This window comes from Rhizobium croatiense, from assembly GCF_019793465.1.
Lineage (GTDB): Bacteria > Pseudomonadota > Alphaproteobacteria > Rhizobiales > Rhizobiaceae > Rhizobium > Rhizobium croatiense.
Genome location: NZ_JAILYJ010000015.1, coordinates 113,995 through 170,615 on the forward strand (window position 1 = coordinate 113,995; position 56,621 = coordinate 170,615).

Here is a 56,621-nt window from a genome sequence, read left to right on the forward strand (position 1 = left end):
CACAGCGCCGAGCACACGATTGATCCAGAGATTTTCAGCAATGCCGCCGCGTGCCGTGACGACGAGGGCAAGGCCGAGCGGCAGACCGGCGACGAGCGAGATCACGCCGGAGGCGACGGTCATCAGGACCGTCTCCCAAAGCGAGCGGATCAGCAGTTCAAACATGATCGGCGTCATAACCAAGCACCTCCACCCGGGCGGACCGGGCCGTCAGAAATTGTTCGACCTTGCCGGCAAGCGCAGGGTCGCGCGTGGGAACGGCGATGAAGAACCGCGCCACCGGCTGGTTCTGGATATGGTCGATGCCGCCATGGACGAGGCGGAAGGAATGCGGCAGCGCCGCCGACAGCTCGGCAAACAGCGCGCCTTGTGCTTCAGGCCCGGCCAGATCGACACTGAGGATCGCCTCGCTGCCAGATGTCGCAGACAGCCGGCCGGCAATATGATCGGGAAGCTGCGGGCGGATGCCGCCGAGCAGGCTGCGGGTGATCGCTTGCTGCGGATTGGCAAAGACCGACCAGACTTGGCCCTCCTCGACGATCCGCCCGGCATCGATGACGGCGACGCGATCGGCAATGCCGCGCACCACTTCCATCTCGTGCGTGATCAGCAGAATGGTCAGGCCGAGTTTGCGGTTGATATCTTTGAGCAAGGACAGGATCGACCGGGTCGTCTCGGGATCGAGCGCCGAGGTCGCCTCGTCGGACAGCAGCAGCGCCGGGCGTGCCGCGAGCGCGCGAGCGATGCCGACGCGTTGTTTCTGGCCGCCGGAGAGCGAGGCGGGATAGGCCTTCGCCTTGTCGGCAAGCCCGACGAGCTCGAGCAGCTCACGCGCCCGCCGCAGGCGCTCGGCCTTGGCAACGCCTTCAATCTTCAGCGGCAGCGCGACATTGTCTTCGACGGTCTTGGCGGAAAGCAGGTTGAAGTGCTGGAAGATCATGCCGATGCGGCGGCGCAGCGGCTGCAGTTCCTGTTCTTGAAGCCCGGTGATATCGCGGCCTTCAATACGGATCTCGCCGCTGTCGGCGCGCTCCAGGCCGTTCAGGCAGCGGATCAGCGTCGACTTGCCGGCGCCGCTGCGGCCGATGATGCCGACGATCTCGCCCTTCTTCACGCTCAGCGAAATACCGTCGAGTGCCGCCGTGGCTCCGAACCGCCGCTTCACGTCGACAAGCCTTACCACTTCTTCGGCCGTTGCTGCTTGCGGCTGCGGCGCGATTGTCGTGGCTGAAACAAAGGAATTCATCTGCTTTTTCCTTAAAAACGCCAAAGGCGGTCCTGGCAAGAAACGCCCGGACCGCCTATCGGCAGGCCTTAACCCCGACCGAGTTGCTGATCAGTAGGCGCTGAGACCCGTCCCCTTATAGACCTTGTCGAATTCGGCCTTGACGGTGTCGTTCTGATAAGACGACACAAGCGTCTTGACCCAGTCCGCATCCTTGTTCTCGTCCTTGACGGCGATGAAATTGCGGTATGGATTATCGGCGACCGGCTCCTGCGCGATACGTTCGGCCGGAGAAAGGCCGCTCTTCAAAGCCCAATCGGTGTTGACGACACCGGCATCGAGATCATCGATCGAACGGCCGACGATGCCGGCATCGAGCTCCTTGATCTCGATCTTCTTCGGATTGTCGCTGACGTCGGCGACGGTGGCGAGAATGCCGGTGCCGTCCTTCAGCTTGATCAGGCCTTCGCTCTGAAGAACGCGCAATGCCCGCCCTTCGTTCGATGGATCGTTCGGGACGCCGATGACCGCCCCTTCCGGGATTTCGGCGACGGACTTGTATTTCTTGCTGTAGAGGCCGATCGGCCAGACCCCGGTATAGCCGGCGCGGACGATATGATAGCCGTGCTGCTGGATCTGGTTATCGAGATAGGGCTGATGCTGGAAGGCGTTGGCGTCGATCTCGCCCTGCTCCAGAGCTTCGTTCGGCTGCGTGTAGTCGTTGAAGACGACGGTCTCGATTTTGAGGCCTTTCTTGGCCGCCTCGCTCGTGACGACACGCCAGATGTCCTCCTCTTCGCCGGACATGATGCCGACCTTGATCGACTTGTCCTCGGCGAAGGAGGGAGCGGGTGCTGCAAAGGTAAAAAGCGCGGCAGCGGAAACGGCGGCGGCGGCAAGAACCGTCCGGCGCGCAAGCTGTAGTCCGTGAAGTTTTTTGTTGTTGGTCATTATTACATCCCGTCTGACTGAATGAGGCCGAACGCCCCGAGCAGGCTGAGCATGGCAAATGTGCGGATCAGGGGCGAAGCACGAAAGTCTGATGTGAAGGAAGAGCCTGAAAAACTCTTGCCCTGCCTTCAATATCGGCAGGATAAATTTTCCATCAAATTTATGGATTAATTGCGGCCCTTAAGCATGTCCTAAAGAATGAAGGCGGCGCTTGAGGGGCGCGCTCGCCGAGATCGTGATGGCGCAGCGCCTATCCAAGCGTGGGGTGACATCAGGGTAAAGCCATGCCAATCCTCCCCATCCAGATGCGGAGGAAATCTTCGCATTGGTTGCGGACTATATAGCCTCAGGCCGGTTTCTGCTTCGGGATGCGCGGCAGGAAGATCGTCAGCAGGCCGAGCAACGGCAGGTAGGAGCAGATGCGGTAGACGAAGTCGATGCCGTGTGTATCGGCAAAATCACCGAGCAGCGCCGCACCAAGCCCCCCTGCCCCGAACGCGAAGCCGAAGAAGACGCCGGCAATCAGCCCGACGCGGCCGGGCACCAGCTCCTGAGCAAAAACGACGATCGCCGAAAACGCTGAAGCGAAGATCAGGCCGATGACGACGCTGAGCACACCCGTCCAGAGAAGATTCGCATAGGGCAGCAGCAATGCGAAGGGGATGACGCCGAGGATCGAAAACCAGATGACGAAACGGGCACCGAAGCGATCGCCGATCGGTCCGCCGAGGAAAGTGCCGACGGCAACCGAGCCGAGGAACAGGAAGAGCATCAGCTGCGCCTGCTGCACGCTGAGTTCGAATTTGTCGATGACATAGAAGGTGAAGTAGCTGGAGACGCTCGCCATGTAGACATTCTTCGTTGCCGTCAGCAGCACGAGGATCAGCAGTGCCCAGACGACCCTGTTCTGCGGCAGCGGCAGGGTTCGATTGACGGCAGCTCTGCTGGCGTTCTGGCGCCTATGGCTCATGTACCAATTGCCCACCCAGCTCAGCACGATCATGCCGACCATGGCGATGGCGGCAAACCAAGAGACGCTGTGCTGGCCGAGGGGCAGCACGATGAAGGCGACGAGCAGCGGACCGATCGCTTGGCCGGCATTGCCACCGACCTGGAAAAAGGACTGCGCAAAACCGTGGCGACCGCCGGAGGCAAGACGGGCAACACGCGAGGATTCCGGGTGGAAGACCGCCGAACCGAAGCCGATCAGGCTTGCTGCTACCAGCAGCAGTGCGAAACTGCCGGCGTTGCCGAGCAGAATAAGGCCACAAAAGGTGCTCGCCATGCCGACTGGCAGAGAATAGGGCATCGGCCAGCGATCGGTGACGATGCCGACCGCCGGCTGCAGCAGAGAGGCGGTGACCTGAAATGTCATGGTAAGAAGGCCGATCTGCACGAAGTCCAGATCGTAATTCGCCTTGAACAGCGGGTAGAGCGAGGCGAGCAGCGACTGCATGATGTCGTTCAGCATATGGCAGAAGCTGACTGCCATCAGAATAGACATCGTCGTTTTTTCGAAACGGGGCGCGCCTTCGGCAACGGTTGCCATCAATATTCTCCTGAACGGGCACGATCAGTGCCGTGCTGCGTCGTTTTCGATGGATTTGCGGCGATCGGGGCTGGCAAGACTGTCGAGCGACGGTCGCTGAGAAGCATTTAACCCACGCCTGGCAGCAATCGCCAGCCCGGTTTCTCCGGGATTGGTACGGCTTTTGTTCGATTTGCCTTCTGTCGAGCAGGTTCATGCGCTCGCCGGTCTTTTCGATGGGGGTTTTCATATCACAGTCAGCCGGGATCATCGCATATGTGGTATGCTATATGAAAACAACCATGGAAAACCGCTCAGAGGGGCACTACAGCTGCGCCGATTGAAATGCGATCGAGGCTGACAATACGCAATGAATGTCAAGACACCGAATGCCATAGACAGCTATGTCGGAGCGCGCATCAGAACGCGCCGGCAGCTGCTCGGAATGAGCCAGGAGCGGCTTGCCGAGCAGATCGGCGTAACCTTTCAGCAGGTTCAGAAATACGAAAAGGGCATCAATCGCATCGGCGCGAGTCGTTTGCAGCGGATCGCTGAGGTGCTTCATACCTCACCGAGCTTCTTTTTCGAGCAGGGCGACTCCCAGCCATTGGCGGTGCGGGGGCTGGATGGACCGGACCATACCGATCCGGTTGCCGAATTCCTGCGAACCAAAGAGGGACTGGTGCTCAATCGCGCCTTTCTGAAGATCGCCGATCCCGAAATCCGTAAATCGATCATCGCACTGGTCACGGCGATGGGGCAGGCGGAAAGCCGTGGTCTGACCGTGGCGGCCTCCGTCGCAGATAGCTCCCATCCGCTCGGAGAGTAACCGGACAGACCGGCAATTCTCGTGTGAGTTCAGATCTGAGTCATTTGCCGCGCTGCGGCTGACCGACCAGACTCGGGGCGCCTTGCTGCCGGCACGCGGCGCTCAATCGTCGCCGAGGGGCCGGGCTTGCGGCTGCGGGCTTGTGTCAAAGGGTTCGTATGCTCGATATGCGATTCCGCTACAATGCCGTTGTTGCAGCTTGGTCTCGTCCGATTCGGCCTCTGAATGCGCGATTGCCGCACCCGCCGGCGACACGCGCGCCTGGGCAAGTGCTTGAAAAAGATTGGACAACCTCTTGATAGGGTCTTGTTAACCCTATTTGCCTTGCCACTCCTCCAGAATCGGCGCTAAATGCGGTTTCAAAGCACGTAGAGCTTTTAAATCGCATTTTCGAGATTTCCATGAATGTGGCACCGCAGATAGAAAAAGCAATTTCCGATGTCGACCAGCTGATCATCGGTCAGGCGCAGGAACTATCCGATAAGCTGAAGCAGCATCGGCTCGAAATGTTTCCGCCGCGCGCGCTGAAGGGGCTCCGGGAATTTCAGCTTGCCGAAGTGGCGCGGTTTCTCGGCGTGACCAGCGGCTATCTTCGCAATCTGTCGCTGGAAGGCAAGGGCGCCCTCCCCCAGGTTACGCCGTCGGGCCGTCGCTCCTACACGGCGGAACAGATGGAAGAGATGCGCGGCTTCCTCGAGCACAATGCACGCGCCGGAACACATTATGTGCGCCATCGCCGCGGCCACGAACATCTGCAGGTCGTCGCGGTTGTCAACTTCAAGGGCGGCAGCGGCAAGACGACGAGTGCGGCGCATCTTGCCCAGCACCTTGCCCTGACGGGTCACCGCGTCCTCGCCGTCGATCTCGACCCGCAGGCGTCCCTCTCGGCCATCCACGGCTTTCAGCCGGAGTTCGACGTCAACGAGAACGAGACGCTCTACGCCGCCATTCGCTACGACGATCGGCGGAGGCCGCTGCGGGAGGTGATCCGCCCGACCAATTTCCCGAACCTTCATTTGGTGCCGGGCAACCTCGAGCTGATGGAATTCGAGCATGACACGCCGCGGGTCCTCGCTCAGGGCAAGGCAGGCGACTATGGACGCGTGTTCTTCGCCCGGCTGGACGAAGCGCTTTCTTCGGTCGCCGACGAATACGACGTCGTCATCATCGACTGCCCTCCCCAGCTCGGCTTTTTGACCATGAGCGCCATTTGCGGCGCGACGGCGGTCCTGATCACCGTTCATCCGCAGATGCTCGATGTCATGTCGATGTGCCAGTTCCTGCAGATGCTTGGTGAAGTGCTGAACACGCTGAAGGGCGCCGGCGGCAACATGAACCTCGACTGGCTGCGTTATCTCGTGACCCGCTACGATCCGCAGGATGGGCCGCAGACACAGATGGTCGCCTTCATGCGGTCGATGTTCAAAAACCACGTGCTCACCAATCCGATGTTGCGCAGCGTGGCGATTTCAGATGCGGCGATGACCAACCAGACACTTTACGAGGTCGAGCGAAGTCAGTTTACCCGGGCGACCTATGACCGCGCCATGGAGGCAATGGATGCGGTCAACACCGAAATTGTCGATCTGATCCACAAGGCGTGGGGGCGGAAATGACCAGGAAGTTTACTGCGGTAAACCGGGGCGGGGAGATGGCTGATGGCGCGTAAAAATCTCCTCTCCGGCCTGATGGACGACTCCAAGAAGTTTACTGCGGTAAACAATGAGGATGAGCCGACCCATCGCGATGAGAGACAGCACATCACCTATAAAGGGATCGGCGCTCTCGGGGCCGTCACCCGCAGCATTGATGCGCTGGCTGCGAAGGCTGATGCAGCCAAGGTGATCGAGGAGCAATTGGCGAGCGGCGAGACTGTGGTCGATCTCGATCCCGCGCTGATCGAAGATTCCTTCGTGACGGATCGGTTGGTCCATACCGACGAGCAGTTCCGCGAACTGGTCGAGGCGATTCGCCTGCGCGGCCAGGATTCGCCGATCCTCGTTCGCCCGCATCCCGAGAAAGACGGCCGATATCAGATCGCCTTCGGGCATCGCCGCGCCCGCGCTGCAAAAGAGCTCGGCCGACCCGTCCGCGCGGTGGTCAAGAAGCTCGACGATCGCGACCACGTCATTGCTCAGGGACAGGAGAATTCGGCGCGCGCCGATTTGTCCTTCATCGAGAGGACGATGTTTGCCGACAGGCTCGATACGCTGGGCTTCGACCGGGAAACGATCATGTCGGCCCTCAGCGCCGACAAGACCACGGTTTCCAAGATGCTGTCCGTCACCAAACGGATTCCAGCCGAAGTCCTGGTTGCGATCGGCGCGGCCAAGACCACCGGCCGCGACCGCTGGCATGATCTGTCGGTGAAGTTCGAGACTGAAAACATCGCCGCCCGGGCGATCGAGTTTACCAGGTCGGTGGAGTTCGAGACGGCGGAGCCGGACGCCCGCTTCGACATGCTCGTTGCCTTCATCACCAGGAAACATCAAGCCTCGTCCACCGCCGCGCTTCAGCCCGTGGCCCACGCCTGGCAGCGCAAGGACGGAGCCGTCAAGGCGAAGATCAAGGATGATGGAAGGCAGTTCACCATCGCGCTGAAGGCGGAAAAGGCATCTGCCTTTGGAGCCTACATCGCCAGCAATCTGGATCGCCTCTACGAGGCGTTCGAGAAGACACAGGATTCGACGAAGAACGGAGATCAATAAGCAAAAGAAAAGGCCCCCGAACGTTGCCGTCGCGGAAGCCCTCTCTGATCTAGACACCCAGAGAATCACATTTCCGCGAATCATAGTCAAGAGTCTTTGGCACCGAATTTGGTGAGCCGCGATCTTTTGCCTTGAAGAAGGCGAAGAAAATGGAAACCGGAAATGTGACGACGCCCTTCGGGCGGCGGCCGATGACGTTTGGCATGTTGGCAAGCCAGGCGGCGGCTCGAAAAATCGAGCCCGGTCAATCGATCGACAAATGGAGACTCTACCGCGCCCTGTGCGAGGCCAAGCCGCTGCTCGGCATCACCGACCGGGCGCTTGCCATCCTCAACGCCCTGCTGAGCTTTTATCCCAAAGGAGAGCTCTCCGAGGAAAATGGGCTTGTCGTATTCCCGTCCAACGCCCAGCTCTCCCTGCGCGCGCATGGCATGGCGGAGCAGACGATCCGCCGCCACCTGGCGAGCCTGATCGAGGCCGGACTGCTGATCCGCAAGGATAGCCCGAACGGCAAGCGCTATGCCCGCAAGGAGCAGGGCGGGGACATCCGCGAGGCATTCGGTTTCTCGTTGGCGCCGCTGCTCGCGCGCGCCGACGAGATCGAGCGGCTGGCGGCGGAGGTGGCGGCCGAACGGCTGCATCTGCAGCGGCTCAGAGAGCGCCTGACGCTATGCCGTCGCGACATTGCCAAGCTCATCGAGATGGCGCTGGAAGAGGGGGTCGCCGGCGACTGGGGCCGGATCCACCTGCATTTCCGCGATGTCGTCGAGCGACTGCCACGCTCGCCATCCGCTGCACAGATCACCGCGGCGCTCGACGAACTGGAACTGCTGCGCGAGGAAATCACCAATCAGTTGGAAATGCAGGAAGAAACACAAAATCAAAGCGGCAATGCCCCACATTATGAGCGGCACATACAGAATTCAAACCCACACTCCATTACTGAACTTGAACCAAGCTTCGAAACGAAGCAGGGGGCAACGGCGGACGACCGATCGGCAGGTCGGGCCGAACCGTCAGCCCGAATGCAGGAAGGGAAAGGGACGAACGGCCATGTCCAGGCGGCCAGACCTGCCTCCGTTGGCAGCGGCGCGCTCAAATCCTTCCCTCTGGGACTGGTGTTGCAGGCCTGCCCCGAGATCGCGGCCTACGGACCGCAGGGCTCGATCGGCTCCTGGCGCGATCTGATGACCGCGGCTGTGGTCGTTCGTTCGATGCTCGGTGTCAGCCCGTCGGCCTACGAACAGGCCTGTGAGATCATGGGGCCGGAAAATGCGGCCACCGTCATGGCTTGCGTCCTTGAAAGGGCAGGGCACATCAACTCCGCCGGCGGCTATCTCCGCGACTTGACGCGCCGTGCCGAAAGAGGAGAGTTTGCCATTGGCCCGATGTTGATGGCCCTTGCCCGCACCAATGTACCGGGGCAAGACGGGATGAGATTCCGAGCAGCCTTTGCCGCGCGAATTTATGGTTAACGAAGTGTGACGGAACTAAAGAGTAAGATAGCTTCTCATTGGCGCCTTCTCTCTTTGCTATCATGAGGTTAGATATTTCCTGCTGGCAGTGCGAGGGAGGGAGCTGGGTCGCTGATCGGCGGGGCGTTCCATGAAGGAAACGACGCCCACTGGAGTTGACGCGAAACGCCTTTTTGACGATACAGCGCGGTGGGGCGTATGGCGAAATCCCCATGAGGCGATGGAACAAGTGCGGAGCATGGGTTTGAAACGGGCGGCCGATTTTCTTCTGGCTGTGATCGCGTCGGTCATCCTGCTGGTTCCGATCCTTGTCGTCGCTCTATGTGTCCGGCTGACTTCGACGGGGCCAATCCTCTACTGGTCAAAACGTGTCGGCCGCTTCAATCAGATCTTCCTGATGCCGAAATTTCGCAGCATGCGCGTCGACACGCCGACGGTTGCCACACATCTGCTCGAGAATCCCGATCGGTTTCTGACACCCATCGGTTCGTTTCTGCGCAAATCGAGCCTCGACGAACTGCCGCAGATCTGGTGCATTCTAGGCGGCAGGATGAGCTTCGTCGGGCCTCGGCCGGCGCTCTACAATCAGTATGATCTGATCGAGTTGCGGACGGCTAACGGCGTCGACACGCTCCTGCCCGGCTTGACGGGATGGGCGCAGATCAACGGCCGCGACGAGTTGCCGATTCCGGAGAAGGTGAAATTCGACGTCGAATATCTCAAGCGGCGGTCAATCGGCTTCGACATGCGCATCCTGTTTCTGACCGCAGAGAAGGTCATCCGCCGTAAGGGCATACGGCATTAACGCACCTACTTCTGATAGATAAGCGGTGCGGAAGGCCTTGATTTCCGATTATTTCAGTTGCGCTCGTTGCAGAAAGCGACAAGAAGGTGGTTGTCTATTGATCCACGAGACGCTGGTTAGCAATGCCTGAAAATACCCCCACTGAGACGCCGCGCTCAAGATGGTTCTTAGTGCCGATGCAAGCGCTCGTCGCGCCTTTGCTGGCGATGCCGCGGGTTGCCAAACGCGCTCTGGCTTTGCTGGTGGATTCCAGCTTTTGTGTTCTGACGATCTGGCTGGCCTATTGCTTCCGGCTGAACGAATGGACGGTGCTGACCGGCGTGCAGTGGCTGCCGGTCTTCGTTTCGCTGTGCATGGCTCTTCCCATCTTCATCGTCATGGGTATGTATCGGGCGATTTTCCGTTATGCCAATCTGGCGGCGTTCATTACCGTTTTGAAGGCGATTGCCATCTACGGCTTCGCCTTCATGACGATATTTACCGCTCTCAGCGTTCCGGGTGTTCCGAGAACCGTCGGCATTCTCCAGCCGTTCCTGCTGTTGATTGCGATCGGGCTGTCGAGGTTGGGTATCCGCTATTGGCTCGGGGATGCCTACCAGCGGATCCTTCACCAGAATATGCTTGCCAAGGTGCTGATCTACGGCGCAGGCAAGGCCGGGCGGCAACTGGCGGCTGCCCTGACGAACAGTGCCGAGCTTAATGTCGTCGGCTACCTGGATGATGATCCACGCCTCAAGGGCGGCGTCATGGGGGGCTTGCCGATCTATGACCCTTCGGATCTTCCGGTGCTTGCCGAAGCGCTCGGCGTGCACAATGTGCTTCTTGCTCTCCCGTCCGCATCGCGGCAGCGTCGCAACGAAATCCTGGAGCATATCCGCAAGGCCAGGGTGAATGTCCGCACCTTGCCGGATCTGACGGCACTCGCTCAGGGACGTGTCGCCGTCTCCGACATTCGAGAGCTGGAGATCGAAGATCTGCTCGGCAGAGAAGCGGTCGCGCCGCGGCAGGAGTTGCTCGACAAGGCGATGCGCAACAAGGTGGTGATGGTCACCGGCGCCGGCGGCTCGATCGGCGGCGAGTTATGCCGCCAGATTCTGCGCAACGAGCCTTCCAGCCTGATCCTCCTCGATCAGAACGAGTTCGCGCTTTATAATATCCATGCCGAATTGCGGAAGCTGGCCGAACTGTACAATCATGAAAATCTGCAGATCGTCCCGATCCTCTGTTCCGTCCGCGATCAGGACCGCATCGAGCATATCATGCAGAGCTGGCGGCCTCAGACGCTCTATCATGCCGCCGCCTACAAGCATGTGCCGCTGGTCGAACACAATGCTGTGGAGGGCATCAAGAACAACGTCATGGGGACGCTGATCACCGCACGCGCGGCGAACAAATGCGGCGTCTCGAATTTCGTGCTGATCAGCACGGATAAGGCCGTGCGTCCGACAAATGTGATGGGCGCCAGCAAGAGGCTGGCGGAGATGGTTCTGCAGGCGCTCGCCGCGGAATCGGCCGTTGACAGAATGCGCACGAATTTCTCCATGGTCCGGTTCGGAAACGTACTCGGTTCCTCCGGATCCGTCGTGCCGCTGTTCCGGCAGCAGATCAAGGACGGCGGGCCGGTTACCCTGACGCACCCGAAAATAACCCGCTACTTCATGACCATTTCGGAGGCCTCGCAACTGGTCATTCAGGCGGGCGCCATGGCCGAGGGCGGGGATGTTTTCCTGCTCGACATGGGCGAGCCCGTCCGCATCGCAGACCTCGCCCGCAAGATGGTCGAGCTTTCGGGATTGACCGTCCGCGACGAGGATAATCCCGAAGGGGACATCGAGCTTTCCGTTACCGGCCTGAGGCCCGGCGAGAAGCTTTATGAAGAACTGTTGATCGGGGATAACCCTGAGACAACCGAACATCCCCGGATTATGAAGGCGCGCGAGGATTTCCTGTTCTGGCCGGAGCTTTCGAAGAAGCTCAGCTTGCTCAATGCGGCATTGGATCGAAACGATATGGTCGCGGCACGCGCGACCTTGGCAGAACTCGTCTCCGGCTATTCCTCAACCGGTGAGGTTTCGGATCTTGCCTTCACCAGCGCCGAAACCGTTCCGGCGGCCTGAAGACGACAACGCGCAAGCGTCGAGCACGGGAATTCAGCTTCGCACGACGGGCGCGAAGACTGTGCTGCCCCGATCCAAGCAAATCAGGGCGACCATATAGGCGAAGATCGGATCCAGTGCCTTTTGGTTGAACATGATGCCGACGCTGCCGGTAACAATGTAGCTGCTGGTGAGCAGAAGAGCGAGCGCTATGGACAGGTCCCTGCCAGGACCGGGTTCCTTTTTCCACGCGGCTATCAAGGGCGCCAGGAGCAGCAGCGAAAGCGCCGCGATGCCGACAACGCCGGCGTCGATTCCCGCTGTCAGAAAGCCGTTATGGACATGCGAGAAGGTCAAGTATGGCCGCATGCTGTCTGGCAGTTCCGCCAAGACCGAGGCCATCCTGTTTTGCGGGCCATAACCGGTCAATGGGTCCTTGCTGATTGCCGACAGTGCGCCCTTGTATAAAGCGACCCGTGCGCTGAGTGAGGTAATCTCACCTTCACTGCGTTCAAGCGCTGCCATATTCTCCTGCAGCGCGTGGATGCGATGGATGATCTGGCCGCTGCCCAGCGCGATAAGTCCCGCAAACAGCAAAGAGCCGGTGATGGCGAGACTGCGCAAACTCCGATGGAAGCTGTGTTTGCGAAAATACCAGAGAAGGATGACGAGATGGACGGGAATGGCCAGCCACGCCGAACGCGTTCCCGAAAGCAGCACACAGCCGAGGCCAGCGGCATATCCCAAGATCGCAATTCTTTGCTCGACGCTTCTGGGAGATTGAACGTTAAGAAGCGCAACGCCGCCGAAAAGAAGGCCTATGATTCCGAGGAGTGCGGCATTCGACGTCCCGGCCTCTGCTCTCTCCATCAGAAACATGATCTGCAGCAGGCTGACGAGAAAGGTAACGATCATGCCGATCCCGGCACCGAGGATAAACAGCGGCACGAGGCGGCCATCGGGAGATTGGCGCATTCGCGGCAATATCAGCCAGATCGAAAAGAAGGGCAGGAGCCGGAATATCCAGTCTGCCACTTCGGAATAGGGCGGGTTGATGAAGATGCTGGCGATCATCACCAGCGGGTAGATCGTCATGCAGATGGCGACTGCCCGGTCCGATTTCGAAAAGTTCAGAGGAAAGCGGGCCGTCGCCAGCAAGTAGATGCCCGACAGCATCGACCCGAGGAGAATGAACCCGTTGAAATTAGGTGAAAGTCCGGGCAGGATCGCGAAGAGAAAAACCGCAATGCCATTGGTTCGATCAAGCGCGCTTCCAGACCCGCTCCCGGGATGAAGTACCGCAATCACGAGTTGCCTGAAATAATTCACTTTGCTGATCCTGAGGTGTCATTGATCCCGCCTCGCTAAGGACCGATGTCACCGCTGTCAAGCTGTGGGCGCGGGTACAACTCGCGCTTTTCCCACTATTGTATTCCGGCAACAGCAAACCCGGATGCTTCTTGCTCTACAGGCGATGCGTCGCAGCGCCCTGAACGGCAAAGCTGATGCGATGACGAAAGACATTTGAGGTGCGGCCTTGCCGTGGGGGGTGTCATTCCCGCGTATGGGACGGCGCTCGAGCACACGATCCGGCTTTATCGTTATTTCCGCTCGCGCGGTGCTTCGTTGGTGTCTACAGCTAACGCCAATATGAGGCCGAGCTTTCCGCCGATGATCGACCAAGGAGATAGCCGAACCCGAACGCCGCAATACCAATGCCAAGCAACAATGCGCTTGCGGTGTGCGGGTGGTCTCTAGCGCCGGCGGTGACTGCATAGGCCTCGCGTTTCACTCGGCTCGCCGCCGATTGGGCGGCCTTGGCCAATCCTTCCGGCTGTTCGACGGGTGTGCCGGTGAAGCCGGCGTTCAAATCCTGTTTGTCAGCCATGTCGGAACCTTTCCTGAATTTGCTCGTCCTAGATTTTGCTCGGGCTGCAATTTCAATCCTGCTCGCGTGTGCCGGGTGAGGCTTCACGTTGATCCGCGTCTTCGAGATCCGTCTTGACGAGGAAGGCGTCGCGATGCTCGCGCGACGCCTCTCGCAGCGCCTCGAGCCTGGGAAAATTGTCCGTCTCATCCCGTGGGTCGGGCTCGTGCTCGGCGCGGGTCCAGTGATCCCGATGCTTGCCTTCGGGCCTTCCTTCCTTCTCCCACAGCGAGTATGCCCTTTTCCGGATCTCGTCCTCGCGTATGGTTGCCTGAGAACCGATGCTCTGCTCTGCGGGCTCCTGAATGGCTTGCCGCGCCGTCTTCCCTTTGCCTGCGCCGGCCGGGGGTGAATCCTTCAGCCGCGTGTCGTCGGTCGCGATTTCGTTTCTTTTGCGTCGTAACGGATTTTTCATCGGCGCCTCCTTAATGGGAACTCAACCAATTCCGCTGATCGAAGTTCCCATTGGCTGCATTTTGAACGCCAAAGTAGCCAGGTGCCTTGGCAGGGTGCCGCGGCTGATATACTAGTATGCCAAAATCAATGTCCCGGTACCTTTTATGAGGCAAGCTTCAGAAACCCACGCGCTTGTCGTCCCGACCTCGCAGGAAGTCGGCCGTAGGCTACGCCGCGTCACCACCGCCAGCGTCATCTATGAGCGTCTCTATGCCGATATCGTCTCTCTCCGGATGCCGCCCGGTCTGTTTTTGCAGGAAAAGCGGATTGCCGAGGACTTTGGCGTCAGCCGCACGCCGGTGCGTGAGGCGTTGTTGAGGCTCTCCGAAGGCGGACTGGTCGATATCTTCCCGCAGTCGGGCACCGTCGTGTCGCGGGTGCCGGTTTCGGCTATTCCGGAGGCGGTCATCGTGCGCAAAGCGCTCGAAGGCACGACCGCTGAGATGGCGGCTCAGACCTCCACCGTCGCCGATGTCGCCCGCCTCGATGCCATTATCGCCCGACAGCGCGCGCATGCCGCCGTGGGCAACGCGTCAAGCTTCCACGAGGAGGACGAGGCCTTTCATGAGGCGATCGCGCAGATATCAGGTTATCCCGGCATCTGGGGGATTCTGAAGACGGTCAAGGTGCAGATCGACCGGGCGAGGCGGCTGGCGCTGCCGGCCCTTGGGCGTATGGGCAACGTGGTGTCCGAACATATGATTATCCGCGACGCCCTCGCCGCCCGTGATGCAGCGGCTGCGCGTAGTGCCATGATCCATCACTTGAGCGCCGTCATTCCCGATGTCGACGAGCTGCGCTCGCGTTACCCCGATTATTTCTGCTGACGGCAGGATCACCACGAAACGAAAAGCAAGGGAAGGAAGAAAGATGCGGCAGGGTTGGAGATGGTTCGGGCCGGAAGCGCCGGTGACGCTGGATGAGGTCCGTCAGACGGGCGCGACCAATATCGTCTCGTCGCTACATCAGGTGCCGATCGGCAGGGCTTGGACGGAAAAGGAAGTGCGCGAACGCCAATCGCTGATCGAGACCACGCCTGCCGACCGGTCGCCGCTCGTCTGGTCGGTCGTCGAGAGCATCCCGATTCCCGACGCTGTCAAGCGCAAGGGCGGGGCGGCAAAGGCCGAAATCGAGGCGTGGATTGCCAGCCTCGAAGCGGTCGCCGCCTGTGGCATCCCGATCGTCTGCTATAATTTCATGCCGGTCGTCGACTGGACCCGCACCGAACTCGATTTCGTGACGCCGACCGGCGCCACAGCCATGCGCTTCGATCACGAGCGCTTCGCAGCCTTCGACCTCTTCGTTCTGGAACGGCCGGATGCGGGCCAGCAATATTCGGCGGAGGACCGTGAACGGGCGCGTGTCGTCTTCGAGGCGATGTCGGAGGAGGAGATTGCCGAGATCACCCGCATCATCACTTCGGCTCTGCCGGGCTCGACCACCGAGCCCCTGACCATTCCAGCCTTCCGGGAAAAGCTGGTCGCCTATAGCGGCATCGATGCAGCAAGGCTGCGCCGCCATCTGATCGAATTCCTGGAGGCGGTGACCCCGGCCGCCGAAGCCCGCGGTGTCAAGCTGACGCTGCATCCCGATGATCCGCCGCGTTCGCTGTTCGGTCTTCCCCGCATCGCCTCGACGGCCGATGATTATGCCGCGCTCTTCGATGCGGTCCCGTCGGCGGCGAACGGCATGTGTTACTGCACCGGCAGCCTCGGCGTGCGCGCCGACAACGACCTGCCGGCCATCGCCCGGCGCTTCGCCTCACGCATCCACTTCGCCCATCTGCGCGCCACGACGCGCGAGGGCGACGGCCGGACCTTCCATGAAAGCGCGCACCTGGAGGGAGACGTCGACATGGTCGCGGTGCTCCGGGAACTGGTGGCGGAAGACAAGCGCCGGGGTGCCGAAAACACCATCGTCTTCCGCTCGGACCACGGCCACCGCATGCTCGACGATCTCGATAAGGTCGTCACCCCCGGCTATCCGGCGATCGGCCGCATGCGCGGCCTTGCCGAATTGCGTGGCATCCTGCATGCGTTGGGCGCCCCGCCGACCTGAAGGCGTCCGGGCCAGCGCCTGCGCATGTTGCCCGGAAAGTGTGCAGCGGTTGCGGGACGACGGCACGCACAAAACAAAGGACCGAAGCGCGTCGCATGAATAAAATAGATGCGCGCGATTTGTCGGCCTCGGCGATCGCTGCGGAAACAACCGTGCCGCAAAAGGTCGGGCGCGCCAGTTTCTATTGCAAGATCTCGACCGTAAAGGCGAAACGCGCCGTCGCCCCCGGCGACAGGATGGTGGTGTAGGGTCGTTGCGACAGCTCGGCCGAACCTCCGGCTTCCGCCGCCATTCCGTGCCACGGTTCGACGCAGAGGAAGGGCGCGCCTGGTTTGGTCCACAGGGCAAGGTTGGGGAGGTTTTCGAATTGGAACCGCAGGCTCGGCCCGCCTTCGGCGCCGTAACGCAGCCCATCGCCCGCACCCTTCGGGAAAATCATCGCGTCCTTCTCGAACATGGCGTGATCCAACACCAGCCGGCCTTTATCGAATGGGGAGGGCAGTGGGGTCGGATTGATAAGGCCGCCCTCCAGCCGCACGAGCGCCGGCTCGCCCTCATTGTCGAGCGTGATGGCGTGCGGGCGCCCGGCAGCGCCAGGCATCGGCCAGACGAAGGCCGGATGGAAGCCGAGACCGAAGGGCAGCGCTCTTGCGTCGCGATTGTTTACTTCTGCAGTTACCGTCAACGCGCGTCCCTCTACCGCATGTTCCACGGCCAGCAGGAAATCGAACGGATAGACCGCCTGCGTGGCTGCCGAGGCAGGAAGTTCGTGCCGGCACATGGTCGGCGTGAACGCGGCGAGGCTAAACTCGCTCCGCCGGGCAAAGCCATGCTGGGCCATCGGGTACACCGTACCGCCAATCGCCAGCTTGTCATCAGCCGCCTTGCCGACGATCGGAAACAGGATCGGCGACCGTCCGGCCCAGTAGGCCGCGTCGCCCGTCCACAACCAGGAGCGTCCATCGTTGCTGGTGAGCGCCTGCATCTCGGCGCCGAGGGAGGAGACGTCGATGGCAAGATGCTGATTGCCGATCCGTATTGAGCTTGGCATCGCAATTTCCTTTCGCCCAGATGGGCACGGCCTTCCCGTCATTTTCGTATGGCGCCTAGTCTGGCGAGCACCTCGTTTGGGATGCCGTAACGCTGGATGGCGTCGCGATTGTTTCGCAACCCGCAGCTCTCGCGCTGAACGAAAAATGCCCAGACGGCATCGGAGGCTTCGTTGAGCAGCCTCTCGCGTTCCTCCGCGCTCTGGCGCTCGACGGTCCAGGCTTTTAACGCGGCGAGCGCCGCCTCCACCTTCAGCCCATGACGCCCGAGCGAATTGGCGCGTTCCGACATCAGCCCATATTCGAGGACGTTGATGCCATTGGCGTCCTGCTGCGACTGCCTGAAAGACTGCGGTAGGCGAACGCTCATTGGCTGGAAATCCTTATCAGCGTAGGCGGCAATATTATCCAATCGGAAGCCGGAGATCGAGAGGGTGGAAACGGGCCTATCCTGTCGTTTCCATGCGTGGCATAAGGGCGCCGAAACTTCCCCGGACACCCGCGCACACCATGATTCGTATTGAGAATATCAGCAAACAGCTCAGCCACCGGATCCTTTTCATCGAGGCCTCGGCTGCCCTCAACAGAGGCGAGAAGATCGGTCTGGTCGGCCCGAACGGCGCCGGCAAGACGACGATCTTCCGGATGATCAATGGCGAAGAGCAGCCCGATGAGGGGCAGGTCTCCTGCGAGAAGGGCGTGACGATCGGCTACTTCAACCAGGATGTCGGCGAGATGGCGGGCCACAGCGCCGTCGCCGAGGTGATGAACGGTGCCGGCCCGGTCAGCATCGTTGCCGGCGAACTGCGAGAGCTCGAGGCCGCCATGGCCGACCCGGAAAGGGCCGGCGACATGGAAGAGATCATCGAGCGTTACGGCGAGGTGCAGGCGCGTTACGAGGAATTGGACGGTTATGCGCTCGAGGGTCGCGCCCGCGAGGTGCTTGCGGGTCTGAGCTTCAGCCAGGAGATGATGGACGGCGATGTCGGCGCGCTGTCGGGCGGCTGGAAGATGCGCGTGGCGCTTGCCCGCATCCTGCTCATGCGCCCCGATGTCATGCTGCTCGACGAACCGAGCAACCATCTCGATCTCGAAAGCCTGATCTGGCTCGAAGAGTTCCTGAAGGGCTATGAAGGGGCTCTCCTGATGACCTCGCACGACCGCGAGTTCATGAACCGCATCGTCAACAAGATCATCGAGATCGATGGCGGCGGCCTGACGGCCTATTCCGGCGACTATGAATTCTACGAGCAGCAGCGGGCGCAGAACGAGAAGCAGCAGCAGGCCCAGTTCGAGCGTCAGCAGGCGATGCTTGCCAAGGAGATCAAATTCATCGAGCGGTTCAAGGCGCGGGCATCGCATGCCTCGCAGGTGCAGAGCCGGGTGAAGAAGCTGGAGAAGATCGACCGGGTGGAGCCACCCAAGCGCCGCCAGTCGGTCGCTTTCGAGTTCCAGGCCGCGCCGCGCTCCGGCGAGGACGTGGTCAACCTGAAGAATGTCCATAAGAAATACGGCAGCCGAAGCATCTATGAGGGTCTCGACTTCATGGTGCGCCGCAAGGAGCGCTGGTGCATCATGGGCATCAACGGCGCCGGTAAGTCGACGCTGCTGAAGCTGGTGACCGGCACCACCACACCGGATGTAGGCAGCGTCGCTCTCGGCGCCAGCGTCAAGATGGGTTACTTCGCCCAGCACGCGATGGACATACTCGATGGCGAGCGGACGGTGTTCCAATCGCTGGAAGATCGGTTTCCTCAGGCAGGGCAGGGGCCATTGCGGGCGCTTGCCGGATGTTTCGGCTTTTCCGGCGACGATGTCGAGAAACGGTGCCGGGTGCTCTCCGGCGGTGAGAAGGCCCGGCTGGTCATGGCGATGATGCTGTTCGATCCGCCGAACCTGCTCGTGCTCGACGAGCCGACCAACCATCTCGACCTCGACACCAAGGAGATGCTGATCAAGGCGCTCTCGCAATATGAGGGCACCATGCTCTTCGTCTCGCACGACCGCCACTTCTTGGCTGCGCTCTCCAACCGCGTGCTGGAGTTGACGCCGGAGGGTGTCCACCAGTATGGCGGCGGTTATACGGAATATGTGGCGCGCACCGGTCACGAGGCACCTGGCCTGCGGAGCTGACGGCTATTTTTCGGGGTGCGCCGCATGGCGGCCTTCACCGATCCGTCGGGTCATGTCTGGGACGTTGCGCAGGAACTGCAATAGGCGGTTTTCTGTGAACGAAGCATAGCTTCGGCTGATATTGCCGGCGCTCTGCCACGATGATGACCCATTTCCGTGGTGTTCGGAGCCCTCTTCATTCAATCGGGGACGGGCGCGTCTGCATGGACTGGATCAATCGCTATATCGATCAGCCGCTACTGCACGGTGCGGCGGGCTTGTTGCGGAGTTGGCACATCCGCACGCGGCAGCCGCCGGAACTGTTGGAGCCGACGTGGAATCTCGTCGTGCTCTCTTTTCTCCTTGTCGCGAGCGGGCAGGTGATGGCCGGGAGGTCTTTCGCGCTCAGCGTCGCCGCGCTGGTCATGCTGGCCCTGCCGTCGGCCAGAAAGCTGGTTTCGGCGGTAAAGGCGGGAGGAAGCGCCTATGGCGCCCGGGAGTACAAGTCGCTGAGGGCGCGCGCCGTGGCCAAACGTGAGGCGGAGTGGTCGGTGCGGATCATTGTTCTGTTCTCATCGGCCTGCCTTCCGTTCATCGCTCGCATCGACGATCCGGTGGGCGCCTGCTTTATGCTGGGGGCAAGCGTCTGGTTTGTGCTGACCGGGCCGCTCAAGACCTATCTGGACGCGGCCGAACCTCCCGAGCCGACCGAAGGCGACCGGACGTACAGCGGCGTCTTTCATTTCGGCTGAACGAAAGCCGATGCGATGCTCCCCCTGCCGCGCATGATAGGCAGGGAACTAAACCGGGCGGTCTCCGTTATGTTCAGCAGCAACGTAAAAGGAGATTGCGATGCTTTACTACGCTCTGGTGTTTCTCGTTGTGGCCCTGATTGCCGGCGTCCTCGGATTTGGCGGCATCGCAGGGGCCTCAGCTTCCATTGCCCAGGTTCTGTTCTTCATTTTCCTGGTGTTGTTCGTCGTTTCGCTCGTCATGCGCTTCATGCGCAGAGTATAGCGAGGAGAAATGAAGTATAAAACCCGGTGACTTCAATCGCCGGGTTTTCCTTTTCTTGGTGGTCGCCCCGCGCCGGCGAGAACCCGCTCTGGGCGAATGTGTTTTTCGTGCAACCATTCCTGACAAGATCGTGAAATGGCGCATGCGGCCCGCATGGTGCCTTCGAAATGTCCCAATGGGGCTAAACCGTAAGCGTGTCGCTTGCGCCTCCCACGCGCTTTGACTGCGACGCGAAAACGGCACCGCTCTGGGATTGCTTTGCGATCTCCTCCGATAGCCGGTGCCGGCCAGCCGGGTGTTCCCGTCACGATTTGAGAAGGAGAGACTTATGAATAAAACTCTTGCGACGGCGTTTGCCGCGGTATCGTTGACGTTTGTCGGCGCGGGGGCGGTCAATGCCGCCGACCCCGTCACCAGAACATATGAAGAGCCGGACCTGCGCAATGGCGTGAAGATCGGTTATCTCACTTGCGATATCGGCGGCGGCACGGGTTATGTGCTCGGCTCCTCCAAGGAAGCAGACTGCGTCTTCCAGTCGATCGTCGGCAATGAGCTTCTGGATCACTATACCGGCGAAATGCGAAAGCTTGGCATCGATCTCGGCTTCACCACGCGCAGCCGGCTGATCTGGGCGGTGTTCGCGCCGACAGCCGGCTATCACCGGGGGTCGCTCGCCGGCCTTTATGTCGGCGCGAGCGCGGAGGCGACGGTTGGTGCCGGTGTCGGCGCCAACCTCCTGGTCGGCGGCACCTCCGGTTCAATCCATCTGCAGACGGTAAGCCTGACCGGCCAACTCGGCCTGAACGTTGCGGCCGGCAGCGCATCGATGACACTCACTCCGGCGGATTGACCGGTTGTTGACGCGCCCCTGCCGCGACGCGGCCGGGGCGTCAAGCTGCCTGTTTGCGGGCGCCGCAAGGGACGATTATCTGAAAATCTGGGACAGCCGTGACATGCCGCCGACGTGCAGGCCGGATGCGGCGGCGAGTCCTACGTCTTCGCCCTGCCGGGTGCGATAAAGGCGCGGATCGTCGCCTCGTCATGACCGGCTTCGCGCAGGAAGCGGCTGGCAAATTCGATGGCGGGGCTTCGCAGTGCATCGTCCGGCCGAATCAGGTGAAAGGCGACGTGATAGTCGAGCGTACGGTCCGACACCGCCACGACGCGTCCGGCGGCGAGTGCCGCATCCGATAGGGGAGGGCGGGCGAGCGCGATGCCGAGTCCTTGCGCACAGGCATCGATCACCAGATTGTAATCCTCGAAGCGCCGATCCTGGCCGCGCGGCGTATAATCGACGCCTTCGCGAGAGAGCCAGCGGCGCCAGCCTTCGATATTGGAGTCGTGAAGGATCGGCAGCTCGAGCAGGGAGGGCGCATCGGAGCGCCGCTCGAGCCGGTTTGCCAGCGCCGGGGCGGCGATCGGAAAGGATTTCTCCTGCCACAGCGGCAGGGCGCGCACCCCGGCCCACGGCCCCTTGCCGCAGCGGATGGCAAGATCCGTGCCTTCGCCGAAATCCGCCAACCGGTGCTCGAGCGTCAGCTCGACATGCAGCTCGTTTCCTTCGAGCTTCGCCAGGCGCTGGAACAGCCACAATGATGCCACCGACGGCGTCACCGAAAGGCGCACCACCGCCTTGTTCGGCCGGGGCAGCCAGCGCTCGCCGCTATTGCCGAGCAAAGAAAGCGCTTCCTCGGCGCGCGCGAAAAACCGCATGCCCTCCGGCGTCAGGCGCACACCGCGGGCCTCGCGCGCAAACAGACGCACGCCCATCCAGCGTTCGAGCCGCGAGACCTGTCGCGACACGGCGCCATGGGTGATGCCGCTTTCCTCGGCCGCGGCGGAAAACGATCCGAGCCGGGCGGCACGGGCAAAGGTTTCGAGCGTATCAAGTGGCGGAAGCACGGGTGAGCTGTGAACCATGAGCACATTTGATCATCGATTGCGATGCTTTTCAAGCACGCGTCAGCGGCTTAATTCTTGATCAAAGCACCAATGGAGGCGACAATGAGTATGGCGGCAAGCGTACCGGTTTCGGCAAAGGAGCAGGGCAGGTTTGATCTGGTGGCCTTTGCGGCGATCGTCGTCACTATCCTCTTCTGGGCCTCCTCCTTCGTGGTGATCCGCATCTGTCTCGGACCGCTGACGCCGATCGAACTGGCGACGGCGCGTTATGTGGCGGCCGGCGTCCTCGCCCTCATCTACCTCGCCATCTACCGGCCGATGCCGGAAAAGCGCGATTTCTTCCGCCTCTCCGTCGCTGCCGTGCTCTTCATCGCCGCCTATGCGGTTCTGCTGAACACTGGCGAGCAGACCGTGGCGGCGGGACCGGCAAGCTTCATCATCAATACCATGCCCGTCTTCACCGCCCTCATCGCCACCTTCGCGCTCGGCGAGCGCTTCGGCCGCTGGGGCTGGGCAGGCACCGCGGTTTCCTTCGGCGGCGTGGCGCTGATCGCCGTCGCCTCCGACGACGGCTTCAAGCTCGATCCGAACGCTGTGCTGATCCTCGGCGCAGCGCTCTGCTCGGCGATAGCAAGCGTGCTGCAGAAACCGCTGCTCGGCCGGCTGCCGGCGCTTGCCGTCACCGCCTGGATCCTGCTGATTGGCTCGGTGCCGCTGTTTCCGGCCGTCCCGGCGACGGTCCGCGCGCTGGCCGCCGCACCGGCAGAGGTCAACTGGGGTGTTGCCTATCTCGTCATCTTCCCGACGGCGATCGGCTATCTCACCTGGGCAATCGCATTGAAGCGGCTGACGGCGGCGCGCGCCTCGAATTTTCTCTATGGCGTTCCGCCGGTCGCAACGCTGATCGGTTTCGTCTGGCTCGGCGAGACGCCGACCGCACTCGGGGCGATTGGTGGCATCATGGCGATCATCGGCGTGCTGGTGGTCAACCTGATGCGGAAACGGTAACGGCCGCGCCGCTACCACCAAATTCGGCGGCGAAAGCTCGCCGCCGATAAATAGGCATTGCGCCGCCGTTCGCTTTCTTTAAAAACGAAAGCAGATCGAAAGGGGCGCCAATGTTCTTGACCGACCGACAAACTGAGATCGTGGCGATCGCGAAATCGAGCGGCAGGGTTCTGGTCGAAGAGCTCGCCTCGCGATTTTCGGTTACGCCGCAGACCATCCGCAAGGATCTGAACGATCTCTGCGATGCCCAGGTGCTGACCCGCATCCACGGCGGCGCCACATTTCCGAGCGGAACGGAAAACGTCAAATACGAGGCGCGCCGCCAGATCGCCGCTTCGGAGAAACAGGCGATCGGCATTGCGGCCGTCGAACTGATCCCGAGCGGAGCCTCGCTGTTCATCAATATCGGCACGACGACCGAGGCGGTGGGCGAGGCGCTCGCCAATCATCACGAGCTGATGGTGATCACCAATAATATCAACGTCGCCAATAGGTTGCGCCTCTTCCCGGCAATCGAGGTGGTGATCGCCGGCGGGGTCGTGCGCGGCTCGGACGGCGGCATCGTCGGCGAAGCGGCGGTCGATTTCATCCGTCAGTTCAAGGTCGATTATGCCGTCATCGGCGCGTCGGCGATCGATATAGACGGCGCGCTTCTCGACTATGACTTTCGCGAGGTGAAGGTCGCCCAGGCGATCATCGCCAATGCCCGCCACGTCATTCTCGTTGCCGATTCGACAAAGTTCGAACGCACTGCGCCGGTTCGAATCGGCCAGTTGACCCAGGTTCATACCTTCATCACCGACCACTGTCCGGTGCCATCGATCCGAAATCTCTGCCTGGAAAATAATGTGAAGCTGATCGAAACGAGCAGCAGATCACGTTAGGCCGACCGCCCTACGCAAACATTCGTTTGACATTCGTATTTCTTTCGTTTTAACTGATGTCACTTTCGCAATCGCGCAAGTTTTGTGCGATGCGAAATCAGCAGTAGGCTCGGAGGGGCAATTGGGCCGGGAGATATACGACATTTTCGTCATTGGCGGCGGCATCAACGGCTGCGGCATCGCGCGCGATGCCGTCGGGCGCGGCTATTCCGTGGCGCTGGCGGAGATGAACGATTTCGCCTCCGGCACCTCATCGGGCGCCACCAAGCTGATCCATGGCGGTTTGCGCTATCTCGAGCATTACGAATTCCGCCTGGTGCGTGAATCGCTGATGGAGCGCGAGATCCTCTGGGCGATGGCCCCGCACATCATCTGGCCCCTGCGCTTCGTATTGCCTTATCATAAGGGCGGTATCCGTCCCGCTTGGCTGATCCGGCTCGGACTCTTCCTCTACGACCATCTTGGTGGCCGCAAGCTGCTGCCGGCGACGTCGGTGCTCGACATGCGCAAGGATCCGGCCGGCAAGCCGCTGAAGGCGCTGTTTACGAGAGCTTTCGAATATTCCGACGGCTGGGTCGACGATGCCCGCATGGTGGTGCTGAACGCCCGCGACGCCGCCGACAAGGGCGCGACCATCCTGCCGCGTACCAAAGTGGTGTCGGCAAGGCGCGAGAACGGCCTGTGGCATATCGAGACTGTCGATACCGTCACCGGCCACAATGACAGCCACCGGGCCCGTATACTCGTCAATGCCGCCGGCCCCTGGGTCGATCACGTCATCCGTTCCGCCTTCGGTCAGAACGAAGCCCACAATGTCCGCCTCGTCCAGGGCAGCCATATCGTCGTGAGGAAGAAGTTCGACGATCCGCGCGCCTATTTCTTTCAGAATCCGGACAATCGGATCATCTTCGCCATTCCCTACGAGGGCGATTTCACCCTGATCGGGACGACCGACCGCGACTATACCGCCGACCCCAAGGATATCAGGATCTCCGAGGAGGAGACGGTCTATCTCTGCAATGCGGCGTCGGAATATTTCAAGGAGCCGGTGCGGCCAGAGGATATCGTCTGGACCTATTCGGCGGTCCGCCCGCTTTACGACGACGGCGCCTCGAAGGCGCAGGAGGCGACGCGCGACTATGTGCTGAAGCTGGAAGGCGAGGGGGAAACGGCGCCACTGCTCAATGTTTTCGGCGGCAAGCTCACCACCTATCGCCGGCTGTCCGAGCATGCGTTGGAGAAGATCGGTGCTGCGATCGGCGTCAAGGGTGCTCCGTGGACGGCCAAGAGCCATCTGCCCGGCGGCGACTTCGCGGTCCGGGGCTATGAGGGGCAGGTCGCCGCGCTCAAGCGGCGCTATCCGTTCCTCGCCGATCGGCACGCGCGCCGGCTGGTGCGCCGCTACGGCACCAGGGCCGAGACGCTGCTGGGCGATGCCCGCGGCATCGACGATCTTGGCCGATTGTTCGGCGGCGATCTCTACGAGGCCGAGGTCGCCTATCTCGTCGAACATGAATGGGCCCGGCGCGCCGAAGACGTGCTGTGGAGGAGAACAAAGGATGGTCTGCGTCTTTCGAAGGAGCAGGCTCAGTCACTGGAGGAGTACATGGCTGCGATGCCGGCGATGGCCGGATAGGCGGCGTGTGATCCCCGCTGCGTGGAGGCACGGGAACAGGAATGCTGGAACTGCGAAACGCCGCCAAGATGGTGGGCGCGGACTATCACATCTATCCGACCGATCTGGTCCTCGAGCGCGGCACGCTGAACGTCCTGCTCGGGCCGACGCTGTCGGGCAAGACCTCGCTGATGCGGCTGATGGCCGGGCTCGACCGTCCGACCGCCGGCTCCGTGCATTTCGACGGCACTGATGTCACCGGCATGCCGGTGCAGAAGCGCAATGTTGCCATGGTCTACCAGCAGTTCATCAACTATCCGGCATTGACCGTTTATGAAAACATCGCCTCGCCGATGCGAATCTCGGGCAAGGACGCCGCCGCGATCGACCGCGGCGTGCGCAAGGCCGCCGAGCTTCTGAAGCTCACGCCCTATCTCGACCGCACGCCGCTGAACCTCTCCGGCGGCCAGCAGCAGCGCACCGCCCTTGCCCGTGCGCTCGTCAAGAATGCCAGCCTGGTGCTGATGGACGAGCCGCTTGCCAACCTCGATTACAAGCTGCGCGAAGAACTGCGCGAGGAGCTGCCGAAGATCTTTGCCCAGTCGGGCGCGATCTTCGTTTACGCCACCACCGAACCGTCCGAGGCGCTGCTGCTCGGCGGCAATACGGCAACCTTGAACCAAGGTCGGGTCACCCAGTTCGGGCCGACCATCGACGTCTACCGGCGCCCTGTCGATCTCGACAGCGCCGGCATCTTCGCCGATCCGCCGCTGAACACGCTCGACGTCACGAAATCGGGCGATATCTTCACGCGCCCGAGCGGGGCCACGCTTCCCGTCCCCTCGCATCTGGCCGCGGTGCCGAACGGGCCTGTGACGATCGCCTTTCACCCGCATCATCTCGGCCTTCAGGCCCAGACCGGCAATGCGGCCCGCCTGCAGGCGCGCACGCTGGTCTCCGAGATCACCGGCTCGGAGAGCTTCGTGCATCTGGAATATGACGGCGTGCGCTGGGTGATGCTGGCGCATGGCATTCACGACATCGATCCGGACATCGAGATCGAGGCCTTTCTCGACACCCGCCACCTGATGGCCTTCGGCGCCGATGGCCGCGCCATCGCTGCGGTCGGCGCTGTCGCTGCAGCCGGAAAGGCATAGGAGAGCACCATGGCACGCATCACGCTCGACCATATCCGCCACGCCTACGGCGCCAATCCGAAGACGGAAAAGGATTATTCGCTCAAGGAAGTCGATCACGAGTGGAACGACGGCGGCGCCTATGCGCTGCTCGGCCCCTCCGGCTGCGGCAAGACCACGCTGCTCAACATCATCTCCGGCCTGCTGCAGCCGTCGCATGGCCGCATTCTATTCGACGGCAAGGATGTGACGAACCTTTCGACGCAGAGCCGCAACATTGCGCAGGTCTTCCAGTTCCCTGTCATCTACGACACGATGACCGTCTACGACAATCTCGCCTTCCCGTTGCGCAATCGCGGCGTGGCCGAGGCCGATGTCGACCGGCGCGTGCGCGACATTCTCGAGATGATCGACCTTGCCGGCTGGGCCAAGCGCAAGGCGCAGGGGCTGACCGCCGACCAGAAGCAGAAGATCTCGCTCGGCCGCGGGCTGGTGCGCAACGACGTCAACGCCATCCTGTTCGACGAGCCGCTGACCGTCATCGATCCGCACATGAAATGGGTGCTGCGCTCGCAGCTGAAACGGCTGCACAAGCAGTTCGGCTTCACCATGGTCTATGTCACCCACGACCAGACCGAGGCACTGACTTTCGCCGAGAAGGTCGTCGTCATGTATGACGGCCAGATCGTCCAGATCGGCACGCCGGCCGAGCTTTTCGAGCGGCCGAGCCACACCTTCGTCGGTTATTTCATCGGTTCGCCAGGCATGAACGTCATGCCGGCACAGATCGACGGCAGCGCCGTCAAGGTCGGAGACGAGGTGCTGAGGCTGGATTATGCGCCGAATACCAATGGCGCGGTGAAGACCGAACTTGGCATTCGACCCGAATTCATCCGCCTCGGGCGGGAGGGCATGCCGGTTACAATCAACAAGATCGAGGATATCGGCCGGCAGAAGATCGTGCGCGCCCGTTTCGCCGGCCAGCCGATCGCGATCGTCGTCTCCGAAGACGACGACATTCCCGCGGATGCCCGCGTCACCTTCGATCCGTCCGCCATCAGCATCTACGCCGACAGCTGGCGTGTCGGCAGGGAGGCCTGAGCCATGCAGAAGACGTGGAACAACAAAGCCTGGTTTCTGGTGCTGCCGGTGCTGCTGCTCGTGGCCTTTTCAGCGGTGATTCCGCTGATGACCGTCGTCAACTACTCGGTGCAGGATACGTTCGGCAATAACGAGTTCTTCTGGGCCGGCACCGACTGGTTCGTCCAGACGCTGCATTCCGACCGCTTCTGGGAAGCGCTGCAGCGCAATCTGCTGTTCTCCTTCATCATCCTGGCGCTGGAGATTCCGCTCGGCATCTTCATCGCCCTCAACATGCCGAAGTCGGGGCCCGGCGTCCCGGTCTGCCTGGTGCTGATGGCGTTGCCGTTGCTTATTCCGTGGAACGTCGTCGGCACCATCTGGCAGGTTTTCGGACGCGTCGATATCGGCCTGCTCGGTCATACGCTCGCCGCGATCGGTCTCGACTACAATTATGTCCGCGATCCCGTCGACGCCTGGGTGACCGTCATCGTCATGGACGTCTGGCACTGGACGAGCCTCGTCGTGCTGCTCTGCTATGCCGGCCTGGTTTCGATTCCGGACGCCTATTATCAGGCTGCCAAGATCGACGGCGCCTCGCGCTGGTCCGTCTTCCGCTACATCCAGCTGCCGAAGATGAAGCGGGTGCTGCTGATCGCCGTGCTGCTGCGCTTCATGGACAGCTTCATGATCTATACCGAGCCCTTCGTCGTCACCGGCGGCGGCCCCGGCAACTCGACGACCTTCCTCTCCATCGACCTCGTGAAGATGGCGGTCGGCCAGTTCGATCTCGGCCCGGCAGCGGCAATGTCGATCATCTATTTCCTCATCATCCTGCTGCTCTCCTGGGTGTTCTACACCGTGATGACCAGCAGCGACGCGAGCTAAGGGGGAGGGCAGACATGACCAGAAAATACAAACCCGCAGGCAGCCTCTCCTGGCTCGTGCCGACGCTCTATATCGTCTTCCTGCTCCTTCCGATCTACTGGCTGATCAACATGAGCTTCAAGGAAAATGCCGAAATCACGGGCGCCTTCACGCTCTGGCCGGCGGCCCCGACGCTGCACAACTATACGGTGATCTTCACCGACCCGTCCTGGTATAACGGCTATATCAACTCGATCATTTATGTGGTGATGAACACGGTGATCTCAGTTGCCGTGGCGCTGCCGGCGGCCTATGCCTTCTCGCGCTACCGCTTCCTCGGCGACAAGCACCTGTTCTTCTGGCTGCTGACCAACCGAATGGCGCCGCCGGCGGTCTTCGCACTGCCATTCTTCCAGCTCTATTCGGCCTTCGGCCTGATCGATACGCATATCGCCGTGGCGCTGGCCCACTGCCTGTTCAACGTGCCGCTCGCCGTCTGGATCCTGGAAGGTTTCATGTCCGGCGTGCCGAAGGAAATCGACGAGACGGCCTATATCGACGGTTATTCCTTCCCGCGCTTCTTCATCAAGATCTTCATTCCATTGATCGCGAGCGGCGTCGGCGTGGCGGCCTTCTTCTGCTTCATGTTTTCCTGGGTCGAATTGCTGCTGGCCCGCACGCTGACGACGACGGCGGCAAAGCCGATCTCGGCGATCATGACGCGAACGGTTTCGGCAGCCGGCTTGGATTGGGGCGTGCTCGCGGCTGCCGGCGTGCTGACCATCATTCCGGGCGCGCTCGTCATCTATTTCGTCCGCAACTACATCGCCAAGGGCTTTGCCCTGGGCCGCGTCTGAGGAGGACCGGACATGACCTTTTCCTGGATGGCCTGGACGCTGCCGACGGCGCTGTTCTTCCTGACGATCCTGGCGCTTCTGATCGCCATGAGCGTCGTGGAGTATTTTTCTCCGGGCGGCTCGCCGCGCACGGGCGTGCTGCGTTTCGAAACGACGCGCGGCGACCGGCTTTTCATTTCGCTGCTGGGCAGCGCTTTCATTCATCTTGCATGGCTTGGGCTCGCTGGGCCCAACCTGTGGTGGGCTCTTGCCCTCTCCGTGGTCTACGCCATTGGCGTCTTCCGCTACGTGTGACGGCAAGGAGAAAACAGATGGCCGGGGGTGCTTGGCCGCCTGACTATGTGACTGCAATCGCAAACCCTGGGAGGATATTATGCGACGGCACTTATTGACGACGACAGCAGGCCTACTGCTGGCGATGACGGCATCGACCTATGCCGGGATGGACGAGGCCAAGACCTTCCTCGACAAGGAAGTCGGCGATCTCTCGACGCTTTCCCGCGCCGATCAGGAAAAGGAAATGCAATGGTTCGTCGATGCCGCGAAGCCCTTCGCCGGCATGGACATCAAGGTGGTTTCCGAAACGATCACCACGCATGATTATGAATCGAAGGTGCTGGCGCCCGCCTTCACCGCGATAACCGGCATCAAGATCACCCATGACCTGATCGGCGAAGGCGACGTGGTTGAGAAGCTGCAGACGCAGATGCAGTCGGGCGAAAACATCTATGACGCCTATATCAACGATAGCGACCTGATCGGCACCCATTGGCGCTACCAGCAGGCCCGTTCGCTGACCGACTGGATGGCCAATGAAGGCAAGGATGTCACCAATCCAGGCCTCGATGTCGACGACTTCATCGGCAAGTCGTTCACGACAGCGCCTGACGGCAAGCTCTATCAGCTGCCGGACCAGCAGTTCGCCAACCTCTACTGGTTCCGCTACGACTGGTTCAACGACGAGAAGAACAAGGCCGACTTCAAGGCGAAGTACGGCTACGATCTCGGCGTGCCGGTCAACTGGTCGGCCTATGAGGATATTGCCGAGTTCTTCACCGGCCGCGAGATCGACGGCAAGAAGGTCTATGGCCACATGGACTACGGCAAGAAGGACCCGTCGCTCGGCTGGCGCTTCACCGATGCCTGGCTGTCGATGGCCGGCAACGGCGACAAGGGAATTCCGAACGGCAAGCCGGTCGACGAATGGGGCATCAAGGTCGATGAGAACTCCCGTCCCGTCGGTTCGTGCGTCGCGCGCGGCGGCGATACCAACGGCCCGGCCGCTGTCTATTCCATCCAGAAATATCTGGACTGGATGAAGGCATACGCACCGGCTGCCGCTCAGGGCATGACCTTCTCCGAATCCGGTCCGGTGCCTTCGCAGGGTGAAGTTGCCCAGCAGATGTTCACCTACACGGCCTTCACCGCCAATTTCGTCAAGGAAGGCCTGCCGGTCGTCAATGCCGACGGCACGCCGAAATGGCGTTTCGCTCCGAGCCCGCATGGTGTCTACTGGAAGGACGGCATGAAGCTCGGCTATCAGGATGCGGGTTCCTGGACGCTGATGAAGTCCACACCCGTCGACCGCGCCAAGGCGGCCTGGCTCTACGCCCAGTTCGTCACCTCGAAGACTGTCGACGTGAAGAAGAGCCATATGGGTCTGACCTTCATCCGTCAGTCGACGCTGGATCACAAGTCCTTCACCGACCGCGCACCGAAGCTCGGCGGTCTGATCGAGTTCTATCGTTCGCCGGCCCGCCTGCAGTGGTCGCCGACCGGTACGAACGTTCCTGACTATCCGAAGCTCGCGCAGCTCTGGTGGCAGGCGATCGGTGACGCCTCCTCCGGCGCCAAGACGGCGCAGGAAGCAATGGATTCGCTTTGCTCGGAGCAGGAAAAGGTGCTGCAGCGTCTGGAACGCGCCAAGGTCCAGGGCGACATCGGCCCGAAACTCGCCGAAGAGCATGATCTCGCTTATTGGAACGCCGATGCGGTGAAGAAGGGCAACCTCGCTCCGCAGCTGAAGATCGAGAACGAGAAGGACAAGCCGCTCACCGTCAACTACGACGAACTCGTCAAGAGCTGGCAGAAGAAGTAAGGCGGACCCGGCCGGAGGCAACGAGGCCTCCGGCCATCCCTTCCTGCCACCGGCGACAAGCCGGTGGCACCCACAATCTATCTCTCACGAAACATCCGCGTCCTGCCGATCGCCGGCAGGCGGAGCGATCGTGCGAGCCGGAGACGGATATGAGCGGCTATATTCTTTCGATTGATCAGGGCACGACGTCTTCGCGTGCGATCATCTTCGACGGCGACATGAAAATGGCAGGGTCCGCGCAGGCGGAGATCACGCAATACTATCCGCAGCCTGGTTGGGTGGAGCACGATGCCGCGGAAATCTGGCGCTCCGTCGCCGACACAGCGCGCAAGGCGATCGCCGATGCCGGTCTTAAGGCTGTCGACATAGCCGCGATCGGTATCACCAATCAGCGCGAGACGGCGGTCGTCTGGGATCGACGGTCGGGCGCTGCGCTTCACCGCGCGATCGTCTGGCAGGATCGGCGCACCGCCGAAATGTGCGAGAGCCTGAAAGCCGATGGGTATGAGAAGCTGTTCAGCGCCAAAACCGGCCTGCTGCTCGACCCCTATTTCTCCGGCACCAAGCTGCGCTGGCTGCTCGACAATATCGGCGGCCTGCGGGAGAAGGCGGAAGCGGGCGATGTCTGCTTCGGCACGATCGACAGCTGGCTGATCTACAATCTGACCGGCGGCCGTGTGCACGCCACCGATGCGACCAACGCGTCGCGAACGCTGCTCTACAATATCGAAGACGGTGTATGGGACGAGGAGCTTCTCGGCATTCTCGGCATTCCCACAGCGATGCTGCCGGAGGTCAGGGAATGCGCCGATGATTTCGGCCGCGTCGACAAGGCTCTGTTCGGCGCCGAGCTTCCGATCCTCGGGGTCGCCGGCGACCAGCAGGCGGCGGCCGTAGGCAATGCCTGCTTCGAGCCCGGCATGATGAAATCCACCTATGGCACCGGCTGCTTTGCTCTGCTCAACACCGGCCGGGACCGCGTTTCCTCCTCCAACCGGATGCTGACGACCATCGCCTGCCGGCTCGATGGCGAGACGACCTATGCGCTCGAGGGCTCGATTTTTATCGCCGGCGCGGCTGTGCAATGGCTGCGTGACGGCCTCGGCATCATCGAGCAGGCGTCAGAGGCGGGGGTGCTGGCCGCCAAGGCTGATCCCGGGCAGCAGGTCTATATCGTTCCGGCCTTTACCGGGCTTGGCGCCCCCTACTGGGATCCGGCCGCGCGCGGCGCGATCTTCGGCCTGACGCGAAACAGCGGACCGGCGGAATTTGCCCGCGCCGTGCTCGAATCCGTCGCCTATCAGACGCTCGACCTGCTGGTGGCGATGAAGAAGGACTGGGGTGTCAACCAGCTGGAAACGGTGCTGCGAGTCGACGGTGGCATGGCGGCTTCGGACTGGACGATGCAATGCCTGGCTGACATGACCGGAAATCCGGTCGACCGTTCGGCGATCCGCGAGACGACGGCACTTGGCGCGGCCTGGCTTGCCGGCTCGAAGGCCGGCATCTGGCCCGGCCGGCGGGAGTTTGCACAAGCCTGGGCCTGCGACCGCCGCTTCAGCCCGTCGATGGAGGAGGGCGAGCGTCAGGCCAAGATCATCGGCTGGAAGAATGCCGTATCGCGGATGATTTCGGATATCGCCGCAGGGTAACGACGACGGAGCGGCTCCAAGGCCTCCCGTTTATCTCGGGAGGCCCTGTTCACGCTATTCGTCGATCGTCTCACCGATGTCGGAGAGATCGATGCCGTGGGTGTCGAACCACCAGCCGGGACTCATCCCCGGATGACGGTGGCGCAGGCGCAGATATTTAGCGCTGAGCCGCATCTGGCGTTCGATCTCTTCCGCGAAGAAGGGATGATCGAGCGTGCCGCCCATCTTGTGGATGCGACGGAGCAGTTTTCGCAGGACATATCCCTGCTCCTTGTTGCCAGGCCGGTAGCCGCTTTCCACGATTGTCAGCACCGTCTCGCTCAAATGTCCCGAGCGCCTCGTCTGGCCGCGTGCCGTTGACGATCATGTCGAGGCGCTCCGTGCCGAAGCCGACGTCGATGCAGGTTCCGAGCGGATTGACGATGTTTCCGATTTCGACGCCATTCTTGTAGAACTCGGTGCAGTATCCGTTGATGCTGCCATCGCTCCAAATGCATTCCGGATCTGGGACGATGGGTACGCGCCCGCCATAGAGCGGCGTCCATTCCGTCAGACGGTCGGGATGGATCGTCACATGATCCGGCACGAGGCCCAGCGTTGCTAAAAATTCGAGCCAGAAGTCGATGGCGTTGCCGACGGTCATTTCCCTGAAGGAGAAAAGGCCGAGCATGGTGAAATGGAGAAGATGAGTTCCGTCGCCGATCTCGTCGAGGTCGCCCATGCGCAGGCAAGCCTGGCTGTTTGCGACTGTTCCACTATAGAAGGGATCGGAGAAGAGGGGTTTGTATTGCTGCATTCCAGCGCTGCAGAAGAGCGTTGTATCGTCATGCGGCCGTACGGAATCAATGCGCGTGAAATCGATGCCCTTGGAAAGGCAGAAGTCTTGATAGTGCTGGATCAGGCGTCCCGCTGTGACATAGGCAACCTCCTTTACTGTTCGTGCCTTTGCAAGATAGCGACATCATGCCTGTCCGGCAACATGCGTCGGTGAGCATGCACGAACCGCCGTCTCTTCGGTCTTATTCACAAGGCGGTAGTAGAGGATTCCGTTTTCGCGAGGCGTGGGCGCCCTTCTTGTTTCCTCGGACGCTCCGATCACATCTCCCGCCGCGGTGAGCGCGCCATCAACCGGGCATAGGCAATGGCCGAGAGCATGTTGACATGGTTGGCCTTGCCGGTGCCGGCGATGTCGAAAGCGGTGCCGTGGTCGACCGAGACGCGGTCGATCGGCAGACCGAGCGAGACATTGACAGCGGTTTCGAAGGCGACGAGCTTGATGGGGATGTGGCCCTGATCGTGATATTGGGCGATGACGAGATCGAAGGCGCCATTATAGGCGCGAGCGAAGACCGTGTCGGCGGAGATCGGGCCGACGACGTCGATGCCCTTCGCCTGGGCCTGCTCGACCGCCGGCGCCAGGAATTCCATGTCCTCGGTGCCGAACAGGCCATTTTCGCCGCAATGCGGATTGAGGCCGGCAACCGCGATGCGCGCCTTTTTGCCGAGACGCAGGAAATGATTGTGGCCGGCTTCGATGGTCGCCAGCACCCGCTCGGTCTTGGCGCGCTCGATCGCGCCCTTCAGCGAGATATGGGTCGAGACATGGATGGTGTTCAGCCGCTCTGAGGCGAGCAGCATGAAGGAACTTTTCGAACCGGTGAGATGGGCGAGCAGCCCGGTATGGCCGTCATGGTGATGGCCGGCAAGGTTCATCGCCTCCTTGTTGATCGGCGCGGTGACGATGACATCGGCTCGCCCGGACATGGCAAGATCGACGGCGCGGGTGATGTAGCGCACCGACGCATCGCCGGCGACGGGGCTGACCTTGCCGATCTCGGGCAGGGCCGCGCCGAGCGGAACTTCATCAACGGCAATCCTGTCATCGCCGGGGGCATCGGCAGGCTCGAATTTCAGACCGGTGCCGCTGACGCGGTCGGCGCGCTCCAACGCTTCGACATTGCCGACGATGACGAAATCGCGGCGCTCGTCGCTCGGAAGAGCCGCCAGGGCCTTGACGATCACCTCGGGGCCGACGCCGGCGGGATCACCGAGCGTGACGGCGACTTTCGCATTCCTGTCCATCATCAAGTCCCTTCTGAAAACCGTGCCGCCTAAAAGGCGGCTGCGTAAATCGAACGAATGTCGGCGCGGGTGAGATCGCGCGGATTGTTGTCGAGCAGGCGCCGGATGGCAAAAGCGTCGTCGGCCATGGCGTCGAGATCGCTTTCCGGTACACCGAGGCCTGACAGTTTCATCTCGATGCCGAGTTCGGCGCAGAAAGCGTAGGCCGCATCGAAGACGGATGTCGTGTTGTCCGAGGTTTGACGCCCAAGCGCTGCCATCACCGCTTTCGTCTTCTCAGGCACAGACGGCGTGTTGAAGGCGAGAACATGCGGGAAGATCAGCGCATTCGCCGCGCCATGCGCCACATGCCAGCGCGTGCCGAGCGGATAGGCGAGCGCATGGCCGCCGGCGGTGTTGACCGGACCGAGGCAGAAGCCGCCGTAAAGCGAGGCGAGCGACAGGCCGGCGCGCGCTTCGGCATCGTTGCCGTCCCTGACGGCGCGGGCGAGATATTTGCCGACCAGCCGCGTTCCCTCGATCGCATAGATGTCGACCATCGGATGAGCCTTGCGGTTGGTGAAGGCCTCGACGCAATGTGCCATGGCGTCGATGCCGGTGGCGGCCGTGGTGCGGGCCGGCACGCTGAAGGTCAGGGCCGGATCGATGACGGCGATGTCGGCCAGCATGTGCAGGCTTTCGACGGCAAGCTTCGCCATCGTCTTCGGATCGGTGACGAGCGCGCGGATGCCGGCCTCGCTGCCGGTGCCCGATGTCGTCGGCACCTGGGCGAGTGCTGCCTTGCGCGGCCCATGCACCTTGTTCGGGCCGACGACGTCATGCAGCGTCTGCGCCGAGCCGGCAAGAACGGCGGCAAGCTTTGCCAGATCCATGGCGCTGCCGCCGCCGAAGCCGACGATCAGCTCGGCGTCGGCGCCGTTCGCCGCCGCCAGGACTTTTTCGAGGTTGGCCGTATCCGGCTCGGGCGTCACTTCGGCAAAGACCGTCACCTCGCCCTTTAGTTGCAGCAGGTCGATGCGCGCGGCATTGAAAGCGTCGGAGATGATGAGCGTGCGCCTGAAACCCTTTTCGGCAGCCCATTTGCCGAGCTTTGCCGCCGTGCCGATGCCGAATTCGATCAGGTGCGGCCGAACGATGGTGATTGGCGAATCCAAGCTGGCCATGAACCAGTCCTCCTGCAAGATCTTGCGGCGATAGTGTCACCCCATTTATTGTAAAGTTGTAAGATCAATGTCAAGCCGGCATTCCTCGCCGGGGAAAATTTTATCGCCGAGCATGCCGTTCCAGGCGATCAAGTCGTGTGAATATAGGATTGAAAAACAAATACTTGGTATATTTATGATGAGGCGGCAGTTGAAAGATGAGCCGCCATCGTGCCGGTGGCGGAGAGCCAAAATTGTTGTCAAATCCCGGCGCGGGCCGCCCGATCGCCTGGTGCCCCGCATCCTCTCACGCGGAATCGAAAAGCCGATTTTACAATTTCTAGGCCGGCAGCTTGCTTACGGCAGCACTTGTGGGGCGAGCCTCACATATTTGATGGCGCGCCGGTAATAGGTGTAGGCGACATGGAGCGTGCCATCGCTGCCCTGGATGACCGAGGGGTAGGAGAATTCGCGGTTCAGCGAATCCTTCGAATTGTTGCTGAGGCAGAAGCCGTCGCCGGTATCGAGATCGATGCGCTGCGGAAAGGCCCTGCCGCCATCCCTCGATATCGCCAGGCTAAGGGGCGCGCGGGGAACACCCCAGACCGCCTTGCGGCCCGCATCGGCAACGATCGCAGCGCTCTCTCCAGCCGCGTCACCCTCGATTTCGTCGTAGAGAGACTGACGCCGCGCATCCGACATGGTCGCATTCGAATGGTTGTAAACCATTGCAATCATTCCATTATCCAGAACGGTGGCCTGGATTGAGGAGTTGTTGTTCGGCAGTTCGGTCGGCACGGGCGGGCTCCAGCTTTCGCCGCCGTCCGCCGATCGGCTGGAAAGTATAGTTTCGGCGAAACGATTGCGGTAGAAGGCGACCATCTCGTCGCCGCCGAGCGGCAGGATGTTCATGTGCACGGCGCCGATGCTGTCTGGAACATCGACCCTTTGCCAGTTCGCGCCGCCGTCGCGCGAGATCAGCACCGCTGCCGTATCGGCGTCGCCACTCCAGCGTTGGCCCTCAAGGCCGACGCAGCGGAAGATCGGCAGCAGCCAGTCGCCGCGGTCGTTGACGACGATCGGTTGGCGGACGAAGGTACCGGGGCTGTCGCAGAGGATTTGGACCGGGCCGAATGTCTTGCCGCCGTCATCGGATATCCGGCATTTGACAATCGAGCCATCCTGGTTGCCGGAGGTCTGCGATGTGTAGAGCAGCCATATCTTTCCGTCCGGAGCGTTGAATATCAATGGGTTCTGCTCGGATTTCTCAGGATCGTCGCTCATCTTTTCCGCTGCCGACCAGCGATCGGAGCCCGGCGCCAGCCGCGACATGTAAATCGAAATGTCGCCCATGCCCTCCATCGTGCCGCCGAACCAGACGCAGGTCAGCGTCCCGTCCGGCAGAAAGGCGAGATTTGCTGCATGGTTCTGGATGCAGGGCGAGGGCAGGTAGGCATCGGCGCGGCCTGCGACAGAGGGGTGAGGGGTGACGGTCCCGGTCATCAGAGCGGGCACGGCTTCCGGAGGCAGGCCGGTAAATGTCATGGCGAATCTCCTCAAGGCAGTTTGGCGTAGCTGTCGGCGAGTGCGGCATGATCCGCCTCGGTGAGCGGCATCAGCGGCGCGCGCGTGCGCTTCCAGGCGGGATTGCCGGTCTTCAGCCCCACCATTGCCTTGATGGTCGGGATCTGGACGTAGGAGTTGGAAAGCGTGCGATAGGCGTTGATGCGCGCCTGCGCCGCCTCGACATCGGCGGCGCGCGCCTCGTCATGAAAATGGTCGTAAACGGTGCGGAGCGAATCCGCCACCAGATTGGAGGTGGCGGTGATGCAGCCGGCGCCGCCGGCCTTCATCAGCGGCAGCAGCAGCGGATCGGCGCCGGCGAGGACAGAAAAGCCGGGATGAGCGGCGATGATGGCCTGCATGTTATTGAAATCGCCGGCCGATTCCTTGATGCCGACGACGGTTTCCGGGAATGCCGCAATCAGCCGGCCGATCAGCGGAATGGACAGCGGAATGCCCGAAACCTGCGGGATATGATAAAGGATGACCCGCAGGCGGGTGTCGGCGACCTTTTCCAGCACTTGCGAATAGGCAGCGAAGAGGCCGTCGTCGGAGACGCCCTTGTAATAAAAGGGCGGCAGCATCACCACCTTGGTGACACCGAGCGACAACGCGTGCCGTGTCAGTTCCACGGTCTCCGGAATGGCGACGACGCCGGTGCCCGGCAAAAGCCTGTCGGCCGGAATGCCGGCCTTCACAGCCGCTTCCAGAATGGCGCGCCGCTCGCTACAGGAGAAGGAATTGGCCTCACCGGTCGTGCCGAGCAGGGCCACGCCATGACATCCCTCGGCCAGCAGCTGCCGGCAATGGTCGGTGAAAAGCGCGAAATCCGGCGTGTTGTCAGCCGTCAGCGGCGTTGCGGCCGCGCTGAAGACGCCGGTGATCCTGTGATGGCTCATTTCTCCTCCTTCGGTGCGTCCTGGCTTGGCGATCCGTGTCCGAACCGCGCGACTGCGCCCGATTGTCATGCATCTGTCTGCGATGGAGTGCTAAGAACTTTTCCATCGCGGCACTTTTGTCAAGAAGACAAAATGGCTTGATCTGAAACAGGAAATTTATCTTATTGTAATTATTGTTATTTTTTTAGAGATAAATTTTGCTCGAATGAAAATCGCGATTTTTTGTTGACATATTTACAATAACGAGAGAACGATAGGCGACGGATTGTGCTGCGCTTGGCAGCGCGGGGAGAGCGCTGCCGATTTCACCTGGGAGGAATGCCATGTCTTTTGATCAATCGGATAAAACCAATCTATCGCGCCGCAACGCGCTGAAGCTCGGCCTTGCCGCCAGCGTCGGGCTGACCGTATTCGGGATGAATGCCCGCATCGTGCTCGCCGACGAAGGCCAGGTCCTGAAGGTCGCCCATCCGGCCTTCGACCAGGACTGGTCGCCGCTGCGCGGCGGCGGCAGAACGTTCCGCTGGAACTCGATCTGGTGGGCTTCGCCGATGTATTTCGACAGTCAGGGCAATATCAAGCCCTACGTCTTTACCAGTTGGGAATCGGCCGACAACACCGTCTGGACCTTCAAGATCGACCCGAAGGCCGTCTTCTCCGACGGCAGCAAGATCACCTCGGCCGACGTCAAGGGATCGTGGGAAGTCGCCTCGATGCCGAACACCAAGAGCCAGCGCGCCGACCAGGTGCTGAGCAAGGTCAAAGGCTACGCCGAAATCGCCGCCGGCTCCGGCAACGAGCTGACCGGCGTCGCGACGCCCGACGAGGGGACGGTGGTGGTGACGCTGGCTGCCGCCGATCCGATCTTCTTCATGCGCCTTGCCAACCACATCGCACCGATCACCAAGGCATCGCAGTCGCGCGGCAGCGACGGCGAGGAAATCATCGACTGGTACAAGCCGGAGAACAAGCCGGTCTTCTCCGGCCCCTTCAAGCTGACGGCCATCGATATCGATGCCGGCAAGATCACCTTCGAGCCGAATGAGAACTTCTTTGGGCAGAAGCCGAAGCTTGCCCGCATCGACATCACCTCGATCGAGGACAATGTCACCGCAACATCGCTGATCAAGTCGGGCGAGTTCAACGCCCATACCGAGCTCGTCACCTCGACGATCATCCAGGATCTCGGCCCGGAATTCTCGGCCGGCCCGCTGATCCCGACCAGCCAGCATTTCTGGTTCAACATCTCCCGCGCCCCGATGGACGATCCGAAGGTGCGCCAGGCGCTGATCATGGCGGTCGATCGCGACAGTCTGTTCAAGGCGTCCTACCCGGATGGGCCGCACAGGAAGGCCGACCAGATCCTCAATTCGGTTCCCGGCGCCGACAATTCCGGCTTCGAGCCCTTTCCCTATGATCCGGCAGCCGCCAAAAAGCTGCTTGCCGAATCGAGCTATGGCGGGCCCGAGCGCCTGCCGAAGATCCTGTTCGTCGGCATTTCGGCGCCGGCCATTCAGGCCGCCGCCCAGTTCATCGCCGAGCAGTGGCGCCAGAACCTCGGCATCACGGCCGTCGACATGAAGCCGCAGCAGGACTCCTATTCCGGTCCGGATCAAAACTCGGTCCAGATCTTCCGCGACGACGTCGGCACCCGTGTCCCGGACGCCGTTTCCTATCTCACGGGCAGCATCGCCTCGACCTCGTCGAACGCGCAGAACAAGCTCGGCGGATACAAGAACGACAAGGTCGACAGCGCCCTTGCCGAAGCGGCGACCAAGGCTGCGGATGATCCGCAGCGCGTTGCTCTCGCCCAGCAAGCCCAGAAGGCATTCCGCGAGGATTGGGCCTTCATTCCATGGTATTCTCAGGCGATGTCGCGCTGGGCCACCAAGGAGGTCAAGGGACTCGAGAAGAACCTCGACTGGCAGATCGCCGAACCCTGGAACATCTCCATCGGCTGATTGGGAATTATCGTTCCTGGCAATAAGCGCGCGAAGGCTGCAAGGCCTTCGCGCAAGTTTCAAGACGAAGAGATGCGATCTGCCTGGCTTGAGGACGGACCGCATCGACAACAGGTGGGAGGTGGCCTTGCTGCGCTACGTGCTAACCCGGTTTGCCATCTGGATTCCGTCCGTTCTGGTGGTGATGCTGGCCGTTTACGCGCTGGCCTTCTATGGCGCCGGCGATCCGATCAAGCTGATTTTCCTGCGCGCGCCGGGCGACGTCGCCTATAATCCGCAGCGCATCGAAGCCATCCGTGAAAGTGCCGGCCTCAACAGGCCCTTCATCGAGCAGTTCGGACTTTACATCTGGAACCTACTGCACGGCCAGTTCGGCAATTCGCTGACTTCGGGCCGCGCGGTCTGGGCGATGGTCTCGGCCGCCGCACCCGTCTCCTTCCAGCTTGCCCTCTGTTCCATCATTCTGACGGCCCTCGTCGCAATCCCGCTCGGCATGATCGCCGCGCTGAACCAGAATTCCCGCCTGGACTACGCCATTCTCGGCTCGGCGCTCTTCCTCTGGGCGATCCCGGCCTATGTCGCCGGGCCGCTGCTGATGGTCGGCCTGATCGTGCTCTTGCCGGGTGCCAGCGTGCCCTATGGCTGGGGCGGCATCCTCGATGTCCGCATCCTGCTGCCGCTGTTCGTGCTGTCCTTCCAGCCGATCGCTTTGATCGTGCGCCAGACCCGGGCCGCCGTCATCGAAGTGCTGTCGGAGGATTTCGTCCGCACGGCCCGGGCCAAGGGCGTGCCGGAGATCATCGTGGCGCTGCGCCATATCCTGCGGCCGGTGCTGACGCCTGTCGTGACGCAGCTCGGCCTGATCATGATCACCATCGTCAACGGCGCGATCTTCGTCGAACTGGTCTTCGGTCTGCCGGGGCTCGGACGCCTGACGGTGCAGGCGCTGATCAATTCCGACTATCCCGTCATCCTGGCGATCACGCTGATCGGATCGTTCCTGGTGATGGTGTCGAACCTGCTGGTTGACGTGCTCTATCCGCTGCTCGACCCCCGCGCCAATGATTCAAGAAGGAGCCGCTGACCATGTCCGCAATCCCTCTTTCCCCCACCGAGACCATCGAGGAACCGCCGGTCAACCTGTGGCGCGATGCGTGGCATCGGCTGCGTCGCAACAAGCTCGCGATCTTTGGCCTCATCGTCGTCCTGATCCTCGCCTTCACGGCGGTCTTCGGACCTTATCTCACGCCTTACGACTATCTGAGCCAGGATCTCAATGCCCGCAACGCGCTGCCGTCGATGAGCCATCTGTTCGGCACCGACGACCTCGGCCGCGACGTCTTCAGCCGCGTGGTGTTCGGCACGCGGACCGCTTTCCTCGTTGCCGTCATCGTAACCTTCTTCGCGGTGTTGATCGGCCTGACGCTGGGCGCAGTGGCCGGCTTCTTCGGCAATCCCTTCGACCGCGCCATCATGTGGCTGACCGATGTGACGATGTCGGTGCCCAACCTGCTGCTCGTCGTCGTCATCAACGCCTCGCTGAAATCGCCGATCACCCGCTGGATGGAGGCGCGCTACCTCGAGACCCTCAATCCCTTCTACCGCCAGACGATCTGGGTGGATTTCATTCTCGTCTTCGGGTCGATGGCGCTGATATCCTGGCCGCCCTATGCCCGCCTGGTGCGCGCCCAGGTGCTGTCGATCCGCAGCCGGCCCTATATCACCGCCGCCCAGGCACTCGGGCTTTCGAACTGGGTCATCATCAAGCGTTATGTGGTGCCGAATGCACTCGGGCCGCTGATCGTCTCGGTCAGCGCCGGTCTCGGCACGGCGATGGTGCTGGAAAGCGCCTTCAGCTTCCTCGGCGTCGGGGTCAATCCGCCGACGCCGAGCTGGGGCAACATGATCTCGGACGGCCTTCGCGTCTGGCAGCATTATCCGCATCTTCTCGCCGCTCCGGCGGCCGTGCTCGGCCTTGCCTCGGTTGCCTTCAGCTTCCTCGGCGACGGCCTCAACGACGCGCTCAATCCGCGGGGCAGCAAATGATGGACACGCAAAAGAGAGAACGCCTGCTCGATGTCAGGGGGCTTACCGTCGAGATCGATGGCCGCAATGGCCCGGCCGTCGTCGTCGACGGCATCGATCTCCATGTCGACAAAGGCGAAACCTTGGGCGTCGTCGGCGAATCCGGCTGCGGCAAAAGCCTCACCATGCTGAGCCTGATGCGGCTTCTGCCGAACAAGATCAAGGTCGCCAAGGGAACGGCCACCTTCGCCGGCCGCGACCTGCAGACGATGTCGAATGCCGAGCTGCGCAAGGTGCGCGGCGGCGATATCGGCTTCGTCTTCCAGGATCCGATGACCTCGCTCAATCCCGTCATGCGCGTCGGCGACCAGATCTGTGAGCCGCTGATCTATCACCGCAAAATGAAGAAGGCGGAGGCCCGCGCCCGCGCCGTCGAACTCCTGCGCCTCGTCGGTATTCCCGGCCCGGAAGAGCGGCTGCAGGCCTTTCCGCACGAGCTTTCCGGCGGCATGCGCCAGCGCGTGATGATCGCGATCGGCCTTGCCTGTAATCCCAAGCTTCTGATCGCCGATGAGCCGACGACGGCGCTCGACGTCACCATCCAGGCCCAGATCGTCGATCTGGTGAAGGATCTGCGCGCCAAGCTCGGAATGTCCGTCGTCTGGATCACCCACGATCTGGCATTGATCGCCGGCCTCGTCGATCGCGTCGCCGTGCTTTACGCCGGCACGGTCGTCGAGGACGCCCCCGTCGACGAGCTCTATGCGCGGCCGAGCCATCCCTATACGCGCGGCCTGCTCTCCTCGATCCCGAAACTGTCAGATCCGCCGGCAAGCCGGCTGAGCTCGATCGGCGGCACGCCGCCGGAACCCGGCCGCCGGCCGAAGGGCTGTCCGTTTGCGCCGCGCTGCCCGCTCGTCGAGGCGATCTGTCACGAGAAAGTGCCGCGACTCGAACCCTTGAGCGGCAGCAGCAATCATCGCGCCGCCTGTTTCGTCGTCCAGAGAATGCAGGAGGCCGCGTGATGGCTGCGCAACCGCTGCTCAAGGTCGAGAACCTGGTCAAGCATTTCCACGTCAAGCTCGGCGCTTTCGGCCAACGCTCGGCAACCGTCTATGCGCTCGACAATGTCGATCTCGACATCATGGAAGGCGAAACGCTGAGTCTCGTCGGCGAATCCGGCTGCGGCAAATCGACGACCGGCTTCACCATCCTCAACCTCTACAAGGCGACCAGCGGCAAGGTGGTCTACAAGGGCCAGGATCTCGCCAAGCTTGATGAAAAGCAGATGCGGCCGTTCCGCCGCGATCTGCAGATCGTCTTCCAGGACCCCTATTCGACGCTCAATCCGCGCATGACGGTGGGCGAGGCGATAGGCGAGCCGATCCTCTTTCACAAGCTGTGCACCAAGGCCGAGCTCAAGGAGAGGGTGGCGACGCTGCTCACCGATGTCGGCCTGCCGACACGGTTTGCCCAGCGCTACCCGCATGAGCTTTCCGGCGGCCAGCGCCAGCGCGTCGTCATCGCCCGGGCGCTCGCCTGCCAGCCGAAATTCATCGTCTGCGACGAGGCGATCTCGGCGCTCGACGTGTCGATCCAGGCGCAGATCATCAACCTGCTGCTCGATCTGCAGGAGAAATACGGCCTGACCTATCTCTTCATCGCCCATGACCTTGCCGTGGTGCGCCACATCAGCACTCGCGTCGGCGTCATGTATCTCGGACGGCTCGCCGAACTCGCGACCCGCGAGGAACTCTTCGACAACCCGCTGCATCCCTATACGAAGGCGCTGTTGTCGGCCGTTCCGGAGACCGATCCGGAGCATGAGCGCACCCGTCAGCGCCAGATCCTGCAGGGCGACGTGCCGAGCCCGCTGAACCCGCCTTCCGGCTGCCGTTTCCACACGCGCTGCCCGATCGCCATGGATGTTTGCAGCAAGGTCATTCCTGCCTGGAAGGAAGCCAAGCCCGGCCACCTCGTCGCCTGCCACGCCGTCAATACGGGTGAGATCGCATGACGCTGAAGGCCGCGATCATCGCTGACGATCTGACGGGGGCGCTCGATACCGGCACCCCCTTCGTTGCGGCCGGCCTCTCGGTCGCGGTCGCCGTCGATGTCGGAGCGGCGCAGGATGCGATCGCCACCGGGTGCGATGTCGTCGTCGTCAATACCGCCTCGCGCGCCCTTGGCGAGCGCGATGCCGCCGAAAAGGTCCGATCGGCGGCGAAGGTGTTTCAGGACGTGCAGCCTGACGTCGTCATGAAGAAGATCGACTCCCGGCTGAAGGGCAATGTCGCGGCCGAAAGCCTGGCGCTTGCGGATGCGCTCGGCCTGAAGAATATCCTCGTGGCGCCTGCCATTCCCGATCAGGAGCGCCTGACCTACCGGGGCTGTGTCGTCGGCCGCGGCGTCAACAGGCCGTTGCCGATTGCCGATCTGTTCGAGAGCCGCGCGGACAATGTTGTCGTAGCCGATGCCGAGGACGATACCGATCTCGATCAGATCGTCGCCGGTCATGTCTGGCTGACGACGCTTGGCGTCGGTGCGCGCGGCCTCGGTGCGGCATTCGCCCGCCGGCTCGGCGAAACCGGGCGGCGGCTGGTGACGGAATTTACGCCGACGCCGCGCACGCTGTTTGCCTTCGGTTCGCGCGATCCGATCACCGCCGCCCAGATGAACCGGCTCGAAGCCTCCGGCGCCTTGCGCGTGGTGGTGGACGCGCCGATGGGGCAGATCGAATGCGGAGAGGGCCTGGCGCTGCCGGTGCTGCTACGCTGCACCGGCGACATGGCGGCCGATGCGGCGCTCGTTGCCGGTGACTTTGCGGCCGGTGTCAAAAGGGTGATCGACGATACGAGGCCCGATATGCTGATGGTCGGCGGTGGCGATACGGCGCTGGCAATCCTCCACGCCCTTGACGTGAAGGTGCTCACGCCGAAGGGCGAAATCGAGGCCGGCATTCCCTGGTTCGATGTGACGGCCGCCGACGGACGGCCTTTTCGGTGCGCCGTCAAGTCAGGGGGCTTCGGCAATTCCGATAGTTTGCTAAGACTGGTTCTTCGGAATCAGGCGGCGTAGTAAAATACCGTCAGGGAGAATGACGTGACTGAAGCGAATGGCGAATCTTTGAACGCGGAAGCCGGCCCACCGGGCAAGCCCGAACGCGGCAAGGCCGTCAAGCTGGTCGATCGCGTCTTCGACCAGCTGCTCGAGCGGATCCGCGGCGGAAACTATCCGCCGGATTCACGCCTTCCCGGCGAACACGAACTTGCCTCGATGCTCGGTGTTTCCCGGCCGATCGTCCGCGATGCACTGGCGCGCCTGCGCGACCAGGGCATCGTCTATGCCCGCCAGGGGGCCGGCACCTTCGTCAGCGCCCATGGTTCACCGACGACACAGCTTGCCTATTCGCCTGTTAAGACCATTGCCGATATTCAGCGCTGCTACGAATTCCGCCTGACCATCGAGCCGGCCGCCGCCTATTTCGCCGCCAAGCGCCGCAATGAGCAGGCGATCCAGAAGATCGCCAGCGCCCTTGCGGACCTGCGCGAGGCGACCAGCCATCAGCTTCACCGCACCGATGCCGATTTCATCTTCCATCGCGCGGTGACCGAGGCTGCCAACAACCATTATTACACTGCCTCGATCGATGCATTGAAAGCGCATATCGCCGTCGGCATGCATCTTCACGGCCTCTCCTTGCTCGGCCCCCGCCAGGGGCTGGAACAGGTCTACGAAGAGCATAACGCCATCTACAAGGCCATCGCCGATGGCCGGGCCGACGATGCGCAAAGGCTGATGAAGGCACATCTCGAAGGCTCCCGGGACCGTCTGTTCGAGGGCAGGGTGCTCGACTTGTCCTTCTGAAGAGGAATGGGGAGCGGGTTTGCGCCGAACAATGCATGGCGCGGATCGTCGCTTGCCGCCGCGACGCAGGGTCGTCGTGGTCCGGCACAGAGCTTTGGTAGGCCGACGGGCTGATGATCGCTCGGTACGCTATGGTCTGAGGTGACCCCAGGACGGATCCCACGCGACGTCTTCGACAAGATCGACGAAGATCGGGGCACCGTTGGTGTCGCGATGGGTTTCAGCCAGCCTGAAGGCTGCTTCGGGTTCCATTTCCTCGCCGGGAAAGATCGTATCGTCCTGGCCCGTGTCTGCGACCTTGCTGACATATCCCCTGATCTGGTTTCCCGATCGATAGAGCTTGACGATCAGCGACCCGGCTGGGACGGGGCCTGCGGAATAGCTGACATATTCAGGCATGTCTGCCGCCTCCTCGTTCGTGCTTCATACCAGTGCGCCGGTCCTGATTTCGCGGCGCCTCCGCGTCAGGCGATAACAAGATGCTTCACATGGATCTGCTGGGGCGATCAACCACCAAACTTGCGGATGCGCAGAGAGTTCCCGCTCTATCGCGTCGATCGATTCCCCCTCGCTCTAGAAACCGAAGGGGAAGGTTTCCTGATCGCCCGTACCGGACTGCCGAGCGATGAGAGGCGAAAGCGCGCGCGTTTCATCGAACCAGAGGAAGGCGTCGTATTGCCGCGACAGCGATGCCGACATGTAGTGGCTCAGCCGCTCGGTTTCCGGCCTGTAGATCACCCCTATGAAGCGCTGAAGCCGCTGTTCGACCAGGCTTGCGTGCAATTCCTCATCGGCCCTGAGGTCGAGAAGAAATCGCGGCTTTGCCGTGTCGTGACATAAACGCTCGCAGCTCTGCGGGAGCGACGGGTTCATCTGTTTCGCCTCCGCCTGCCCGTCCCAATCGTCAGCGGCGATTACCTCGCCGCAATGTGTTCCCAGACCTACGAGGCTTGTCATCTCGTTGAAGCGCTGCCGGCATAGCTGACCGAGGCTCAGTTCGTCGCGGGCGGTTGCCATATCCGTGTAGCGGGCGTCGCCGATGTGGGAGTTGTGAGCCCATATGATGATCTTTGCCGCTGGTCCGTGAAAGTCGAGAAGATGCTCGACGGTGTCGGCCATATAGGTGTCGCGCAGGTTCCAGGCCTGGGCACCGCCGTAATACATAATGCGATAATATCGTTCGGCGGCGGCGAGCAGTCTTGCGGACTGGACGGCGTTTAGAAAATCATCGTCATCTAAGGCCGCATTATCCAGCGATCGCGTCAAAAGCTCCGTGCATTGCTTCAGCACCGCATCCTCGCATGATCGATAGGCTTCGGTCAGCACGGCCCGACCATAGGTCGCGGGATTGCTCTGCCAGGGACTGAGGCAGCCATAGCGTTCCCTGGCAATCTTTGCGGTTTCCGGGCTGACATTTTCGAGATAGTCGAGGACGGAGCGGATCGATCCGGACATATTATAGAGATCCAGGCCGTAAAACCGCACCGGATCCTTGTGCGACGCTTTGCGCCGTTCGTTTTCCTCCTTCATCCAGCCGATGAACCGCGAAAACTCCCGGTTCCGCCACATCCACTTGGGAAAGCGGCCGAACGGCTGTCTGTCTCCCGGTGCCCGACCATTTATCCAGTGGTCAATGGCGGCCGCATCCGGCCAATCCGCTTCGACTGCAATGAGATTGAATCCGTGATGATCGATAAGATGCCGGCTGATGGTAGCCCGCGTCTCATAAAATTCGGCGGTGCCATGGGTGGATTCACCAAGCAAAACGATGCGGCTGTCGGCAAAACGATCAAAAAGGGCGGCAAAGCTGTTGTCGTCGATCGAGGAAAATTCTTCAGCCGCGGCCGAGATGAGTTTGCTGTATGTTTCCTCTGTGCGCGATGACGGGGCTGTCGCCGTATACATCGGATGGGTGGTAGTCCAGGCATCCTCGCCGATCAGCGGGACGAAAAGGACGCCGCCCAGATCTTCCTCCTCGAAGGTGGATGCCCCCGTGCGCGTGATGCGTTTCAGGCGCTGTTCGTCGCTGCGGCCGACCGGGATGATGAGCCGCCCACCGAGATCCAGCTGCTCCTTCAGGCCGGCCGGCACCTCGGGTGCGCCAGCAGAAACGATAATCGCGTCGAAAGGAGCGGCGTTCGTCCAGCCCTTGCTGCCGTCGCCCACTCGGACGTCGAGATTGCGGTACCCCAGCTTTTCAAACCGTTCTCTGGCTTGAAGCGCCAGCCGTTCATGGCGTTCGATGGTATAGACGTGCCTGGCGATCCGGCTGATGAGGGCCGAGGCGTAGCCGGAACCGGTTCCGACCTCGAGGACCTTGTCGCCCGCACCCAGATGGGCCTTCTCGATCATCAGAGCGACGATGAAAGGCTGCGAGATCGTCTGACCCTCGCCGATCGACAAGGGCGCATCCTCATAGGCGAATTCCTCGAAGCCCGGATCGACGAATTTCTCGCGCGGCACTATGCGCATCGCCCTGATGACGCTTTGATCGCGAATGCCGCGACGCACGACATGGTGTTCCACCATGTGGTCTCGCAGGCGGTTCATATCCATGGGATCACCTCCGCTCCAGGAGAAAACAGCCGAAAGCAGGTGGTTGTTCCGAAGCAGCGGCACCGATGGCCCGGGTTCGTTAGCCGCCACGGTATTCCTACGCACCGCATCGCTGCGCCCGTCAGCACGGCATCGATTTCCGACACGCGCCTGAGGCGGTATCGAACGTCTCCGCGCTGTCCGGCGGATCGCGGACCATTTGATGATTCAAGTGGAGCGCTGAACGAAAGCGGGATCCTGCGATCAATTTGCGACGTGCAGCAGCGGAACTTAGTGTGAAGAGCGAAGTTGGACAGGCATCAGCAAGAGGCGCGCCCATGTCCAGCAATTCGCTTGTCAACGAACCGGTCGAAGATCTCGCCTCCCGCCTGGAGACAATGACGGATGACGAACTGTTCGGGACCATGAACGATCTGGAAAAAGCGAGCAACACTGCCGAGGAAGCCGACGCGGTAGAAGAGATTATCTCCCGCATTGCTTTGGCCGAAAGCGAGATCGAGCGGCGCTATCCCGGTCGACTGCTCGCACCGTATCGCGAGTGGAAGCAAAGGCAACCGCTGCTGTGACTGTTGCGGGCCGGTTTGCGCCACAAAAGACAACCGATGGAGATTTCGATGAGCAGTTCCGAGACAACGACGGACCACAGAAAAATTCGCAAATGGGCGGAGGACAGGAAGGGCAGGCCGGCGGCCATCCGGACCGGCGGCAAAGGCGGCGTCCTGCGCATCGATTTCGGAGAAAAGGAAGAAGAATTCGACGAGATCGGCTGGGACGAGTTCTTCAGAATCTTCGACAAAAACAAGCTTGCCTTTCTCTACCAGGATGAGACCAAGGATGGAAAGACAAGCCGCTTCAACAAATTCGTCGAGCGTGACTGAGCGCCTTGACGCGGCGATCGGATCGCCGCGTTCCTGCTGAGGACCGTTGTCAGTTGCGGCCAAGAGCCCGGATCCGCCATCTTCGATGCGGGCGCGGCCAGCACGTTTGGCCGCTGCCCTCGCTTGAAAGCGGTCAAAGCTCGAGCAGAGCGTACGGTCTCCCGGTCGGCTTCTCGACATGGGCGGCGACGTTGTAGACCGGTGCGCCGCCCGGTGTGCGGCCCTCATAGGATCCGCGATGGGCATGGCCGTGAACGACCGCATTGACCCGAAACCGGTCGATGGTTTCCGCAAGGCGTGAAGAACCGAGAAAGGGATAGATCTCCAACGGTTCGCCTGCCACGGTTTCGGCAATGGGGGCGTAGTGCAGCACGACCAGGGAGCGATCGGAACGCACCTGCCGCATGGCGTTTTCCAGGCGCATCGATTCCCCGACGCTTTCGGCGACCATCGCCTTGATGGCGGCTTCGCCGAATGAACCCAGCATATGGCGCCCGAAGCCGCCGGCAAATCCCTTGACGCCAACGAAACCGACACCGGAGATCTCGGCTGCATGGCCGTTCAGCAATTTGACGCCGGCGTCAGTCAGAATTTTGCAGACGTCATCAACCTGACCGCTTTCGTGATCGTGATTGCCGAGGACGGCGACGGTTGGCACGGTGCAATGGCGCAGATCGCTGGCAAGCAATTCGGCCTCCTTGGGCCTGCCGAGATCGGTCAGATCACCGGCAATGACCAGGACATCGGCGACCGAGGAAATTTCGGCAAACAGATCCTTATAGGATTTTGCCCCATCCTCCGTCACATGGAGGTCGGCCACCGCCGCAACCGTCACGCTCTTTCGCTGATCATCCATCGCGTTTCTCCTAATCGCCTCGCAGTTCACCCTCGCCGCCGACATCGGCAAAGCCCCATTCCTTGACGTCGATCTCGAAATCGATGCGGGAATACATCCGGCCTCGGCATATTTTCATTTGCGGCAGGGGCAGTTCCTGCTGCGCCTTAAGGCGGTCCAAAAGCTCCTCCAGCAGCCACCGGGGAATCTTGTCCCGCTCGGTCGGGTAGATCCACCTGAAATTGAGGACATGGATGAGAAGCACCTCCCAATGCACCTCGAGATAAGCGAGCAGTTTGCGCCAATCGATGGCATCATGGGCCTTCAAGATGACATGCGCGACATCGGCGCCATCATAACGGTGTCTCAGCTGGACAAAACATTTCGACCAGACGAGTTCGGTGGGGCTGACGATTCTGACCGTGTGACCGCACATTTCGACCCTGCGTGCATCGTCGAACCAGTCGTCGCCGACTGGCATGGTTCCGTTCGAGGAAGCAAAGATCACATCAAAGAAGTGATTTCCCTTCAGCACTTTTCCAAGCCAGCGCTCGTCCTCGACTTCGACCCTGTAACCCTTCGATTTGAAGTGACCCAGGATGCGAGCATAGTCGCCGGCCTTGCAGAATATGTCGAAATCCTTCGTCTGGCGCGAGATGCCGGTATAGGCGCAGACGGCGTAGGTACCGGCGACGAGGAAAGGGATGCGGGATTTGACGAGCTCCTGAACGACTTCGGTAACGAACGGCTCGGCGGCCGGATCGATGAGTTGCGGAACCGCCTTCGCTTTGATCAGCACATCATTGTCTCTGCCGTGTCCGGCTGTTCGCGCGGTCATCGTCGATTCCTGCGTTGCTACGCAAAGCAACACATGGAGTCGTTCAATGTTCCCAGTCCTTCGTTCGAGGCAAAACGTGCCGGATCAATCCGGAACTTCGCTACCTCCGTGTCGTTCGGGCCATGAGACGCGCGTCCGCTTTCGAGGAAAGCTTTCCGAACCGAATTGGAGAATGTCATGGACAGACGAGCAAAAATATTGACCGGCATAAACGACAGGCCGAGAAATGAGACCGTTACCGGAAGCTGCCCCGGCATCCCCTACGACAGCGGCCGGATAGTCGATCTGACCGAGGAAATCAGACGCACGAAAGCTTCGCTTCTGCGTGATCGGCTGGACGATCTCAAGGACAAGCTTGATGAGCGGGTCGATCTGCCGCAAAGGGGCGCGCCGTGGCGAGGTGAGGAAAGGCGGCCCCTTCGCCTCGGGAGCGGGCTACGAGAATGAAAAGCCGCCGTGGCGGATGATGATATTCGTCGTCACGATTTTCCTCGTCGCCTGTCTGGCGGGCTTGGCCTTCATGCTGGCGACGCACTCCGGCGAACCGGATGAGAAATCGCCCGGGCCGATGACGGAGCGGGCGCGATAAGCGAGGGATAAAGACTCTGTTCAGCGGCGATCGTCATCTGCCGGCAAATCATCTCGGCCAGCCGCGGCGGCCCGCGACGTGAATCGTTTTCCGGCAAGCCTGTAGATTACTCAGGCATAGGCAAAACCTTTAGTCGCACCGACCGACGGAACATTTCGTGCCATGACTTTCAGATCCTCGCGAACCATCTCCGCAACCAACTGATCAAGACTGGTCTCATGTTTCCAGCCAAGCTGCGTGTGCGCCTTCGTCGGATCGCCAATCAGAAGATCAACTTCAGTCGGGCGGAAGTAGGCTGGATCGATCTCCACGACACACTGACCGGATGTCTTATCGTATCCTTTTTCCTCGACCCCGCTCCCGCGCCAATCAATTGGCATGCCCACCTTGGCAAAGGCCTTGTCCACAAAGGAACGAACCGAGTGCGTTTCGCCGGTCGCAAGGACATAGTCCCCCGGTTCGTCCTGTTGCAGCATCAGCCACATGCCGCGGACATATTCTCGCGCATGTCCCCAGTCGCGCTTCGCATCCAGATTGCCGAGATAGAGCCGGTCCTGCAATCCAAGATGGATCGCAGCCGCCGCCCGGGTGATTTTACGCGTCACGAATGTTTCGCCGCGGAGCGGGCTTTCATGATTGAACAAAATCCCGTTCGAGGCATGCATGCCATATGCCTCGCGATAATTGACGACAATCCAATAGGCATAGAGCTTGGCCGCCGCGTAGGGTGATCGAGGGTAGAAAGGTGTCGTTTCGCTCTGCGGAACTTCCTGAACTTTGCCGTAGAGCTCCGAGGTGGACGCTTGATAGAAGCGGGTCTTCTTGGTCAACCCAAGGAGGCGAATTGCTTCCAGCAGCCGCAGGGCGCCGGTTCCATCCGCGTTCGCAGTATATTCCGGTGTCTCGAACGAAACTTGAACGTGGCTCTGTGCGGCGAGATTATAGATCTCGTCCGGCTGCGTTTCCTGTATGACGCGGATGAGATTGGTTGAATCGGTCATGTCCCCGAAATGCAAAATGAAGCGAGGGTTGTCGACATGGGGGTCCTCGTACAGATGCTCGATGCGACTGGTGTTGAACGACGACGAACGTCGTTTGAGGCCGTGGACGATATAGCCCTTGTCCAGCAGCATTTCGGCCAAATACGCACCGTCCTGACCTGTTATACCCGTAATCAGCGCAACTTTTCGGTTCTTTTTCATTCCCGTATCCATGATTGCTCTCCAACTCGAATACAAATGCAGAAGCAGGTGATGATGTATTGTTGTGCGACTTCAGAGAAAATGGGAGTTTGAATCTTATATGCGGTGTATTTATACCTTGAAGTTATAGTACTTCATCAAAGATCTCGAAAACATCTCTGAGTCACTGAAATTATACAGCGCGTGCTGTTTAGGATTTACGCTGTTGATCGCGACAATGATTTCCGAATTTCGCGGGCTTTTCATTTGTTGCAGGCTGAACTCGACCGCGCGGCGGCTCGTCTTTCCCCATCTGACGACTGCCAGTGTTCTTTCCGCCAGCGCAGTCAGAAGCACGGTGTCTGTCGAGGCGAGCACAGGCGCGCTGTCGAAGATGACAATCCGGCCGGCCGCGCCCGCCATTTCGATGATTTCTGCCAGGCCATTCGAACGGACCCGCCGCTGAAGACTGAACTTGCCAGATGGAATGAAATCGATACCGCTTGGATGGTGGTCGACGATGTCGCGGATATCGGCGTGGCCATTCAGGAATTCGTTCAATCCCTGCTGTAGCCCCGACTTGAAATAGGACTCGAGTTCTCCCCGTCGAAGGTCGCCGTCGACCAACAGCACCGGAACTGCCGCGGCGGCGAGTTCGATAGCCAGCGATCTTGCGACAAGCGACTTGCCTTCTCCGCTGTGAGCCGACGTAACGACGATACTGTTCGGAAACTTGCCCCCATTGGACTGTTTGAGTGTGAGGATCACGGTGCGGATTGCTTCGTCAAACATCGGGACCTGCACATGTCCGAAAATCGTCTTTGGATTTTCCTTCCGCGCCAGCCGCGGGATAAGCCCAGCCGGTATCGTGCGGGCCATCCCTGCTATTTGATCGAAACTCCGGACGGACCGGTCCCACATTTCAATTACGAAAGCAGCCGTTACGGCTGCCGAGATTGCAGCCAGAAGGGCGCTCACCAGATAGAAAAGCCGTCCACGTCCCTCCGATCCGAGGGGCACCGAAGCCGGTGATAAGACTTCCAATTCGGCCGCGGGAAGCTTGGCCTTGCCGGCGAGGTCACGGCGCTGGTCCTCAAACTTTTCGAGCGCCGTTTGTTCCTTGTCGGCTATCCGCTGCAGTCGCGTCAATTCCGTCTGCACCAGGGCGTCGCGTGCGCGTTTTTCATGAGCGACATCCAAGACGGATTGTACTGCGGCAGCCTCATGGTCAAGTGCGGCGAGCTTGGCGCGCATTGTTTGCAGATATTGCTTGGTCGCCAGGTTGAGATCGGCGCGGGATTTTTGGATCTTCCCGCGCAAATCCACCACGGCCTCGGCATTGCCGTCGTATAGCTCAAGCAGACGGGCAAGATCTGCCTCCTGTGCGTGAAGATCACGTTGCTTTGTGGTAATGTCGTCCGGGAGGGTAATGTTCTGCACAGCGACCGAAGCGTTATCCGCTGCCTCAAGCGTCGATATCACCGCCTTTACCTCAACCCGGCTTTCCTCAATTTTCCCTTCGCGGCCGGTGAGTTCTATAAGTGATTTGAGCCGTTCATCCTGAGCGTCCTCTTTCGAGACGACGTCCATCGATTCTTGATAGTTGCGGGCAGCCTCGCGCGCAATATCCGCTCGAGCCTTCTGTTCGGAGATGCGCTGCAGGATCCATTTTTCCGCTGAATCGAGGCGGCTGCGGACACCGCCCTTCCGCTCATCGAGGTAGATGCTGATGACACGGTTCGGAACCGCGGCTGCGAGTTGAGGGTCATTCGTGGTGAAGCTGATCTGGATAACGTTACTCTTATCTTCGTGCCAGACGCCGAGCGCCCTAAAAAATTCCGGGATGACGGCGTCGATGCCGTCGCGCACCGGCTCGGCGGGTTTTCGCGGATCGAACAGGCCGCGCAATTTTGTCCGAATGCCCTCAAAGAATGAGGGCTCCCGCAGCGCTGGATTGAATTCCGGCCGCAGGTTAAGCCGCAGTTCGCGAACGACCCGCTCTGCAATACTTCTGGATAGAAGCCGCTCAGTTTCCGCTTTCGCATCAAGCATATCACCGCTGCTGGTATCCTCCTCACCAAGTGTCTTTGCGAGAGGCTGGTGGATAATCAACCGGGCCCAGGCCTGATAGGCGGGCTTCATCCCGGAGATCGTAATGGCCGCGGGCGCCACCAGCAGCACGGTTATCGCAATGATCATGACCATTCTTCGCCGGAGCAGACGAAAGGCGGATGCGAGGTCCAGGTTATCCGCCTTGGTCTCTACCTGAGCGCGAGGATCATATCGCATCGACGAGATCGGAAGGTTGCGGTCCGGCGGAACAGTGGAAATCGTCATCGTGCGTCAACCCATGCTTGAGGTTTCGCGGAAACGGTTCCGTAAAGATTTTCGAGCGACCGCATATAGGCCATCATGCTGAAATGGTTGAGATAATGTGCGCGTCCCTGGACGGAGAGGCGGATGCATAATTCTGGATCAGACACGAGCTTTGCCAAAGCTGCGGCCAGGGCATTCTGGTCTCCTACCGGCACGAAGATCCCGGTCTCACCATCGGTAATGACTTCGTCATGCGCCCCAACGCGCGTGGTGACGACGGCGAGCCCATGGGACAGTCCTTCGAGCACGGCCATTGCCAGCCCTTCGGCGTGCGACGGCAAGACCAGAATATCTGCACGCCCACACAAGGCTCGCGCCTCACCGGCGTCAAGCCAGCCAGGCATTTCGACCCGATCGGATAGCGCCATAGCGTCAGCCACACGGCGATAATGCTCGACAGGGCCATCGCCGGCCAGTACGGCCCGCCACCGGAGTTCTTTCATAAGCGGGTGGCTCAGGGCTGACAGAAGCTCCGTGACGCCCTTGCGTTCGCT

General features: G+C 61.1%; 53 protein-coding genes and 1 pseudogene (2 of these 54 only partly in view). 32 read left to right on the plus strand and 22 right to left on the minus strand.

What is annotated here, in order from left to right; all coding sequences use genetic code 11:
• The 4 genes from K6M89_RS22830 to K6M89_RS22845 form a co-directional block, all read right to left on the minus strand.
• On the minus strand, positions 1-177 hold the start of the coding sequence (locus K6M89_RS22830; RefSeq protein WP_097583259.1) for a methionine ABC transporter permease. 477 nt of this gene lie to the left of the window's left edge; only the first 177 of its 654 coding nucleotides appear in the window; the start codon lies at positions 175-177; its stop codon lies beyond the left edge, outside the window.
• Complete coding sequence (locus K6M89_RS22835; RefSeq protein ID WP_222141088.1) at positions 158-1,246, minus strand: methionine ABC transporter ATP-binding protein; 1,089 nt, start codon at positions 1,244-1,246, stop codon at positions 158-160. Before K6M89_RS22835 ends, K6M89_RS22830 begins: the two co-directional genes overlap by 20 nt.
• A 90-nt stretch (positions 1,247-1,336) precedes the next feature.
• On the minus strand, positions 1,337-2,176 hold the full coding sequence (locus K6M89_RS22840; RefSeq protein ID WP_222141089.1) for a MetQ/NlpA family lipoprotein: 840 nt from the start codon (positions 2,174-2,176) through the stop codon (positions 1,337-1,339).
• Positions 2,177-2,522: 346 nt separating this feature from the next.
• Positions 2,523-3,725 (minus strand): MFS transporter, encoded by a 1,203-nt coding sequence (locus tag K6M89_RS22845; RefSeq protein ID WP_222141090.1) that lies wholly within the window; start codon positions 3,723-3,725, stop codon positions 2,523-2,525.
• Positions 3,726-4,074: 349 nt separating this feature from the next.
• On the opposite strand from K6M89_RS22845, the gene K6M89_RS22850 reads away from it, so the two are divergent.
• From K6M89_RS22850 to K6M89_RS22875, 6 genes are all read left to right on the plus strand, one after another.
• On the plus strand, positions 4,075-4,533 hold the full coding sequence (locus K6M89_RS22850) for a helix-turn-helix domain-containing protein (protein ID WP_097583252.1): 459 nt from the start codon (positions 4,075-4,077) through the stop codon (positions 4,531-4,533).
• A 401-nt stretch (positions 4,534-4,934) separates the two neighbouring features.
• Complete coding sequence (gene repA, locus K6M89_RS22855; protein ID WP_222141091.1) at positions 4,935-6,149, plus strand: plasmid partitioning protein RepA; 1,215 nt, start codon at positions 4,935-4,937, stop codon at positions 6,147-6,149.
• Between the two features lie 42 nt (positions 6,150-6,191).
• Positions 6,192-7,241, plus strand: a complete 1,050-nt coding sequence (gene repB / locus K6M89_RS22860) for a plasmid partitioning protein RepB (RefSeq protein ID WP_222141092.1) — start codon at positions 6,192-6,194, stop codon at positions 7,239-7,241.
• Between the two features lie 149 nt (positions 7,242-7,390).
• Positions 7,391-8,716: a plasmid replication protein RepC gene (repC, locus tag K6M89_RS22865; RefSeq protein WP_222141093.1), complete on the plus strand. Its 1,326-nt coding sequence runs from the start codon at positions 7,391-7,393 to the stop codon at positions 8,714-8,716.
• Between the two features lie 238 nt (positions 8,717-8,954).
• Positions 8,955-9,521 (plus strand): sugar transferase, encoded by a 567-nt coding sequence (locus K6M89_RS22870; RefSeq protein ID WP_097583245.1) that lies wholly within the window; start codon positions 8,955-8,957, stop codon positions 9,519-9,521.
• Positions 9,522-9,643: 122 nt separating this feature from the next.
• Entirely contained in the window at positions 9,644-11,638 is a 1,995-nt protein-coding gene (locus tag K6M89_RS22875; protein WP_222141094.1) for a UDP-2-N-acetyl-D-glucosamine 4,6-dehydratase WreV, read from the plus strand.
• 33 nt (positions 11,639-11,671) lie between these two features.
• On the opposite strand, the gene K6M89_RS22880 is transcribed toward K6M89_RS22875, so the two are convergent.
• The 3 genes from K6M89_RS22880 to K6M89_RS22890 form a co-directional block, all read right to left on the minus strand.
• The gene (locus tag K6M89_RS22880; RefSeq protein ID WP_222141095.1) at positions 11,672-12,946 is read right to left on the minus strand and encodes an O-antigen ligase family protein; all 1,275 of its coding nucleotides are present in this window, start codon (positions 12,944-12,946) and stop codon (positions 11,672-11,674) included.
• 310 nt (positions 12,947-13,256) lie between these two features.
• Positions 13,257-13,505 carry a hypothetical protein gene (locus K6M89_RS22885; RefSeq protein WP_097583632.1) on the minus strand — a complete coding sequence of 83 codons (249 nt, stop codon included), beginning with the start codon at positions 13,503-13,505 and terminating at the stop codon, positions 13,257-13,259.
• A 52-nt stretch (positions 13,506-13,557) separates the two neighbouring features.
• Entirely contained in the window at positions 13,558-13,959 is a 402-nt protein-coding gene (locus tag K6M89_RS22890; protein ID WP_222141096.1) for a DUF2934 domain-containing protein, read from the minus strand.
• 145 nt (positions 13,960-14,104) lie between these two features.
• On the opposite strand from K6M89_RS22890, the gene K6M89_RS22895 reads away from it, so the two are divergent.
• Together K6M89_RS22895 and uxuA are read left to right on the plus strand one after the other, a co-directional pair.
• On the plus strand, positions 14,105-14,827 hold the full coding sequence (locus tag K6M89_RS22895) for a GntR family transcriptional regulator (RefSeq protein WP_222141097.1): 723 nt from the start codon (positions 14,105-14,107) through the stop codon (positions 14,825-14,827).
• Between the two features lie 43 nt (positions 14,828-14,870).
• Positions 14,871-16,058, plus strand: a complete 1,188-nt coding sequence (uxuA, locus tag K6M89_RS22900; protein WP_097583638.1) for a mannonate dehydratase — start codon at positions 14,871-14,873, stop codon at positions 16,056-16,058.
• Positions 16,059-16,239: 181 nt separating this feature from the next.
• Here uxuA and K6M89_RS22905 read toward each other — a convergent pair whose 3' ends face one another.
• Complete coding sequence (locus K6M89_RS22905; RefSeq protein ID WP_222141098.1) at positions 16,240-17,109, minus strand: aldose 1-epimerase family protein; 870 nt, start codon at positions 17,107-17,109, stop codon at positions 16,240-16,242.
• Between the two features lie 38 nt (positions 17,110-17,147).
• A complete protein-coding gene (locus tag K6M89_RS22910) occupies positions 17,148-17,477 on the minus strand; it encodes a DUF6665 family protein (protein WP_222141099.1) in 330 nt (109 codons plus the stop codon).
• Positions 17,478-17,617: 140 nt separating this feature from the next.
• Between K6M89_RS22910 and K6M89_RS22915 the strand changes: the two genes are divergently transcribed.
• The 4 genes from K6M89_RS22915 to K6M89_RS22930 all read left to right on the plus strand — a co-directional run bounded on the left by K6M89_RS22915 (position 17,618) and on the right by K6M89_RS22930 (position 21,086).
• Positions 17,618-19,240: an ABC-F family ATP-binding cassette domain-containing protein gene (locus tag K6M89_RS22915; protein WP_222141100.1), complete on the plus strand. Its 1,623-nt coding sequence runs from the start codon at positions 17,618-17,620 to the stop codon at positions 19,238-19,240.
• A gap of 140 nt (positions 19,241-19,380) precedes the next feature.
• A complete protein-coding gene (locus K6M89_RS22920; protein WP_222141101.1) occupies positions 19,381-19,971 on the plus strand; it encodes a hypothetical protein in 591 nt (196 codons plus the stop codon).
• A 100-nt stretch (positions 19,972-20,071) separates the two neighbouring features.
• Positions 20,072-20,236, plus strand: coding sequence for a DUF1328 domain-containing protein (locus tag K6M89_RS22925; protein ID WP_003571841.1), 165 nt, complete (start codon positions 20,072-20,074; stop codon positions 20,234-20,236).
• 328 nt (positions 20,237-20,564) lie between these two features.
• Positions 20,565-21,086 (plus strand): DUF992 domain-containing protein, encoded by a 522-nt coding sequence (locus tag K6M89_RS22930; protein WP_040112834.1) that lies wholly within the window; start codon positions 20,565-20,567, stop codon positions 21,084-21,086.
• Positions 21,087-21,226: 140 nt separating this feature from the next.
• On the opposite strand, the gene K6M89_RS22935 is transcribed toward K6M89_RS22930, so the two are convergent.
• Complete coding sequence (locus tag K6M89_RS22935; RefSeq protein WP_222141102.1) at positions 21,227-22,156, minus strand: LysR substrate-binding domain-containing protein; 930 nt, start codon at positions 22,154-22,156, stop codon at positions 21,227-21,229.
• Between the two features lie 72 nt (positions 22,157-22,228).
• Here K6M89_RS22935 and K6M89_RS22940 point away from each other — a divergent pair, with 72 nt between their 5' ends.
• From K6M89_RS22940 to glpK, 10 genes are all read left to right on the plus strand, one after another.
• Complete coding sequence (locus tag K6M89_RS22940; RefSeq protein WP_222141139.1) at positions 22,229-23,146, plus strand: DMT family transporter; 918 nt, start codon at positions 22,229-22,231, stop codon at positions 23,144-23,146.
• Between the two features lie 110 nt (positions 23,147-23,256).
• A complete protein-coding gene (locus K6M89_RS22945; protein WP_222141103.1) occupies positions 23,257-24,030 on the plus strand; it encodes a DeoR/GlpR family DNA-binding transcription regulator in 774 nt (257 codons plus the stop codon).
• A gap of 121 nt (positions 24,031-24,151) precedes the next feature.
• Positions 24,152-25,666, plus strand: a complete 1,515-nt coding sequence (gene glpD / locus K6M89_RS22950; protein ID WP_222141104.1) for a glycerol-3-phosphate dehydrogenase — start codon at positions 24,152-24,154, stop codon at positions 25,664-25,666.
• A gap of 41 nt (positions 25,667-25,707) precedes the next feature.
• Positions 25,708-26,802, plus strand: coding sequence for an ABC transporter ATP-binding protein (locus K6M89_RS22955; protein WP_222141105.1), 1,095 nt, complete (start codon positions 25,708-25,710; stop codon positions 26,800-26,802).
• A gap of 9 nt (positions 26,803-26,811) precedes the next feature.
• The gene (locus K6M89_RS22960) at positions 26,812-27,882 is read left to right on the plus strand and encodes an ABC transporter ATP-binding protein (protein WP_222141106.1); all 1,071 of its coding nucleotides are present in this window, start codon (positions 26,812-26,814) and stop codon (positions 27,880-27,882) included.
• Positions 27,883-27,885: 3 nt separating this feature from the next.
• On the plus strand, positions 27,886-28,749 hold the full coding sequence (locus K6M89_RS22965) for a carbohydrate ABC transporter permease (protein WP_011427488.1): 864 nt from the start codon (positions 27,886-27,888) through the stop codon (positions 28,747-28,749).
• Between the two features lie 14 nt (positions 28,750-28,763).
• Positions 28,764-29,585, plus strand: coding sequence for a carbohydrate ABC transporter permease (locus K6M89_RS22970; protein ID WP_097583659.1), 822 nt, complete (start codon positions 28,764-28,766; stop codon positions 29,583-29,585).
• Positions 29,586-29,597: 12 nt separating this feature from the next.
• On the plus strand, positions 29,598-29,879 hold the full coding sequence (locus K6M89_RS22975; protein WP_097583661.1) for a DUF2160 domain-containing protein: 282 nt from the start codon (positions 29,598-29,600) through the stop codon (positions 29,877-29,879).
• Between the two features lie 79 nt (positions 29,880-29,958).
• On the plus strand, positions 29,959-31,683 hold the full coding sequence (locus K6M89_RS22980) for an ABC transporter substrate-binding protein (RefSeq protein WP_222141107.1): 1,725 nt from the start codon (positions 29,959-29,961) through the stop codon (positions 31,681-31,683).
• A 149-nt stretch (positions 31,684-31,832) separates the two neighbouring features.
• Complete coding sequence (gene glpK, locus K6M89_RS22985; protein ID WP_222141108.1) at positions 31,833-33,335, plus strand: glycerol kinase GlpK; 1,503 nt, start codon at positions 31,833-31,835, stop codon at positions 33,333-33,335.
• Positions 33,336-33,389: 54 nt separating this feature from the next.
• Here glpK and K6M89_RS22990 read toward each other — a convergent pair.
• The 5 genes and pseudogenes from K6M89_RS22990 to K6M89_RS23010 all read right to left on the minus strand — a co-directional run bounded on the left by K6M89_RS22990 (position 33,390) and on the right by K6M89_RS23010 (position 39,021).
• Positions 33,390-34,236: pseudogene (locus K6M89_RS22990) on the minus strand (alanine--tRNA ligase-related protein).
• A 194-nt stretch (positions 34,237-34,430) separates the two neighbouring features.
• The gene (gene pdxA, locus K6M89_RS22995; protein ID WP_097583727.1) at positions 34,431-35,417 is read right to left on the minus strand and encodes a 4-hydroxythreonine-4-phosphate dehydrogenase PdxA; all 987 of its coding nucleotides are present in this window, start codon (positions 35,415-35,417) and stop codon (positions 34,431-34,433) included.
• 29 nt (positions 35,418-35,446) lie between these two features.
• Entirely contained in the window at positions 35,447-36,580 is a 1,134-nt protein-coding gene (locus tag K6M89_RS23000) for an iron-containing alcohol dehydrogenase (protein ID WP_222141109.1), read from the minus strand.
• 336 nt (positions 36,581-36,916) lie between these two features.
• Entirely contained in the window at positions 36,917-38,104 is a 1,188-nt protein-coding gene (locus K6M89_RS23005; RefSeq protein ID WP_222141110.1) for a sialidase family protein, read from the minus strand.
• Between the two features lie 11 nt (positions 38,105-38,115).
• Complete coding sequence (locus tag K6M89_RS23010; protein WP_222141111.1) at positions 38,116-39,021, minus strand: dihydrodipicolinate synthase family protein; 906 nt, start codon at positions 39,019-39,021, stop codon at positions 38,116-38,118.
• Positions 39,022-39,344: 323 nt separating this feature from the next.
• Here K6M89_RS23010 and K6M89_RS23015 point away from each other — a divergent pair, with 323 nt between their 5' ends.
• The 7 genes from K6M89_RS23015 (at position 39,345) to K6M89_RS23045 (ending at position 46,874) form a co-directional block, all read left to right on the plus strand.
• Entirely contained in the window at positions 39,345-40,982 is a 1,638-nt protein-coding gene (locus K6M89_RS23015) for an ABC transporter substrate-binding protein (RefSeq protein ID WP_222141112.1), read from the plus strand.
• 127 nt (positions 40,983-41,109) lie between these two features.
• Positions 41,110-42,066, plus strand: coding sequence for an ABC transporter permease (locus K6M89_RS23020; protein WP_097583729.1), 957 nt, complete (start codon positions 41,110-41,112; stop codon positions 42,064-42,066).
• 2 nt (positions 42,067-42,068) lie between these two features.
• Complete coding sequence (locus K6M89_RS23025) at positions 42,069-43,028, plus strand: ABC transporter permease (RefSeq protein WP_222141113.1); 960 nt, start codon at positions 42,069-42,071, stop codon at positions 43,026-43,028.
• On the plus strand, positions 43,025-44,032 hold the full coding sequence (locus K6M89_RS23030; RefSeq protein ID WP_222141114.1) for an ABC transporter ATP-binding protein: 1,008 nt from the start codon (positions 43,025-43,027) through the stop codon (positions 44,030-44,032). The genes K6M89_RS23025 and K6M89_RS23030 overlap by 4 nt, the downstream gene beginning before the upstream one ends.
• Entirely contained in the window at positions 44,032-45,024 is a 993-nt protein-coding gene (locus K6M89_RS23035; protein ID WP_097583674.1) for an ABC transporter ATP-binding protein, read from the plus strand. Before K6M89_RS23030 ends, K6M89_RS23035 begins: the two co-directional genes overlap by 1 nt.
• Positions 45,021-46,085, plus strand: a complete 1,065-nt coding sequence (locus tag K6M89_RS23040; protein WP_097583676.1) for a four-carbon acid sugar kinase family protein — start codon at positions 45,021-45,023, stop codon at positions 46,083-46,085. The genes K6M89_RS23035 and K6M89_RS23040 overlap by 4 nt, the downstream gene beginning before the upstream one ends.
• A 24-nt stretch (positions 46,086-46,109) precedes the next feature.
• The gene (locus tag K6M89_RS23045; RefSeq protein WP_011427504.1) at positions 46,110-46,874 is read left to right on the plus strand and encodes a FadR/GntR family transcriptional regulator; all 765 of its coding nucleotides are present in this window, start codon (positions 46,110-46,112) and stop codon (positions 46,872-46,874) included.
• Positions 46,875-47,003: 129 nt separating this feature from the next.
• On the opposite strand, the gene K6M89_RS23050 is transcribed toward K6M89_RS23045, so the two are convergent.
• Together K6M89_RS23050 and K6M89_RS23055 are read right to left on the minus strand one after the other, a co-directional pair.
• Positions 47,004-47,273, minus strand: a complete 270-nt coding sequence (locus tag K6M89_RS23050; RefSeq protein ID WP_222141115.1) for a hypothetical protein — start codon at positions 47,271-47,273, stop codon at positions 47,004-47,006.
• 174 nt (positions 47,274-47,447) lie between these two features.
• Complete coding sequence (locus tag K6M89_RS23055) at positions 47,448-49,430, minus strand: protein-L-isoaspartate(D-aspartate) O-methyltransferase (RefSeq protein WP_222141116.1); 1,983 nt, start codon at positions 49,428-49,430, stop codon at positions 47,448-47,450.
• Positions 49,431-49,747: 317 nt separating this feature from the next.
• Here K6M89_RS23055 and K6M89_RS23060 point away from each other — a divergent pair, with 317 nt between their 5' ends.
• Together K6M89_RS23060 and K6M89_RS23065 are read left to right on the plus strand one after the other, a co-directional pair.
• A complete protein-coding gene (locus K6M89_RS23060; protein ID WP_222141117.1) occupies positions 49,748-49,996 on the plus strand; it encodes a hypothetical protein in 249 nt (82 codons plus the stop codon).
• Between the two features lie 48 nt (positions 49,997-50,044).
• Positions 50,045-50,308 (plus strand): hypothetical protein, encoded by a 264-nt coding sequence (locus K6M89_RS23065; protein WP_097583731.1) that lies wholly within the window; start codon positions 50,045-50,047, stop codon positions 50,306-50,308.
• A gap of 133 nt (positions 50,309-50,441) precedes the next feature.
• On the opposite strand, the gene K6M89_RS23070 is transcribed toward K6M89_RS23065, so the two are convergent.
• Together K6M89_RS23070 and K6M89_RS23075 are read right to left on the minus strand one after the other, a co-directional pair.
• On the minus strand, positions 50,442-51,164 hold the full coding sequence (locus K6M89_RS23070) for a metallophosphoesterase family protein (RefSeq protein ID WP_222141118.1): 723 nt from the start codon (positions 51,162-51,164) through the stop codon (positions 50,442-50,444).
• A 10-nt stretch (positions 51,165-51,174) separates the two neighbouring features.
• Positions 51,175-51,981, minus strand: coding sequence for a nucleotidyltransferase family protein (locus K6M89_RS23075; protein ID WP_222141119.1), 807 nt, complete (start codon positions 51,979-51,981; stop codon positions 51,175-51,177).
• 358 nt (positions 51,982-52,339) lie between these two features.
• Between K6M89_RS23075 and K6M89_RS23080 the strand changes: the two genes are divergently transcribed.
• A complete protein-coding gene (locus K6M89_RS23080) occupies positions 52,340-52,570 on the plus strand; it encodes a hypothetical protein (protein WP_222141120.1) in 231 nt (76 codons plus the stop codon).
• A gap of 110 nt (positions 52,571-52,680) precedes the next feature.
• Here K6M89_RS23080 and gmd read toward each other — a convergent pair whose 3' ends face one another.
• From gmd to K6M89_RS23095, 3 genes are all read right to left on the minus strand, one after another.
• Positions 52,681-53,784: a GDP-mannose 4,6-dehydratase gene (gene gmd / locus K6M89_RS23085; protein WP_097583692.1), complete on the minus strand. Its 1,104-nt coding sequence runs from the start codon at positions 53,782-53,784 to the stop codon at positions 52,681-52,683.
• Positions 53,785-53,883: 99 nt separating this feature from the next.
• On the minus strand, positions 53,884-56,088 hold the full coding sequence (locus K6M89_RS23090; protein WP_222141121.1) for a GumC family protein: 2,205 nt from the start codon (positions 56,086-56,088) through the stop codon (positions 53,884-53,886).
• A protein-coding gene (locus tag K6M89_RS23095; RefSeq protein ID WP_097583695.1) for a glycosyltransferase family 4 protein crosses the window boundary here: on the minus strand, positions 56,085-56,621 show its final stretch. It continues 606 nt past the right edge of the window; only the last 537 of its 1,143 coding nucleotides appear in the window; the start codon falls outside the window, past its right edge; the stop codon is at positions 56,085-56,087. The genes K6M89_RS23090 and K6M89_RS23095 overlap by 4 nt, the downstream gene beginning before the upstream one ends.

Excerpts from the sequence above, each read along its gene's own strand:
- K6M89_RS22895 (WP_222141097.1), top strand. The coding sequence starts at position 14,105 with ATGAGGCAAGCTTCAGAAACCCACGCGCTTGTCGTCCCGACCTCGCAG.
- K6M89_RS23040 (WP_097583676.1), top strand. The coding sequence starts at position 45,021 with ATGACGCTGAAGGCCGCGATCATCGCTGACGATCTGACGGGGGCGCTC.
- K6M89_RS22925 (WP_003571841.1), top strand. The coding sequence starts at position 20,072 with ATGCTTTACTACGCTCTGGTGTTTCTCGTTGTGGCCCTGATTGCCGGC.
- K6M89_RS22905 (WP_222141098.1), bottom strand. The coding sequence starts at position 17,109 with ATGCCAAGCTCAATACGGATCGGCAATCAGCATCTTGCCATCGACGTC.
- repA (WP_222141091.1), top strand. The coding sequence starts at position 4,935 with ATGAATGTGGCACCGCAGATAGAAAAAGCAATTTCCGATGTCGACCAG.
- K6M89_RS22940 (WP_222141139.1), top strand. The coding sequence starts at position 22,229 with ATGGAGGCGACAATGAGTATGGCGGCAAGCGTACCGGTTTCGGCAAAG.
- K6M89_RS22915 (WP_222141100.1), top strand. The coding sequence starts at position 17,618 with ATGATTCGTATTGAGAATATCAGCAAACAGCTCAGCCACCGGATCCTT.
- K6M89_RS23055 (WP_222141116.1), bottom strand. The coding sequence starts at position 49,430 with ATGGATATGAACCGCCTGCGAGACCACATGGTGGAACACCATGTCGTG.
- K6M89_RS22930 (WP_040112834.1), top strand. The coding sequence starts at position 20,565 with ATGAATAAAACTCTTGCGACGGCGTTTGCCGCGGTATCGTTGACGTTT.
- K6M89_RS23070 (WP_222141118.1), bottom strand. The coding sequence starts at position 51,164 with ATGGATGATCAGCGAAAGAGCGTGACGGTTGCGGCGGTGGCCGACCTC.
- K6M89_RS22870 (WP_097583245.1), top strand. The coding sequence starts at position 8,955 with ATGGGTTTGAAACGGGCGGCCGATTTTCTTCTGGCTGTGATCGCGTCG.
- K6M89_RS22975 (WP_097583661.1), top strand. The coding sequence starts at position 29,598 with ATGACCTTTTCCTGGATGGCCTGGACGCTGCCGACGGCGCTGTTCTTC.
- K6M89_RS23000 (WP_222141109.1), bottom strand. The coding sequence starts at position 36,580 with ATGGCCAGCTTGGATTCGCCAATCACCATCGTTCGGCCGCACCTGATC.
- K6M89_RS23090 (WP_222141121.1), bottom strand. The coding sequence starts at position 56,088 with ATGACGATTTCCACTGTTCCGCCGGACCGCAACCTTCCGATCTCGTCG.
- K6M89_RS22885 (WP_097583632.1), bottom strand. The coding sequence starts at position 13,505 with ATGGCTGACAAACAGGATTTGAACGCCGGCTTCACCGGCACACCCGTC.
- K6M89_RS22960 (WP_222141106.1), top strand. The coding sequence starts at position 26,812 with ATGGCACGCATCACGCTCGACCATATCCGCCACGCCTACGGCGCCAAT.
- K6M89_RS23025 (WP_222141113.1), top strand. The coding sequence starts at position 42,069 with ATGTCCGCAATCCCTCTTTCCCCCACCGAGACCATCGAGGAACCGCCG.
- K6M89_RS23005 (WP_222141110.1), bottom strand. The coding sequence starts at position 38,104 with ATGACATTTACCGGCCTGCCTCCGGAAGCCGTGCCCGCTCTGATGACC.
- K6M89_RS22835 (WP_222141088.1), bottom strand. The coding sequence starts at position 1,246 with ATGAATTCCTTTGTTTCAGCCACGACAATCGCGCCGCAGCCGCAAGCA.
- K6M89_RS23015 (WP_222141112.1), top strand. The coding sequence starts at position 39,345 with ATGTCTTTTGATCAATCGGATAAAACCAATCTATCGCGCCGCAACGCG.
- K6M89_RS22935 (WP_222141102.1), bottom strand. The coding sequence starts at position 22,156 with ATGGTTCACAGCTCACCCGTGCTTCCGCCACTTGATACGCTCGAAACC.
- repB (WP_222141092.1), top strand. The coding sequence starts at position 6,192 with ATGGCGCGTAAAAATCTCCTCTCCGGCCTGATGGACGACTCCAAGAAG.
- K6M89_RS22965 (WP_011427488.1), top strand. The coding sequence starts at position 27,886 with ATGCAGAAGACGTGGAACAACAAAGCCTGGTTTCTGGTGCTGCCGGTG.
- K6M89_RS22970 (WP_097583659.1), top strand. The coding sequence starts at position 28,764 with ATGACCAGAAAATACAAACCCGCAGGCAGCCTCTCCTGGCTCGTGCCG.
- K6M89_RS22955 (WP_222141105.1), top strand. The coding sequence starts at position 25,708 with ATGCTGGAACTGCGAAACGCCGCCAAGATGGTGGGCGCGGACTATCAC.
- K6M89_RS23035 (WP_097583674.1), top strand. The coding sequence starts at position 44,032 with ATGGCTGCGCAACCGCTGCTCAAGGTCGAGAACCTGGTCAAGCATTTC.
- K6M89_RS23030 (WP_222141114.1), top strand. The coding sequence starts at position 43,025 with ATGATGGACACGCAAAAGAGAGAACGCCTGCTCGATGTCAGGGGGCTT.
- pdxA (WP_097583727.1), bottom strand. The coding sequence starts at position 35,417 with ATGGACAGGAATGCGAAAGTCGCCGTCACGCTCGGTGATCCCGCCGGC.
- K6M89_RS22850 (WP_097583252.1), top strand. The coding sequence starts at position 4,075 with ATGAATGTCAAGACACCGAATGCCATAGACAGCTATGTCGGAGCGCGC.
- K6M89_RS22875 (WP_222141094.1), top strand. The coding sequence starts at position 9,644 with ATGCCTGAAAATACCCCCACTGAGACGCCGCGCTCAAGATGGTTCTTA.
- uxuA (WP_097583638.1), top strand. The coding sequence starts at position 14,871 with ATGCGGCAGGGTTGGAGATGGTTCGGGCCGGAAGCGCCGGTGACGCTG.
- gmd (WP_097583692.1), bottom strand. The coding sequence starts at position 53,784 with ATGGATACGGGAATGAAAAAGAACCGAAAAGTTGCGCTGATTACGGGT.
- K6M89_RS22920 (WP_222141101.1), top strand. The coding sequence starts at position 19,381 with ATGATGACCCATTTCCGTGGTGTTCGGAGCCCTCTTCATTCAATCGGG.
- K6M89_RS23080 (WP_222141120.1), top strand. The coding sequence starts at position 52,340 with ATGAGCGGGTCGATCTGCCGCAAAGGGGCGCGCCGTGGCGAGGTGAGG.
- K6M89_RS23050 (WP_222141115.1), bottom strand. The coding sequence starts at position 47,273 with ATGCCTGAATATGTCAGCTATTCCGCAGGCCCCGTCCCAGCCGGGTCG.
- K6M89_RS22910 (WP_222141099.1), bottom strand. The coding sequence starts at position 17,477 with ATGAGCGTTCGCCTACCGCAGTCTTTCAGGCAGTCGCAGCAGGACGCC.
- K6M89_RS23075 (WP_222141119.1), bottom strand. The coding sequence starts at position 51,981 with ATGACCGCGCGAACAGCCGGACACGGCAGAGACAATGATGTGCTGATC.
- K6M89_RS23010 (WP_222141111.1), bottom strand. The coding sequence starts at position 39,021 with ATGAGCCATCACAGGATCACCGGCGTCTTCAGCGCGGCCGCAACGCCG.
- K6M89_RS22845 (WP_222141090.1), bottom strand. The coding sequence starts at position 3,725 with ATGGCAACCGTTGCCGAAGGCGCGCCCCGTTTCGAAAAAACGACGATG.
- repC (WP_222141093.1), top strand. The coding sequence starts at position 7,391 with ATGGAAACCGGAAATGTGACGACGCCCTTCGGGCGGCGGCCGATGACG.
- K6M89_RS22980 (WP_222141107.1), top strand. The coding sequence starts at position 29,959 with ATGCGACGGCACTTATTGACGACGACAGCAGGCCTACTGCTGGCGATG.
- K6M89_RS23060 (WP_222141117.1), top strand. The coding sequence starts at position 49,748 with ATGTCCAGCAATTCGCTTGTCAACGAACCGGTCGAAGATCTCGCCTCC.
- K6M89_RS22840 (WP_222141089.1), bottom strand. The coding sequence starts at position 2,176 with ATGACCAACAACAAAAAACTTCACGGACTACAGCTTGCGCGCCGGACG.
- glpK (WP_222141108.1), top strand. The coding sequence starts at position 31,833 with ATGAGCGGCTATATTCTTTCGATTGATCAGGGCACGACGTCTTCGCGT.
- K6M89_RS23065 (WP_097583731.1), top strand. The coding sequence starts at position 50,045 with ATGAGCAGTTCCGAGACAACGACGGACCACAGAAAAATTCGCAAATGG.
- K6M89_RS22945 (WP_222141103.1), top strand. The coding sequence starts at position 23,257 with ATGTTCTTGACCGACCGACAAACTGAGATCGTGGCGATCGCGAAATCG.
- K6M89_RS22890 (WP_222141096.1), bottom strand. The coding sequence starts at position 13,959 with ATGAAAAATCCGTTACGACGCAAAAGAAACGAAATCGCGACCGACGAC.